The organism is Streptomyces tibetensis, from assembly GCF_007655005.1.
Lineage (GTDB): Bacteria > Actinomycetota > Actinomycetes > Streptomycetales > Streptomycetaceae > Streptomyces > Streptomyces tibetensis.
The window spans coordinates 1-56,790 of record NZ_SZVW01000031.1; the positions used below are offsets into that span (position 1 = coordinate 1).

A 56,790-nucleotide genomic window follows, 5' to 3' on the forward strand; every position below is an offset into this window, starting at 1 on the left:
TCTCGAACATCGCACCCCTTGAGCTGGGGTGTTGCGACGATCGCTAGAACTCAAGGTTGCCGGAGGTGAGGGGCCTTTGTGCGCCTCTGGACCTGCCGCCTGATGGTCGGGCCGCCTCATGACCTGGCGGAGGCGCGCGATTCCGTGCGGTGGTCGTAGTACGCCCACACGGTGACGGCCACCGCGGCCGTGAGCCCGACCGTCAGGACGCGCACGGCGCCACTCGTCAGGTAGGCGACCAGCCCGGTGAGTCCCGCTCCGCCCAGCATGATCACGCGGCTGACGAAGCGGTTCCCGGGCGGCTGGGGATCCTCCCGGTCCTTGAGGTCGTGCAGGGCGTCATGAGCCGGATGGGCGGAACCGCGCCGGGCGCGGGCGCGGTACTGCAGCCCATAGCTGATCAGCGCGTACAGCGCGAGGGCGCCCAGGACCCACAGCCAGACGTAGGGGTCGTCACTCGACCCTCGGGCCAGGTACACGACACTTCTCCTTCGAAAAGGGGGCCTCGTCGGTGAGCAGACTCAACGTGCGCGGCCGCCCTCGGGGTCGGCGGGACGGAAGCACGCCGTCACCGTCTTGCCGTGTCGCTGGCACCTCATCGTCCACTCGTCGGCGAGCTTGCGCACGATCGCCACTCCGCGGCCGGAGGCCTCACCCGGATCCGGGTCGCGCTGGCGCGGCAGCGTCGGGTCCTCGTCGTGGACGCTCACGTGAAGACAGTCGCCGTCCCACGTGAGGACCAGATGCGCGTCGCTGTGCGCGTGGACGTGCGCGTTGGTGATCAGCTCGGACACCGCCAGCACCACCGCGTCCACCGTGTCCGGCTCGGCAGTGGCCCACGGCAGGGTTCCGAGGCGTTCGCGCGTCCACTCCCTCCCCGCACGCACCCCTTCGGACATTCGGAACGAGTGCGCCCACCCCATCGCCTTTACCGCCACTGCCCCCGGTCCCCTCTCCTGCGTCCAAGCACCTGTCGTGCAGGGACCGAGTACCCGGTCCCTGCACGAGCAGGCATCGGAACGCGTCGTCCGCGCATCGGCTCGGCGGAGTGGCGGAAGCCTTCGCGGCCCGACGCAGGGAGTACAAGCGGAGCGTGAGCGCGTCGGGGCTGCTGTGCCCGGCGTCGGCGTGGACGGCGCCGGGGTCCGCGTCCGGGTCGGGGTCGGGGTCCGCGTCCGGGTCGGGGTCCGCGTCCGGGTCGGGGTCCGGGTCGGGGTCGGGGTCGGGGTCGGGGTCGGGGTCGGGGTCGGGGTCGGGGTCGGGGTCGGTCAGAGGGTGAGCATGGCCTTGACGGCGCGCCGCTCGTCCATGGCCCGGTAGGCCTCGGCGGCCTCGTCGAGCGGGACGACCAGGTCGAAGACCTTGCCGGGGTTGATCTTCCGCTGCCGTATCAGGTCGATCAGCTCGGGCAGGTACCGGCGCACCGGGGCGGGGCCGCCGTGCAGGTGGACCTGGGAGAAGAAGAGCTCCTCGCCGCTGAGGGCGACGTCGTGGTTGACGCCGCCGAAGCGGACGTGCCCGCCCGGCCGGGCCGACCGGATCGCCTGCTGCATGGACTCCTCGGTGCCGACCGCTTCGACGACGGAGTGGGCGCCGAGGCCACCGGTCAGTTCCTTGAGCCTCGCGACACCCTCGTCGCCGCGTTCGGTGACGATGTCCGTGGCGCCGAACTCAGCGGCCAGGCGCCGGCGCGGCTCATGGCGGCTCATCGCGGCGACCCGCTCCGCGCCGAGCTGTCGTGCGGCCAGGACCGCCAGCAGACCGACCGCGCCGTCGCCGACGACCGCGACGGTCCTGCCGGGACCGGCCTCGGCGGCGACCGCCCCGAACCATCCGGTGCCGAGCACGTCCGAGGCGGCCAGCAGGTCGGGGATCAGGTCGGCGTCGGGCGTCCCCGGCAGGGGGACGAGAGTGCCGTCGGCGTGCGGGATCAGGGCGCGCTCGGGCTGGGTGCCGACCTGGGCCATGAACACGCGGTGGACACAGGAGGAGGGGGAGCGGGCCGGAGGCCGTGCGTCCCGTCGATGGGGTGGATCTCTGAGCGGCGCTCCACGTCACGCCGGGCGAGCAGGGCCCGCCCCGATGCGGATGGTGGGCGGGTCCTGCTCGTGCGCACCATTGTCAGGAGCGTGTGCCGGACGGACCACGCGTGAGATCACCCGATGTGTGCGCCGCGCGCACACCCCGCGCGCACGGCGCACACCCGCGCACGCGGACACCACCCCAGGGCGCCGCTGGGTCGGGGGTTCACGCCGCCTGGCGCCATCTCACGCCGCCCGGTGCCGCATCACGCCGCCCGGTCGTCACACGCCGTTCCTCCCTCGTCACATGGCACAGCCCGGCGCGGGTAGGCGGTGCGCATGACCCACGGCGAGACGGACGAAGAAACGGGCATGCGCGAGAGGGCGCGCCAGCCGCGAGCGGGCCCCCGGAGCCCCGTGCGACCCCGGGTAGCACCCGTCGGCCTGCGGCGACGATACTGGCAGGCGCACCCACCCCCGTTCACAGATGGACCCATGCAGACCTCCCTCACCGCCCGCCCCATGACTCCCGACACGGTGTGGCTGGCGCGCGGCCGCCACGCCCCGGGCTCCGCGGAAGACGTTCTCCGGCGCTCGCTGCAGCAGCGCAAGGACAGCCAGGCCATCGACGACTTCCTGGAGTTGCCCGACGACGGAACCGCTCCGGCGGAGCGGGTCTTCGAGGCCCGCTGGCGGGTCGGTGACGACATCACCGTGCGCGCCCGGCTGAGCGTGCGGCCCGAAGGGGACGCCGGGCCCGGGCAGGAGTGGACCCTGGTCGCGGAGGCCGAGCAGCCGTGGAACGACGCATGGCCCTCCCCCGCCGGCCAGTTCTGGCCCAAGGAGCCGGACACCGCCTGGAACCAGGACGCCGCCACCCGCCTGGCCCTGGGCGAGATCAACGTCCTCCCCCAGGACGACAGGGACATCCGCCGCCTGCTGCGGAACGCCGTGCGCGGTGGATGGCACATCCACGTGGTCGTCCACGAGGCGATGACCACCGACGACCGGGGACGTGCGCCGGTGGCGCGGTGGCTGCCGCCCGGTCTGCGCCACCGTGTGGTGGAGCATCACGCCGCCCCGCAGCAGTTGCGCGGCCTGAACTGGGCCCTGCGGGACACCGGCGTCGAGGTGCCGCGCGGTGGAGCGGTGGTCCTGCCGGGCGTCCCGGCGCCGGAGGGCTATGAGGCCCAGGACTTCTCGGTCCGCGCGGTCTTCCTCGACGGCTCCGAGCCGGCCGACCTCGTCGACGCGGTGACGCGGTTCGCCGCACTCCGCAGGCCCCTGCCCGACGGCGCCGAGGACGCCCTCACCGCACTGCGGGAGGACTGGCACCTGCTGACCCTCCAGGAGGAGTTGGACCGCCAGCGCGGCCTGGTGGCCATGTACGCAGAGGCGCTGGAGGCCATGACGAAGTCCCGTGACCTGTACCGGGAGGCGGCCGAAAGCGCCCACGAGGCCCTGGCCGCCTACCAGGAGTCCGCTGGGACGACTCCCCCCAGACCCCGTCCGTCCGGTCCGCCCGCCACATCCCCGCTCCAGCAGCTCAAGGGGACGTTCGAACGCTTCAAGGTCAAGCGCCCGGCGACCCCGGTCGGGGACGCGAAGAGCCACGACACGGAGGGCGAAGAGACCGACGAGACGAGCACCGCCGCTCAGCCCGTGACGTCGGAGCGGTAACACCCTCCTCGCCGGCGCACGTGTCAGTCGCCGTCTCCTGGATACGCGGTCCGTACGGCATCACGTACCGCCCGGGAAGGTCCTCCACGACATGGGCAACCACCGGCACCACGCGCGCACCGCACTCCGCGTCAACGGCAAACCCCATACGCTCACCGTCGACCACCGGCGGGTCCTGCTGGACCTGCTGCGCGAGGATCTCGGGCTCACGGGCGCAAAGAAGGGCTGCGATCACGGCCAGTGCGGCGCCTGCACGGTCCTGGTGGACGGGCGGCGCGTCAACAGCTGCCTGCTGTTCGCGGTGGCCTTGGACGGCTGCGAGGTCACCACCGTCGAGGGCCTGTCCGGCGACGGGGAGGAACCGCATCCGCTCCAGCGAGCCTTCCTGGAGCGCGACGCCTTCCAGTGCGGCTACTGCACCCCGGGCCAGATCTGCTCCGCGGCCGGTGTGCTCGCCGAGGCGGCGGCCGGTCACCCCTCGCACGTCACCGACCCGGCGGCGCCCCCGGGCGAGCCGGTGCCACTGGACCGGGAGGAGATCCGGGAGCGGCTGAGCGGCAACCTGTGCCGGTGCGGTGCCTATCCGCGGATCGTCGAGGCCGTCGAGGACGTGATTCCGTGAAGGAGTTCGCCTACGTCCGCGCCGGCAGCGTCGAGGAGGCGACCTCCGCGTACGCCGCGCACCCCGGCTCCCGCTATCTCGGCGGCGGCACCAACCTGGTCGACCTGATGAAGCTCGGCGTCGAGACGCCCGCCGCTCTCATCGACGTCACCCGGCTGCCCCTGGACAGGGTCGAGGAACTGCCCGACGGGGCCCTGCGCGTCGGTGCGACGGTCCGCAACAGCGACCTCGCCGCCCACCCCCTGGTCCGCGACCGGTACCCGGCGTTGTCGCAGGCGCTGCTCGCGGGGGCCTCGGGGCAGTTGCGCAACGCGGCGACGACCGGCGGGAACCTGCTCCAGCGCACCCGGTGCCCGTACTTCCAGGACCTGTCGAAACCGTGCAACAAGCGGGAGCCGGGCAGCGGCTGCGGCGCACGGGACGGTGTCCACCGTGACCACGCGGTGCTCGGCCACTCCGCGCACTGCATCGCCACGCATCCGTCGGACATGGCGGTGGCGCTCGCCGCTCTCGACGGGCGGGTCGAGCTGGACGGGCCCGAAGGGGCCCGCAGTGTTCCGGCGGCCGACTTCCACCGGCTGCCCGGGGACCGGCCCGAGCAGGACACCGAGATCCGCCCCGGCGAGCTGGTCACCGGCATGCTGCTGCCGGCCGCCACTGCGGGGCTGCCGTCGGCCTACCGCAAGGCCCGGGACCGGGCCTCGTACGCCTTCGCGCTCGCCTCCGTCGCGGTCGTGCTGCGTCTTGATCACGGGGTCATCGGCCGTGCGGGGCTCGCCTTCGGCGCGCTGGCGCACCGGCCCTGGCGGGCCCGGCGGGCCGAGGAGGCACTGCTGGGTGCGGCCCCGACCCGCGCGGCGTTCGAGCACGCCGTCGAAGCGGAGCTGTCCGCCGCGCAGCCCCTTCGGGACAACGCCTACAAGGTGCCGCTCGCCCGCAGTCTCGCCGTGGACGTCCTGTCGCGGCTCACGGACACCGCGCTCACCGGGAGGGATTCATGACCGGTGGTGTGGGCGCCCCCGCGGAGCGCCGGGAAGGACGTGAGAAGGTCGGCGGCACCGCCCGCTACGCCGCCGAGTTCCACTTCCCCGGCGGCGCCCAGGCCTGGCCGGTGCCGGCGGTGGTGGCCCGGGGCCGGGTGACCGGCGTCGACACGACAGCGGCGCTGGTCGTGCCCGGTGTCCTCGCCGTCCTCAGCCACGAGAACGCGCCGCGCCTCGTGGAGCCGGACGATCCCACGCTCGCCGTGCTGCAGAACGCCCGGGTTCCGCACCGCGGTTGGTTCGTGGCCCTGGTGGTGGCCGAGACCCTGGAGGCGGCCCGGGCCGGTGCCGCCGCCGTCCGCGTCACCTACGACGCCGAAGAGCACGACGTGGCCCTCACCGTCTCGCACCCTGGTGTGTACGTGCCCGAGGAGGCCAACGGCGGTCATCCGGCCGTGCGTGAGCAGGGCGACCCCGACGGGGCGTTCGATTCGGCGGCCGCCCGGGTGGACGTCGCCTACCGGGTGCCGCCGCTGCACAACCATCCGATGGAGCCGCACGCCAGCACCGCCCGGTGGGAGGACGGCCGGCTGACCGTGCACACCTCCAGCCAGGGAACCGGTGCCGTGCGGGCCACGCTCGCCGCGCTGTTCGGCCTGCCGCAGGAGCGGATCGTCGTCACCGCCGAGCACGTCGGCGGCGGCTTCGGGTCCAAGGGAACGCCCCGGCCCGACGTGGTGCTCGCCGCCATGGCGGCCCGTCACACCGGGCGGCCGGTGACGGTGGCGCTGCCGCGGCGGTGTCTGCCCGCCGTGGTCGGGCACCGCGCCCCGACCCTGCACCGACTGCGGCTCGGGGCCGATGGGGACGGCCGTCTCGAGTCCCTCGTGCACGAGGTCACCACGCACACTTCCCGCATCAAGGAGTTCGTGGAGCAGGCGGCGGTGCCCGCACGGGTGATGTATGCCGCGCCGCACAGCCGTACGGTGCACCGGGTCGCGGCGCTGGACGTGCCGTCGCCTTCCTGGATGCGGGCTCCGGGCGAGGCCCCCGGCATGTACGCGCTGGAGTCCGCCATGGACGAGCTCGCCGTCGGACTCGGCATGGATCCGATCGAGTTGCGCGTCCGCAACGAGCCGGACGTCGAGCCCGACAGCGGCAAGCCGTTCAGCAGCAGGAACCTGGTCGGGTGTCTGCGCGAGGGCGCCCGGCGCTTCGGCTGGGCCGGTCGCGATCCCCGCCCGGGCACCCGCCGGGATGGGCCCTTGCTGCTGGGGACGGGCGTGGCGGCGGCGACCTACCCCGTCCTGGTGGCCCCGTCCACGGCGACGGCTCGCGCACGGCCCGACGGGACGTTCCTGGTGCGGATCAATGCCACCGACATCGGGACGGGCGCCCGGACCGTGCTCGCGCAGGTCGGCGCCGACGCCCTCGGGGTGCCGCTGGAGCAGGTCCGGATCGAGGTCGGCAGCACCGAACTCCCCTCGGCGTCGCTGGCCGGCGGCTCGTCCGGCACCGCCTCCTGGGGCTGGGCGGTGCACGACGCGTGCGCCCGGCTGGCCCGGCGGCTCGCCGAGCACCCGGGGCCGCTGCCCGAGCAGGGCCTCGGCGCCAGTGCCGACACCAAGGGCGCGGCGGACGCCGAGAGCGACTTCGCCCGGCACGCCTTCGGGGCGCACTTCGCCGAGGTCGCCGTCGACACGGTCACCGGCGAGGTGCGGGTCGGCCGGCTGCTCGGGGTGTACGCGGCGGGCCGCATCCTCAACCCCCGTACGGCACGCTCCCAGTTCGTCGGAGGCATGACCATGGGCCTGGGCATGGCGCTGACCGAGGGCAGCACCATGGACGCCGCGTTCGGCGACTTCAACGAGTCGGACCTGGCGTCGTACCACGTGCCGGTGCACGCCGACATCGCCGAGATCGACGCGCACTGGCTCGACGAGGAGGACTCCCGGCTCAATCCCATGGGCAGCAAGGGGATCGGGGAGATCGGCATCGTCGGAACGGCCGCGGCGATCGGCAACGCGGTGCACCACGCCACGGGCGTCCGTCTGCGTGAACTCCCGCTCTCACCGGACCGGCTGCTGACCGGGCTGCTCGATCGCCGGGCGCAGGATGCGCTCTGACACAGCACCGCACGGGCAGGGTGACCGGATCGGCCGGCATCAGCCGGTCGATCCGGTCACCCTGTTTCAGTGATCCGCCTCGGTGGTCACCGGCCGGTCGGGCCCATCCGGTCACCGCACCGAAGGGAACGCCGCGAACCTCACTCCGCCATGCCGGGCGCCTCGGACGCCGGGACGGCGGTCCACTGCCGGGCGGCGATGGGTGCCAGCACCCGGAACACCAGCGCGACCAGGGCCAGCAGCGCCGCGCACACGGCGATCGCGGCGGCCAGCCACGGCGGGGCGAGCGCCAGATCGACGGCCCGCGGCAGGGACGCCGACGGGAAGGAGTTCCCGTACGCCTGGGCTCCGGCCAGCACGGTGGGCACCAGCACCGCCCCGGCCAGCACCAGCGCCACGGGGCGCAGGGCCAGCAGCACCGCCAGGACCGTGCACAGCACCGACAGGCTGAGGGCGAACGCGTGCAGCCGCAGGGACCCGTCGCCGCGCTGCAGCGGGAAGTGGACCACCGCGCACGCGACGAGGGCCAGGGCGGCGAGCCAGCCCGACCAGGACACGGCCCGGGCGAGCCGGTCCGCCGCGGTCTCATGGTCGGGCGGTGCGTCGTAGGTGCGGTGGTTCACGAGGGGCCTGCCCTGGTGTGCCGTGCGGCGCTTGCCCTGACGGCCGGGCGCTTCGGGCGCGGCCGTCTCGCCCTCGTGGGGCGAAGCCTGCTGCGGGCGAGGGCCTTCGCGGTCCAGCCGTTCCAGGCCCAGGCGGTCGATCAGTTCGACCAGCTCCCCGACGGACCGGCCGGTGGCGGCCGCGCGCAGGGCCTCCTCGCGGACGTGGGGCTCCTGCGGCTCCCTGTGCAGCAGGGTCACCAGCCGGGTCACCTCCTCCACCGGACGGTGGGCGGCCGCGGCCCGGATCGCCTCGTCCGCGCACTCGGCGTCGCGCGGGGGCTTCGTCAGCAGGGCGATCATCCGGGACACGTCCTCGACGGACCGGCCCACCCCGGCGGTGCGGAGCGCGTCAACCCTCGCCCGGGTGTGGTCGGGCGACTCCTCCAGCGAGACGATGAGGTCGACGACCTCCTCCAGCGGCCGGTCGGCCACGGCGGCGTGCACCAGGTCGCTGACGGCGTCGCCGTACGGTGCGCCGGAGGCCGGACCGCTGCCGGGACGGAGCTCCACCGGGTTGTCGTCGAGCGACCGGATGACGAACGGCCGCGCACCGGGCTGGTCGGCGTCGCCCGGGCCGGGCCCGGCCGGCGGATCGGCCTCGTCGTCGCCGGGTGCGGCGGACTCGGCGCCCTCGCTCGGGTCTGCGGCAGCGGACCGGGCGGGGCCCGGCGCGAAGTCCGTCGGGTCCGGCGCGGCAGGCCCAGACCTCGCCTCGGCGGGATCCAGCCAGTCCGCGACGGGAGGGGCCATATGCGCGGCGGCCGGATCCGGGGCGGGGGCGGCGGACATGTCCGTCTCGTACGGGTCGGCAGCGGGCTGCGCGCTCGTCTGCGCCACCTGGTGCGTGCCGGTGGCGACGGTCGTCTCGGCGGACGGCTGGGCGGACCCGTTCGGCTCAGCGGTTATGGCATGTTCGTTCGAGCGGGGTGATGAAGAGCAGGTGGTCATACTCGCCTCCGTGGGAAGAGTGCGGCCGCTCCTGCGCCCCCCGTCGTGTGACGAGCGACGTTACGGTGACCATTACTAGGCGTCCCCGTCACCCCGTGCCACTTGAGTGAGCCACCGGGATGACCTTGGAACGGGAAAATCCGCTGACTCGCCGACATGTCGGGCCCCGGCCGCAATACAGCCGCCGGAAAAGGGAATCCAGCTAAGGACACCCCGTGTCGTGGCATGCCAGGAGGAGGGCGCCCCGTGGACACGAGCACAAAAGTGATCATTCTGGCCGCGGCCCTCGCGGCCGTCGTCCTCGTCTTCGCCGTCGCCGTCCTCATGCGACTGGTCCGCACCCGGCGCGATCTGCGGCGCGCGGGACTGCCCACGGGCCCGCGCTGGGTCTTCTGGGGCGCGGTGCTCTATCTCGTGCTGCCCACCGACCTGGTGCCCGACCCGGTGTACCTGGACGACATCGGGGTCCTGCTGCTCGCTCTGCGCACCGTCCGCGGCTCCCTCGGCGAACGGGAGCGCAGTTCGGCGCACCGGCCGGACCGGCAACTGGCCGATGACTACGGAAAGTAAGGAAACCAACCACCCGTTCGACTCGTATAAGTCTCTGGAAGCCGAATCAGGCCGACGGACCGGGCGAACTCGCCCCTGGGACACCGCCTGCTCGGCGCAGTACCGACGAGGGAGAGACGATGCAACCGTTCGCGCTCAACTACGCGCGCCCGGCAGTGGAGTTGGAAGCTGCCGTTCCGTACGTGTACGACGCCGGACTGCAGTTGAACGTGCTCCGCGACGGCCGGGTCGCGGCCTGTGACTCCGCCCTGTTGAGAGAGTTCGGCACCACGACGTCCACCGCCGGCTCCAAGACGCACTTCGACGACTGACCACGGGCCGCCGACGATGACCGTACTGATCCTCACCTGTGAGGAGGACGTCACCGCGGACATGGTGGTCGTGCACCTGCACGCGACGGGGGTTCCGGTGGTCCGGGTCGATCCCGCGGACCTGACCGGTGGTGTCTCGCTCTCGGGGGAATACGTGCACGGCCGGTTCCGCGGCCATCTGTCCGCCGGGGGGCGGCTGGTGAGCATCGGGGGGCTCCGGTCCGTGTGGGTGCGCCGGCCCGGCGTCCCGGCCGCGCGGGCGGCCCAGCCGTCCGCCTGGCTGACCGAGGAGGCCGCGCAGGCGCTCTACGGCATGCTGCGGGGCTCCGACGCGCGCTGGATGAACCATCCCGACGCGGCCCGCCGGGCCCGCCACAAGCCCTGGCAGCTGCGGCTCGCCCAGAGATGCGGCCTGCCCGTGCCCGCGACGCTGATCACGACTTTCCCGCGCGCCGCCCGCGAGTTCGCCGAGCGCTACCCGGAACTGGTGGTCAAGCCGGTGTCGGGCGCGCACCCACAGGACCCGCCGCGGGCTGTGCCGACCAGTCGGGTCGCACCCGACACGGACTTCTCCGCCGTGGCGTTCGGGCCGACGCTGCTGCAACGGCGGATCACCAAGCGGGCCGACATCCGGCTCACCGTCGTGGGCGAGAGGATGCTGGCCGCCCGCAAGGCGACCGCCGAGGACGCGGACCCGGACGACGTCGACGTGCGGTTCGCCGCGTCTGGCTCGCCATGGCTGCCCACCGATGTGCCGTCCCGCATCGCGCCGGGCGTCCTGGCCTATCTCCGCGAGGCCGAACTGGCCTACGGGGCTTTCGACTTCGTGGAGGACTCCGACGGGACCTGGTGGTTCCTGGAGTGCAACCAGTCGGGGCAGTTCGGGTTCGTCGAGGTGGAGACGGGTCAGCCGATCGCCCGCACCATCGCCGAGTGGCTGGCCCGGCCCGTCCCGGTCCAGCCGTCCCACGTCAACGGCTCGGACACGAGGGTCCGGTGAGCACCGGGCCCGGCCGCGGGCCGGGCCCGGGCAGCCGCCCGGTTCACTGCGGGCGCGGGCCGGGAAGCATGCCCGCGCGCTGCCAGCCCGCGCCCGGGGAGTGCGGGCGGTCGTAGCCGAGGGACTGTGAGGGCCGCATGACCAGCTCCAGTTCCCTGCTCACACGTTCGGCCTCGCGGCGCACCTGTGCGGGTACGTCACCGCGCTCCGCGATGAGTCGGTCGTAGATGGGGGAATCCTGGAACACCCGTCAACGCGCCTTTCTGCTCGTCGGCCCCATGCGGGGGCGAGACTGCGAGTGTAGGCGGCACGGTGTCCCGGAGTGTGAATTCCTTGGGATGACTTGACGCAGACCGGACATCCATGACAGGTGAATGCGGGTGGTTCACGCTCCCGTCGTGGAACCAGGACGGACGACCATCAGGACGGTGACCGTCGCCCAGAGCAGGTTGAAGATGCCGGTGAACATCGCGAGTTGCACGGTGGCGCGATGATCGGGTGCCTGCTCGCCCCTCAGTTGCTCCAGGATCTCCTCCTGCCGGGGCAGGACGAAGGCGGCCAGAACGCCCGCGGCCGCGGCGGTCAGGGCGATGGAGGTGACGAGCCATCCGCTGCCGAGGACGCCCATGGCGGCAGCGGTGGCCAACCCGAGGGCCGGGACGGTCAGACCGACGCCGGCGTAGACCCGGCAGATGCGGTGCAGGAGCGCCACCGTGCCGACACCCGTGGGAATCGTGCGGCGCGCGGCCGGCGGGAACATGCTGGCCGCGACGGTCACGGGACCGATGGCGACGATGGCCGCCAGGACATGGAGGGACAGCAGGATCTTGGTCACCGGGGCTCTTTCCGTGAGGGCGAGGAACGGCGCCCACGCTAGGACGCCCCGGCGTGATCACCCAGAGGCTGGATCGACAGCTTCCGACGGGTTCTCGCCAACCCGTCCCACCTGGGTTCTCCCCTCCGAAGCTCGCGCCGGTCCACGTCACCGGGCCGGCGGGAACTCCGCCTAGGGTGACGATCATGCACTCAGTGGCGATCCTGGTTCTCGATCATGTGGTGCCGTTCGACATGGCGGCGCCCCAGCAGACGTTCGACTGGACCTGCCTTCCGGACGGGCGGCCCGCCTATCGGGTCCGGTTGTGCGCCGAGACGCCGGAGGTGCGCGCGGACGGCGGCTTCACCCTGCGGATCGAGCGGGGACTGGAGGCATTGGCGGAGGCGGACACCATCATCGTGCCGGGCCGCTCCCCGGCTGCCGCGCCGCCGTCCGCCCGGGTGCTGGCGGCCCTGCGCGAGGCGGCCGGGGCCGGCACCCGGATCGCGTCGGTGTGCGTCGGCGCCTTCGTGCTGGCGGAGGCGGGGCTGCTGGACGGACTGCGCGCCACCACGCACTGGGTGGCCGCCGGGGAACTGGCCCGCCGCTTCCCGCGGGTCCAGGTGGAACCGGACGTGCTGTACGTCGACAACGGGCAGATCCTCACCTCGGCCGGGGCCGCGGCAGCGCTGGATCTGTGCCTGCACATGATCCGGCGGGATTTGGGGTCGGCCGTCGCCGCGAACAGCGCCCGGATGTCGGTCATGCCACTGGAACGCGAGGGCGGTCAGGCCCAGTTCATCGTGCACGAGCATCCACCCGTGCCCCGGGGCTCCGCACTGGAACCGGTGCTGGAGTGGATCGAGGACCACCTGGCCGACGAGGTGACGCTGGGCGCCCTGGCGGCGCGAGCGGGAATGAGCGAGCGGACCTTCAGCCGCCGCTTCCGCGAGCAGACCGGCACCACGCCACTGCAGTGGCTGCTGCGGGCGCGGGTCCGGCGCGCCCAGTACCTGCTGGAGAACTCCGATCACTCGGTCGAACGGATCGCGCGCCAGACGGGGTTCGGGTCGCCGACCGCGTTCCGGGAGCGGTTCCGCAAGGTGGCGGGCACCACGCCGTACGCCTACCGCACGGCGTTCCACGGGCGGACGAACGCCTCGACGGCCCCTTCCCAGGCCGCCGAGGCGTGATGCCCGGTCCGCGCCGGGCCTTTCGTCAACCGTCAGCCGACCAGCGTCAGGCCGTTCTCCCCGTCCGCGTCCGCGACGTCGGGCCGCCCCTCGGTGAGCAGCAGGACATCCGCCTTGGCAATGGCGTCACTGATGTCGGACGTCCCCATCATCACGCACAGCGTGTAGCTGACGTCCTCCAGTTCGCGTGCCGCCGTCGGCACGTGCCTCTCCGACTGAGCGATCCTCAGCGACGCGTACCGCGTCAGCAACTCCCTGACGATCTTCCGGTCCGGTACAAGCACGTAGCGCCCCTCTCTGTGTTTTCGCTGCGTATGCCCGAACCACGCGTAAACATTCACACGATTTTCTCACCTGGAGTGGATTTGACGAGAACTGATCGGTTGCGACCGGTCTTAGACGAGCCTGCCGCCGAGCAGAGCGGTGTGAGCCCCGCCCTTGCACAGGACGTCACGCGGGTTCGTTTTTCGGATGCGGTGTCACGCTGCTCCGTGGTGGGATGCGCCGCATGAGCGATTCGCTGCGTGCTCGTATCGAGCAGTACCACGCCACCGTGCCTCTGCTGTTCGCCGACGCCGAAGAGTTCGGTCCACTGCGGCTGTTCGTACGAAAGGAACCAGGAGCCCCGTACTACGGCGGCCCGGCCCATGCTCAGCCCACCGCAGAGGGCGCCGGGAGCGTCACCACGGCTGACATCGCACGGGTGCGTGCTCGGCAGTGCGAACTCGGCGTGCCGGAAGCTTTCGAGTGGCTCGCAGAGGCAGCCCCGGCGCTACGCGCCCGTATCGAGGCCGTGGGCCTGCCGGTGGCAGAACGCCCGCTACTGGCCCTCGACCCGCATGTCCCTGTCCCCCCGCAGCCGCTGCCGGACGGCGTCACGATCCGGGTGCTGACGGCCGACGACCCAGCACTCCCTGCAGTCCTTGCTCTGCCTCGACTGGCTTTCGCAGCGGAGGAGCCTGCTGTGGGCGCCGCGGGCCATGCGGAACTGTCAGCAGCGGCCAGGGAAGTGATCGCGGACGGCACAGTCGAGACCACCCGCCCCACTATCCGCGCCGGGCACAAGACACTCATCGCCGCACTCGCGTCGGACGGCACTCCGCTCGCCGTCGGTCACTACCACCCAGCCAACGGCACCACCGAGATCGGGGGCGTTGGCACTCTCCCCACTGCTCGCCGTCAGGGTCTGGCCGCGGCCGTCACAGCGGCCCTGGCCACCCACGCCCGCGACCACGGAGTGCAGACAGTCTTTCTCGCCTATGCGCAGGAGAGTGTCGCTCGTATCTACCGCCGCCTGGGCTTCCGCCCTGCCGATGTCACCCTGCTGATCGCCAACCAACCGGCACGGTCGTGAATCTGCCCGACGGCCGGTCCACCACCCGCCTGTGACCAGGCAGGCCACCGCCCCCAGTAATCCGGGCCAGGCAGCGGCGGTACGAAGGCGACGGCATGGGCCGAAGAACGACCGGTGGACCTCCCGATTCCGGATGGACTCCGACCCCCGCCCCTGCGTTCTCGGTGAACAGACGCCAGGGGTGTTGGCGTACGTTGGCCCCGCGTCTCGGTGTGCTCAGGCGGCGTCCAGTTCCGCCAGTTCCTCGGCCGTCAGAGTGAGGTCGGCGGCGGTGAGCGAGTCACGGATGGTTTCGGGACGGCTCGCGCCCGGGATCGGCACCACCACCGGCGACTTGGCGAGCATCCAGGCCAGGCACACGCGCTGCGGGCTCACCCCGTGCGCTTCGGCGATGCGGGCGAAGGGGGCGTGGCCCGAGCCGAGTCCACCGGCCTTCGAGATCCCGCCGAGGGGGCTCCAGGGCAGGAACGCGATGCCGAGCTCGTCGCACAGGCGCAGTTCCGGCTCGCTGGAGCGGAAGGCCGGGGAGAACTGGTTCTGCACGGAGACCAGGCGCCCGCCGAGGATCTCACCGGCCTGCCGGATCTGCTCGGGGTTCGCGTTGGAGATGCCGGCCATGCGGATCTTGCCCTCGTCCAGCAGGTCCCGGATCGCGCCGACGGACTCGGCGTAGGGGACACGCGGGTCGGGGCGGTGGAACTGGTAGAGGCCGATGGCCTCGACGCCGAGCCGGCGCAGCGACTCCTCGCAGGCCCCCTTGAGGTGGCGGGGGCTGCCGTCGAGTGTCCAGCTGCCGTCGCCGGGACGCAGGTGGCCGCCCTTGGTGGCGACCAGGACGTCGCCGCCGCGGTCGTGGGAGGCGAGGGCCTTGGCGATCAGGCTTTCGTTGTGACCGACCTCGTCGGCGTCGCGGTGGTAGGCGTCCGCGGTGTCGATCAGGGTCACGCCGGCGTCGAGGGCGGCGTGGATCGTGGCGAGGGAGCGTTCCTCGTCCGGTCGTCCCTCGATGGACATGGGCATCGCGCCCAGGCCGATCGCGCTGACCTCGACGTCACCGATGCGGCGGGTGTGCATGGGGCGTGACCTCTTCCGGCTGTCGGGCGATGGTGCACTCCAGCCTGGACGCCGTACGGCCGGGGGTCCAATAGAAGAAGGAGAACGCATTCAGCACTCGGGCCGCTGAATCGCGCCCGGCCCTCGAAGGCCTCCTTGTCACACCTGGATGAAACCCCGCTCGCGAGGACTCAACTCCCCCACACAGACCGGCGATCCGTACGGCACTCCCCCGCCTCGCTGCCATATTCGAGAGCCACTTCGGAGGTGGTTGTGAGCACAGAGGTGACAGCATCCGGTCCGGGGGAGACGGCGACGCACCCGCCCGGGGACACCGCGGAGCGCGTCGCCGGCCTGGAGCACCGGCGGGAGCGGGCGGTGGCCCCGGGCGGTCCGCGCAGACGCGGGGAGTTCTCGGCCCGGGAGCGGATCGAGCGGCTCGTGGACAAGGACTCCTTCACCGAGACCGGCCTGTTCGTCCGGGCCCGGCCCGCGGGGCACGACGCCCGCCGTCCCTGCGGCGACGGCGTGGTCACCGGGTACGGCACGGTCGACGGCCGCCAGGTGTGTGTCTTCGCCCAGGACTCCACCGTGTTCGGCGGCAGCATGGGCGAGGCGTTCGGTGAGAAGACCGTCGCCCTGATGGAGCTGGCCCTGAAGACGGGCTGCCCGGTGATCGGCCTGAACGACTCCGGCGGGGCCCGGATCCAGGAGGGTGTCGCCGCTCTCGCCCTCTACGCCGAGCTGGTCCGGCGCAACGTCAAGGCGTCCGGGGTGATCCCGCAGATCTCGGTCGTCCTGGGCCCGTGCGCGGGCGGTGCCGCGTACTCCCCGGCGATCACCGACTTCACGGTGATGGTGGACGGCGCCTCGCACATGTTCGTCACCGGCCCCGACGTCATCGAGACGGTCACGGGCGAGCGCACCACCGCCGAGGAGCTGGGCGGCGCCCGCACCAGCAACACCGTCAACGGCAACGCCCACTTCCTCGCCGCCGACGAGGAGGACGCCCTCGACACCGTGCGCGACCTGCTGTCGTACCTGCCGGCCAACAACCTGGAACGGCCCCCGGAGTACGCCCCCGGGCACGCCCCGGCCGGCGAGGGGCTCGACGCGATCGTCCCGGACCGGCTGGGCGAGGCCTACGACATGCGGGACATCCTGCACGCGGTCGTCGACGACGGTGAACTGCTGCCGGTGCAGGAGCTGTTCGCGCCGAACATCATCTGCGCCCTGGCCCGCGTCGAGGGCCGCTCGGTGGGCGTCGTCGCCAACCAGCCGCTGCACGCCGCCGGGGCGCTCGACATCGACGCGTCCGAGAAGGCCGCACGGTTCGTGCGGTTCTGCGACGCGTTCGGCATCCCGCTGCTGACCTTCGCCGACGTGCCCGGTTATCTCTCCGGGGTCCGGCAGGAACAGGCCGGGATCATCCGGCGCGGGGCGAAGCTCCTGTACGCCTACGCCGAGGCGACCGTCCCCAAGGTCACGGTCGTGGTGCGCAAGGCGTACGGCGGCGGCTACGCGGTGATGGGCTCCAAGCACCTCGGCGCCGACGTCAACCTCGCCTGGCCCACGGCCCGTATCGCCGTCATGGGTGCCGAGGGGGCCGTGGGCGTCCTGCACCGGCGCGAACTGGCCGCGTCCGACGACCCGGAGGCGCTGCGCGCAAGCCTTCTCGCCGCGTACGAACGCACCCACGGCACCCCGTACCTCGCCGCCGAGCGCGGCTATGTCGACGCCGTCATCGCTCCGCGCGAGACCCGGGAGCAGGTCTGCCGCGCCCTGCGCGCACTGCGCGGCAAACGCGCCCCGATGCCGGAACGCCGGCACGGCAACATCCCCCTCTAGCCGCCCTCTTCTCTCCCCCTCCCCCTTGTTGTGAGCCGTAGGCCGATCCGCGTCGTGAGGAGCCCCGCCTGATGGACAGCCGCCGCCCCCCGCTCGCGCCCGCGTGCCCCACCCTGCCGGAGTACGTACGGCACTGGGCCGAGACCACACCCGACCGCCGGGCCTTCACCTTCGTCGAGCACCCGGCACCGCACTCGCGCGGCATCCACCGCACCCTGACCTGGCACCGCCTGGACGTGCGGGTGCGGGCGCTCGCCGCACGCCTCGCCGACGAGGCCGGGCCCGGGGACCGGGTCGCCCTGCTGTGTCCGCAGGGCACGGAGTACGTGACCGCTTTCCTCGCGACCCTGACGGCCGGGCTGGTCGCCGTACCGCTGTACACGCCGGGCCTGCCCGGGCACGCCGACCGGCTCGCGGGCGTCCTGGCCGACGCGCTCCCGTCGGTGGTGGTGACCACGAGCCGGGCCCGCGACGAGGTGCGGGACTTCCTCGGGACCGGCGGGCCGCGGATCGTCGTCGCGGACGAGGTGCCCGACGACGACGGCCGCGACCGGCAACCGGTCATCCTGGACCCCGGGGCACCCGCCTACCTCCAGTACACGTCCGGTTCGACCCGCGCCCCGGCCGGCGTCGAGATCAGCCACGGCAACGTCGTCGCCAACGCCCGCCAGGCCCTGGCCGCCTACGGCCTCGACACCCGCCCGATGACCAGTGTGGGCTGGCTGCCGCTCTACCACGACATGGGGCTGGTGCTCAGCGTCGCGGCCCCGGTGGCGCGCGGGGCGCTCTCGGTGCTGATGGACCCGGCGGCGTTCCTGCACGAACCCGTGCGCTGGCTGCGGCTGCTCGCCGCGCATCCGAACGCCGTGAGCGCCGCGCCCAACTTCGCCTACGACTACTGCGTCGCGACCGTCACCGCCGACCAGAAGGAGGGCCTGCGGCTGGACAAGGTGACGGCGCTGATCAACGGCAGTGAGCCGGTCCGCCCGGGCACGGCCGACCGGTTCCACACGGCGTTCGCCGGCCAGGGCCTGGCGCCCGGGACGCACTGCCCGTCGTACGGGCTGGCCGAGGCCACGGTGTTCGTGTGCGCGGCCCGGCCGGGTGAGCCGCTCAGCCGGTTCGCGCTCGACCGCGACGCCCTGGCGGCCGGAAAGGCCCTGCCCGCCCGGCCCGACGATCCCCGGGCGGTGCTGCTGGCGGGCTGTGGCACTCCGGCGGGGCAGCGGGTGCGGGTCGCCGACCCGGTGACGCGGGTGCCGCTGCCGGAGGGTGAGGTCGGGGAGATCTGGGTGCAGGGCCCGAACGTGGGCCGCGGCTACTGGAACCGGGACTCGCAGGAGGTCTTCGGCGCGGAGTTCACGGACGCCACGCCCGGCTCGGGACGCTGGCTGCGCACGGGTGATCTGGGAACGGTGCTGGAGGGGCAGCTGGTCGTCACGGGACGGCTGAAGGACCTGATCATCGTCGACGGGCGCAACCACTACCCGCAGGACGTCGAGGCGACGGTGCAGGAGGCGCACGAGGTGGTGCGCCGGGACCGGCTCGCCGCCTTCGCCGTGCCGGGGGGTGCCGGTGGCGAGTGTGCGGTCGTCGTGGCGGAGCACGCGCGGACCGCGCGCCTCGCCGAACTGGACGTACCGGCCGTGGTGCGTGCCGTGCGCGGGGGCGTCTCCGCGCGGCACGGACTGCGGCTGGCCGATGTCGTCCTGGTGCCGCCGGGTACGGTGCCACGCACCTCCAGCGGCAAGGTGTCGCGGGCGCTGACCCGCGCCCGGTATCTGGAGGGTGCCTTCGGCGGGCAGGTCCGGGCGGCGGGTGGGGCCGAATGAGGACGGTCGACGAGGCCGCGCTGCGCCGGCTGATCGCCGAGCGGGTGGCCGCCTGGACCGGGACGTCCCCGGACGACGCCCCGATGGACCGGCCGCTCGCGGATCTCGGCATGGCCTCGCGGGAGGCCGTCGCCCTGGCCGGTGAGCTGTCCCGCGCCACCGGCCGGGAGCTGCCGACGACGCTGCTGTGGGAGACGCCCACCGGGGAGGCCCTGGTGGCTCGGCTGTGCGAGTCACCTGCCCCGGGAGCCGGGGCGGCTCCGATGCCGCGTCCCGCGGTGCCGGGCGGTACGGCCGAGCCGGTCGCGGTCGTCGGGGTCGGCTGCCGCCTGCCCGGCGGCGTGCACGGCCCGGACGACTACTGGCGGCTGCTCAGCGAGGGTGTCGACGCGATCCGGCGCGTCCCGGAGGACCGCTGGCGCGACTTCACCGCGTTCCCACCCGCCGACGCGCATCCGTACGGCGGTTACCTCGACGACATCGCCGGGTTCGACGCCGACTTCTTCCGCATCACCCCGCGCGAGGCCGCGGTGATGGACCCCCAGCAGCGGATCCTGCTGGAGGTCGTCCACGAGGCGCTCGGCCACGCCGCCGTGCCGGCCGGGTCCCTGGCGGGCACGGCCACCGGCGTGTTCGTCGGCATCTCCGCACCGGAGTACGGGCAGTTGACGGGCGCCGACCCGGCCGCCGTCGACCCCTGGGCTCCGGCAGGGGGCGCGCTCAGCGTCGGCGCCGGACGGCTCGCGTACGTCCTGGACACCCGCGGACCGAGCCTGGCCGTCGACACGGCCTGCTCCTCCTCGCTGGTCGCCGTCCATTACGCCTGCGTCAGTCTGCGCACCGGCGAGAGCGACATGGCGATCGCGGCCGGGGTCAACCTGCTGCTGTCGCCGGTCGTCACGGTCGCCTTCCGGCGGGCGGGCGCCCTGGCACCGGACGGGCGCTGCAAGCCGTTCTCCGCGGCGGCCGACGGCATCGGGCGCGGCGAGGGCTGCGCGGCCGTGATCCTCAAGCGGCTCTCCGACGCCGAGCGGGACGGCGACCGGGTGCTGGCCGTCATCCGCGCCAGCGCCGTCAACTCCGACGGCCGCTCGAACGGCCTCATGGCTCCCAACCCGGCCGCACAGCAGGCGTTGCTGGAGCGGGCGTACGCGCAGGCCGGGCTCGCCGCCGAGCACGTCGACTACGTCGAGGCGCACGGTACGGGCACCCCGCTGGGCGATCCGATCGAGGCGGGTGCGCTCGGCGCGGTCCTCGGCGCGGGACGGGACCCCGACCAGCCGCTGCTGCTGGGGTCCGCCAAGGGCAACCTCGGCCATCTGGAGTCCGCCGCGGGCGTCGCGGGCCTGGTGAAGACCGTGCTGGCCCTGCATCACGACGGCATCCCGCCGTCCCTGCACTGCGAGGGGGGCAGTTCCCTCACCGACCCCCGGCTGCGGGTGGTGACCGAGCCGGAGCCCTGGCCCCGCTACGGCGGCACGGCCGTAGCGGGCGTCTCCGGGTTCGGCTTCGGAGGCACCAACGCCCATGTGGTGCTGGAGGAAGGACCGCCCGGCCTGGTCCCGGTGCGACCGGCCGAGGAACCGGCCGCCCGCCTGCACCTGCTCTCCGACCTGGACACCGAGCGCCTGCGCGACACGGCGGGCAGGCTCGCCGGGCGGTTGCGGAACGGCGCCGCGCACCCCGCGGACGTGGCACGGACCCTGGCCGGCCGTACGGGCCGCGGTCCCGTGCGCGCCGCCGTGGCCGCCCGAGACCGGGACGAACTGGCCGACGCGCTGGACGCGTTGGCGTCCGGGCGCCCGGACCCGCGAGTGACGACCGGGGACCGCGACCGCGTGGGGCGCGGCCCCGTGTGGGTCTTCTCCGGGTACGGCAGTCAGTGGCCCGGCATGGGGCGCCGGCTGCTGGCCGAGGAACCCGCGTTCGCCGCCGCCGTCGAGAAGCTCGACCCGCAGCTCGCCCCCGAGTGCGGCCTCTCCCTGTACGACCATCTGTCCTCGGGCGACGGTCTCGACCGTCTGGAGGTCGCCCAACCAGTGCTGTTCGGCCTTCAGCTGGCGCTCGCCGAGCTGTGGCGTTCCCACGGTGTCGAGCCCGCCGGGGTGATCGGCCACTCCATGGGCGAGGTGGCGGCGGCCGTGTGCGCGGGTGCGCTGGACGTGACGGACGGGGCGCGTGTCATCGCCGTACGGGCCCGGCTGCTGAGTGGGCTGCGGGGCGGCGCGATGGCCGTGGTGGACCTGGACGACACCGAACTCGACGCGCTGGCACGGGACTTCCCGGAGGTGCATGTCGCCGTGCACTCCTCCCCGCGGCAGAAGGTCGTCACGGGTGAGGAGGCCGCGGTGGCCGGGCTCGTGCACCGGCTGGAGGGGCAGGGCCGGGCGGCGAGGGCCATGCGGGTCGTCGGCGCCGGGCACTCGCCGCAGGTGGACGGGTTGTTGCCGGAGCTGGCGGACGCGCTGTCCGGCATCCGGGGGCGGCGGCCGCGCGTCCCGGTCCACTCCACGGTCCTCGACGATCCGCGCGGGGACTGCCTCTTCGACGCCGCGCACTGGGCGGCCAACCTGCGCAGGCCCGTGCGGCTGGACCGGGCGCTGGCGTCGGCAGCGGCCGTCGGCCACACGGCCTTCGTCGAGATCTCCCCCCACCCCGTGCTGACGGGAGCCGTCGCCGACACCGTGCCGGGCGCCCTCGCCCTGGCCACGCTGCGCCGGGACGCCGACGGGTCGGAGGCGTTCGCCGGGCAACTGGGCGCCCTGTACGCGGCGGGACAGCGCCTGCCCGTGCCGCCGGGGCGGGTCATCGACCTGCCGCTGCCCCGGTGGCGGCACGTACGGCACTGGTGGACGGACGGCCGGGCGGCCGGCACCGAGCCACTGCGTGAGGAACCTTCTGCCGCAGTGAGCGAGCCTTCCTCGGTCCTGACCCGCCTGACCCACCACATCGCCGCCGTCACCGGCCACTCCCCCGCCCGTATCACCCCGGGCACCGCGTGGGCCGACCTCGGGCTGGACTCGCTGATGGCGGTCCGGGTGCGCACGGCGGTGCAGCGCGAGTTCGGCGTCGAACTGCCCCTGCGCGAGCTGTTCGCCGCCGTCACCGTCGAGGACGCCGCCACCCGCCTCGAGCGCGCCCTCCCCCGGAACGACACCCCGGTGCGGCCCCTGCGCGCCACCGGCTCGCGGCCCCCGCTGTTCCTCGTCCACGCCGCCGGCGGCCCGGTCGGCGTCTACCGGACGCTCACCGAACTCCTCGGCGACGACCAGCCGGTGTACGGGCTGGAACGGATCGAGGAGGCCCGGACCGTGCCCGAGAAGGCGCGGCGCTACGCCGAGGCGATCGACGCCGTCCGTCCCGACGGCCCGTTGCTGCTGGGGGGCTGGTCCTTCGGCGGCTTCGTGGCCCAGGAGACGGCGCGGCACCTGACGGCCGCCGGGCGGGAGGTGCGGCTGGTCGTGCTCATCGACTCCGTACGACCGCTCCCCCTCCCTGGAGTGACGCGTTCGGACCGGATCCGGGCGCACTTCGAGGGCTTCGCCCGCCACGTCGCGGACGCCTACGGCGTACGGCTGGAGTTGCCGTACGACGAGCTCGTGGCGATGGGCGACGACGCGGCCCGGATCGACGCCGTGCTGCGCGTCCTGCGCGAGGCCGCCGACGTGCCGCCCGCGGCGCTGGAGCACCAGCGGTCCTCCTACCTGGACATGGGCATCGGCGAGTCGCACAGTCCCGCCCCCCACGACGGGCCGGTGGTCCTCTACCGCGCCACCGAGCCCGCGCCGCACACCGTGCGCGACCCCGCGTACGAGCGGGACGACCCGGCGCTGGGCTGGGACGAGGTGTGCCCACGACTGCGGGTGGTGCCGGTGCCCGGTCACCATCTGTCGCTGCTCGATCCGCCGCACGTCGGCGAGATCGCCGCCCATCTGAGCCGGACACTCGCCGAGCCGGCCCCCTGACATGGAACCCGAGGAGCCGTCATGCCCCACCTGCCGCAGCAGCCCGCCGCCGGAGTGTCCCGGCGCACCGTCGCCAGAGCGACGGCCGCCGCCTCTCTCGCCGCCCTGTTCGGGGCCGCGGCCGGCACGGCCCCGGCCCGGGCGGCCACCCGGCTCGGACCGCGCACGCTGGACGTGTCCGTGCCCTCCGCGGCGCTCGGCCGCAGCGCTCCGGTCCGGCTGATCCTGCCGTCGGACTTCGGTACGCGCCCGGAGAAGAAGTACCCGGTGCTGTACCTGCTGCACGGCGCGCACGACGACTACACCTCGTGGACCCGTGAGACGGACATCGAGGCGTTCACCGCCGGCCGCGACCTGATCGTGGCGATGCCGGACGCGGGCCCCACCGGCATCCCGAGCGTCTGGCGCGGCGGCCCCGACTACGAGACGTTCCAGCTGAAGGAGGTGCCGGCGCTGCTCGCCCGGGACTACCGGGCCTCCGGCACCCGGGCGGTCGCCGGGGTGTCCACCGGCGGCTACGGGGCCATGGCCCACGCGGCCCGCCACCCCGGGGCGTTCACCGCGGCGGCCTCCTACAGCGGCATTCTCGACACCACCGCCCCCGGTGTTCCCGCCATCATGGACGCGATCGTGGCCCGCGAGAACCTGCCGGCCGCGTCCCTCTGGGGAAATCCGGTCTTCAACCTCCTGACCTGGCGGGACTTCAACCCGCGCGCCCGCGCCACCGGGCTGCGAGGCACGGCCCTGTACGTGTCGCAGGGCAGCGGAGTCGGCAACGGCGGTGATCCGCTGCCCGGGATCCTGGAGAGCGCCCTGTGGCCCTCGGCCCAGGGCTTCGCCCGCACGCTGGCCCTGATGGGGATCCCGGCCACCACGCACTTCTACGGGGGCGGCGGGCACGACTGGGCGCACTGGAAGCCGGAGTTCACGGCCTCGTGGCCGGTCCTCGCCCGTGCGCTGGGCGTGCCAGAGTGACGGGCGTGCCGTCGGGGCACGGAACGGAACGGAGGGGTCGTCCGTCTCACACAGGACTCCCCACTCGTCCCACAGGCGACAGCCCGCGGGTGAGCCGCTTCCGGTCGAAAGGAGTGTCCGTGATGGCTGTGCCCACCCCGCACGGCGTGCCGGACCGCCCCACCGCGCCGCAGTTCCCCCCTGAGCTGGCGAAGGTGCTGCGCGCCGATCTGGCGGCCGTCGCCGACGAGGTGGAGGAGGAGGTCCGCCGCCAGGTCCCCGAGTACGCGCGGCCCGCCGACGGCACGTACCGCCAGAACCTGCGGTCCGGGGTGGTGCAGGCGCTGACCCTGTTCGTCGACCACATCGCCGATCCGCGCGACGACGGGGGCGCGATCGCGGCGACGTACTACGAACTCGGGCGGGGCGAGGCCCTGGAGGGCCGCAGTCTGGACGCGCTGCAGTCCGCGCTGCGGGTCGGCGGGATGCGCGCCTGGCGGCGGATGGGCCAGACGGCGGAGGAACTCGGGCTGGACTCCACGGTCGTGGCCGTGCTCGGGGAGCTGGCGTTCCGGACCGTGCACGAGGTCGCCCAGGCGGCCGCGTCCGGGTACGCCGAGGCCCAGCTGCGCAGCTCCGACGAGCTGGAGCGGCGCCGCAAGCGCCTGCTGGAGCTGCTCCTGGAGGACGGGCCGGTGGCGCCGGCGGCGGTGCAGGACCTGGCGCACGGCGCGCGCTGGCCCGTGCCGCGGACGGTCGCCGTCGTGGCGCTCGCGGCGGCGCCGGACCGGCGGGAGGAGGACCGGCCGCTGGCGGCGGCGGGCGCGCTGGTGGACATGGGGTCCCGCCCGCCGCGCATGCTGGTGCCCGACCCGGACGGCTCCGGCGGCATCGGCGGCCGGGCGTTCACGCTCGCGCTGCGTGGCCGGCCCGCCGCGATCGGCCCGACGGTCGCGGTCACCGAGGCCGCGCAGTCGCTGCGCCTGGCCACCCGGGCGCTCGGTCTGATGGGCCGTGGGGTGCTGCCGCGCCAGGGTGTGGTGCGCTGCGACGAGCATCTGTCGACGCTGCTGCTGCACGGCGACGAGCCGCTGCTGGAGCGCCTCCGGTCCAGGGCCCTGGCGCCCCTCGACACGGTCTCGGCCGGGCAGCGCGACCGGCTCGCCGAGACACTGCTGGCCTGGCTGCTCAGCGGCAGCAACGTGCCGGACGTCGCCGTGCGGCTGCACATCCACCCCCAGACGGTCCGCTACCGCCTGCGCCAGCTGGAGAAGCTCTTCGGCGACGCCCTGCACGACCCGGCGACCCGCCTCGACCTCATTCTCGCGTTGCGCGCGGAATCCCTGCACACACCGCAGAACTGACGTCCGCATTCAGGAATTTGCTCAATCGGCGACAAAAACCGGCGGGGTTTCCATAATCCCGTCCATAACAGCAGGCGAAAGAAAGCCCATACGTTCGGGGCGTCCTTTTTCGCAGGCGCTTCACGCGCCTTTCCACGCGGAGGATCCCCCATGCGTATCCGTATGTGTCTCGCGGCGCTCTCCCTGGCCGGCGGGGCGGGTCTCGCCACCCTCTCGGCTCCCCCGGCCATGGCCGCGGCCTGCTCGGACGTCGAGGTCGTCGCCGCCCGCGGCACCTTCGAGCCGGGCACGCTCGGCTTCATCGTCGGCGACCCGGTGTATTCCGCCCTGCAGAAGAAGGCGGCGGGCAAGAACGTGTCCAGCTACAAGGTGAACTACCCCGCCGACCTCTCCCCCACGTCCGCGGCGCAGGGCAATCTCGATCTGGTGAACCATGTGAAGAGCCAGGCCGCCGCCTGCCCGGGCCAGAAGTTCGTTCTCGTCGGCTATTCGCAAGGCGCGAACGTCGTGGACAACTCGATCGGCATCAGCAGCGCCGGCGCGGTGGTCGGCAGCCCCATCGTGGCCACCCTGCCCGCCGCGGTCGAGCCGAAGGTCGCCGCGGTGCTGCTGTTCGGCAACCCGATCCGGGCGCTCGGCAAGAGCGTCACCGGCACCTACCAGAGCCGCACCCTCGACCTCTGTGCCAAGGGCGACCCCGTCTGTGAGAACGGCGGGGGCGATGTCGGGGCGCACCTGAGCTACCGGGACGACGCCGAGGAGGCGGCCACGTTCGCCGCGGGCAGACTCTGATCCCGTCCGGCGCGAAGGGGCCCGGGAGGAGGTCCTCCCGGGCCCCGGGCGTGCGTACCGGGCGAGGGTCTAGCGCGGTGTCCGCGCGAAGCCGGCGAGGCTGGTGGAGACGGGCTCCGGCCGGCCGTTGTTCTGTACGGGCGCCGCGGTCAGGACATCCAGGTGCTGGTAGCCGTCCGCGACCACCGGGTGCAGGTCGGCCGGGACCCGCCCGGCCAGCAGGCCCTCACCGGCGAGCACGGTGAGCACCGGGTTGGCCTTGAGCCCCTCGGGGTGGACGACGAGCTTCTTCACCTGCGGTGAGGTGGCCAGTTCGATGTCCGTGACCAGCTTGGTCGGGAAGTACTGCTCGGTGAAGTCCAGCGGCTGCTCGGCCAGGCTGCGGGCCAGTTGCCGCACATCGGTGACCTCCTCGCCGGCGCCGGTGAACGGGGTGCCGTCGGCCGACCGGTAGCCGGGGTCGTCCGCGTCGCCGACGCGGTCGTAGTTGCGCCACGTGTAGAGCGGACCGTGCGGCCGGTCCGGGATGGCCTTGTACGCGGTCCCGTACAGCCCCGGTCGGGCGTCGCCCCCGTTGGCGGCGGGGAAGCTCTTGTCGGCGATCGGTCCGCCGTCGAAGAAGCCGACACTGGTCTGCAGGAACGCCAGCGGGACGGAGTTGTCGTCCAGCAGCGCCCCGAGCACCGCCCCGTTGGTGAGCCGGAAGTCCCTCACCGCCGGCGAGCCGCTGAGGAAGGCGGCGGTGTCCTTGGCGAACAGGAAACGGTTGGTGGCCTCGATGTTGAGGTCGCGGGGCAGATAGCCGGGCAGGTCCGCCTCACCGTCGAGGTCCTTCAGGGCGCCCAGACCCGCGATGCCGAGCAGGGTCATGGTCTCGGGGTTGAGCAGCACCGGCGCGGACAGGGTGCGCGGCAGCACCCCGCTGTCCAGCCCGGCTTGCACGACGCCGTAACCGAGGCCGATGTCGGGCAGGTTGGTGTCGCCGGGAATGCTGCCGCTGAGGTCGCCCAGTGTGGTGGAGACGGTCGTGTCGAGGGCGAAGTAGCCGGCGCACTGGTTGTACCCGGCGTCGGCCGTGGTGGCGCGGTCGCCGTCGAAGTCGGCTGCGGCGAAGTACCCGGTGATGACGCCGCCCAGCGAGTGCCCGCCGCACAGCACCTTCCGCTTGCGCAGTGCCTGGGAGGGCAACTCGGCGGTGAGCAGGTCGTACTGGTCGCGTACGGTCTGCTCGATCCCGAGCTTCGCCATCCAGCCCAGTTGTGCGTTGCCGGTGTGGCCGCCGAAGGTGCGGCCGTCGACCTGCTTGCCGCGGTAGTAGTAGTCGACGGCGGTGTGCTGGTCGCCGGAGGCGATGCCGGTGCGGTCCTCCAGGCAGTTGGAGCGCCGGTCCAGCGCCCAGAACTCGATGTGCTGCCCCTGCTCGGCGGCCCGCTTGACGGTGTTGCGGGCGACGCTGTCGAACGCTCCCGCCCCTTCCAGGATGCCGGGCTGGGCGATGAGGATCCGGTCCGCTTCGGCTGAAGCGGCCGGACCGTCGGCGGACCGGTAGCGCAGGTACGACAGCCGGTCGCAGGCCTCGGGGCGGGGCCCGGCCGACTCCGGCAGCGGCACCCTCACCCGCACCATCGACTCCGTCACCCCGGTCACCGGCGACGTCGACGTCACCGGCGTCTCGGTGCGCGTTCCCTCGGCGCGGGCGCCCGGGGCGGCGGCCGTGAGTGTCCCGGCGGTCAGCAGTACCGCGAGCACGGCACCGCGCCACTTCCCTCTGTTCATGCGATTCATGTCCATGCCACGGACGCTAGGGCGGTGGCACGACCGCTCTCAGGGAGTGCTGATGAGAACTCAGCTTCCGGATGGCGGCTTGTCACCGGCGCACAGCGCGCCCGGGCTCCGGCGCGAGAGGGGCCCGTACCGCTTCTGGAGGCCACCGAGCTGCGGTCCGGCCGTTTCGGGAGCATGGTGGGGCTATGGACGGTCAACCCCCTGTGGTCGTGCAGCCGCCCGCGACGGACGGCGGACGGCTGGTGACCATCCACGGCGAGCGCATGGGCGTCGCCTACAGCCTCTTCGACGTGCTGGACCTGCTGCACCGCGAGGGCCTGCCCACCACCGACACGGCCGTCGACGACACCGAGCTGATCGAGTGGCAGGGCGGCGGCCCGTACGACTGGAACAGCGGGGCGTCCGACGAGGCGTGAGCCTGCTTACGCCGGCCCCGCGCCCCGGTCCTGCCCGGTCTCGGCCAACCCGTCGAGCCGGTCGCGCTGGGCGGGTGTCAGCTTCAGGCCGGCCGCGGCGAGGTTCTCCTCCAGGTGCTCGATCCGGGCCGTGCCGGGGATCGGCAGGACGACCGGTGCACGGTCGAGCAGCCAGGCGAGCGCGACCTGCGTGGGCGTGGCGCCGAGCTCGGCCGCGACGACGGCGATTCCGGCTTCGGCCCCGGTGTTCCCCCAGGCCACCGGCCGCCACGGCAGAAAGGCGATCCCGGCGGCGGCGCACGCGTCCAGCACCGCCTCGTGCTCCCGGTCGAGCAGGTTGTAGCGGTTCTGCACGCTCACGACGTCGACCAGCTCCCGGGCCCGCTCCAGTTCGTCGACGGTGACCTCCGACAGCCCGATCCGGCCGACCAGGCCTTCGGTCTGCAGCTCGCGCAGGGTGCCCAGCTGGTCGGCGAGTGGCGTGTCGGGGTCGATGCGGTGCAGCTGGAGCAGTTCGATCCGCTCGGTCCGCAGCCGCCGCAGGGCCTGCCGGACCTGGTCGCGCAGGATCTCCGGCCGCCCGTCGAGCTTCCAGTCGCCGCCGGGGCCGGTGCGGGCGACACCCACCTTTGTGGTGATCAGCAGGCCGTCCGGGTAGGGGTGCAGGGCCTCGGCGAGGAGCTCCTCGTTGACCCCGCCGCCGTACAGGTGAGCCGTGTCGATGAGCGTGACGCCCAGCTCCACGGCCCGTCTGGCCACCGCGAGGGCGTTCTCCCGAGCGGGGCCGGGTTCGGCCGGCAGGTGCATGGCTCCGAAGCCGAGCCGGCCTACCTCCAGATCCCCACCGATACGGAACGTCGATGACATGAGCCGCCGTCTCCCCTCATGGTCAAGAGGCAACGCTAGCAGGGCAGTTGGTCGCTGGAGCCGGCCTCGACGGCACCTCGGCCTTCCCGGGGCCCGGCACGCTCGACGAGCCCTTGCCGGTACCTGGCGATACGCTGCGCGAAAACGGCTCTTTGCCCACTTCTGGGAGGTTCCTATGGCCTCGCGCCTCAACCCGTACCTCACCTTCAACGGCGACGCCCGGCAGGCGATGGAGTTCTACAAGGAGGTCTTCGGCGGCACCCTCGACCTCAACAGCTACGGAGAGTTCGGGCAGGCGGACGCCCCGAACGCCGACAAGATCATGCACGGCATGCTGGAAACGACCAGCGGCTTCACCCTGATGGGCGCCGACAACCCGCCGGGCATGCAGTCCGAGCAGGGCAGTCCCTTCTCCGTGAGCCTGAGCGGCGACGACGACGCCGAGCTGCGCGGCTACTGGGAGAAGCTGTCCGAGGGCGGTTCGGTGTCGGTGCCGCTGGAGAAGCAGATGTGGGGCGACGTGTTCGGCATGTGCACGGACCGCTTCGGCGTCCCGTGGATGGTCAACATCAGCACGGAGAGCTGAGCCACCGCACCCCCGACGGTCCCGGACCGTCCACCCGGAGGCCGCCCGTACGCACCGCTCACCACCGGTGCGCACGGGCGGCCCTCTTTTGTTGGTACGTCCTGACAAAGCTGTTGACATCCCCCCGGGGCAGCCGCATAGTACCTGCCACTAGAGCGCGCTAGTGACGCGCTCCAGTCACCGAGTACACGGGGTCCGCACCCAGGACCGCCGCACCACCCATGACCGCCGCCGCCCCGGGCGCCCACCCCTCGCCCGCCTCCCGGCCGGGGCGCGGCCCCCTCGTCCCAGCACAGTGAGGTGCACCCGACATGCGCAGACACCACAGAGCCACCGCCCTGACGACCGCCGTCGCCGTCGGCGCCCTGCTCGCCGCAGGCTGCTCCAGCGGCTCCGGCGGGAAGAACTCCGAGGCCGGCGGCACCGACGCCATCGTGGGCAAGGCCACCACCCCGCGGATGACCGTCGCCCTGGTCACCCACGCGGCGCCGGGCGACACGTTCTGGGACCTGATCCGCAAGGGCGCCCAGGCCGCCGCGGCGAAGGACAACATCAAGCTCGTCTACTCCAGCGACCCCGTCGCCGGGAACCAGGCCAACCTCGTGCAGAACGCGATCGACCAGAAGGTCGACGGCATCGCCCTCACCGCCGCCAAGCCCGACGCGATGAAGGGCGTCGTGGCGAAGGCCAAGGCGGCCGGCATCCCCGTCGTCGGCTTCAACTCCGGCCTGGACGGCTGGAAGAAGCTCGGCATGCTCGAGTACTTCGGCCAGGACGAGAACATCGCGGGGCAGGCGTTCGGCGAGCGGCTCGACCAACTGGGGGCCAAGCACGCCGTCTGTGTCGTACAGGAGCAGGGCCAGGTCGCGCTGGAGGCCCGCTGCGCCGGCCTGAAGAAGGGCTTCGACGGCACGACGGAGAACCTGTACGTCAACGGCACGGACATGCCCTCGGTGAAGTCGACACTGACCGCCAAGCTCCAGAAGGACTCCTCCATCGACCAGGTGGTCACGCTCGGTGCCCCGATCGCCCTGACCGCCGTGCAGTCGGTCAATGACGCCGGCAGCAAGGCGAAGGTCGCCACGTTCGACCTCAACAAGGAGCTCGTCGGCGCCGTCCAGGGCGGCAGCATCGAGTTCGCCGTCGACCAGCAGCCCTACCTCCAGGGCTACCTGGCCGTGGATTCACTCTGGCTGTACAAGACCAACGGCAACGTCAGCGGCGGCGGCACCGCGCCCGTGCTCACCGGACCGGCGTTCGTCACGAAGGACAACGTCGGCAGCGTCGCCGAGTTCGCCGAGAAGGGCACGCGCTGACGGAAAGTGGCGGCGAGGGCACGCGCGTCAGGCCGGCCCCGGCTCCTTCAGGACCGGCCCGCTCGTCCCCCGCACCACGAGCTTGGGGTCCAGCACCGCCTCCCGCGGCTCCAGTTCTCCCTTCTCCAGCCGCTCGACGGCGAAACGGACGGCGTGCTCGGCCATCAGGGCGGCGTCCTGCCGGACGGTGGTCAGCCCGATCGGCATCAGGTGGGAGAGGTGACTGTCGTCGTAGCCGACGACGGAGAGGTCGCGCGGGACGTCCACGCCCGCCCGGGTCAGGGCCATCAGCAGACCCATCGCGCAGCGGTCGTTGCCGGCGAGGACCGCCGTCGGCAGCGGCTGCCCGCCGTCCCGCTCGGCCAGCAGCAGGCGGCCGGTCTCGATACCGGACTCCTCGGTGTGGTGACCGGGGATCACCCGCGCCTCGGCCTCAAGCCCGTGGCGGCGCATCGCGGCCCGGTAGGCACGCCGGCGCTCCGCCGAGCCGGGACCGCGTCCGCCGTCGATGTGCACGATCCGGCGGTGCCCCAGCTCCACCAGGTGGTCCATGGCCTGGCGGACGCCCTTGCCCTCGGCCGTGTGCACGAAGTCGACCCGGGCCTGGGGCACCCTGCGGCTGACCGAGACGGCGACCGTGCGCTGCCCGAGTTCGTCCAGGTAGGCCGACTCGGCGTCCGGGCCGAGCAGGATCACCGCCTCACAGCGGTGGCTGAGCAGCGCCTCGACCGCCTTGACCTCGCTGCGGCCCCGGGTCGCCCCGGAGAGCAGCACGTCGTAGCCGAGGCGTTCGGCCTCGGGGTAGATGCCCGTGATGAGGTCCGTGTGGAACGTCTGCTGCACGGTGAACATGACGCCGAGCGTGCGGCTGCGGCCGCGGGCCAGCAGGCGGGCCGCGCTGTCGGGGCGGTAGCCGATCTCGTCGGCCACGCGCAGGACCCGCTCCCGGGTCTCCTGGCCGGCTCCGGCCTGGTTGCGGAAGACGATCGAGACGAGCGCGCGGGAGACGCCCGCCTTCTCGGCGACGTCCGCCATCGTGGGCCGCTGCCTGCCCGATGCATCCACCTGTGAACCCACCCTCCGACGCCGCACACCCTACGGTGTGCCCCGGATTACGGGGCGCCCCGGATTACGGCGTGCCCCGGACCGGACCTCGCGCGAGGATCCTGCGATCTCCCGGCGACCAGCTATTGACATGACATTTGGACAGGGGTCATCGTACTCGAACTAGAGCGCGCTAGTAGCGCGCGACAGCCCGCGGAAACCGCAGCGCGAAGGACACCTCCATGGCAACGGCGCCTCCCCCTCTCCGTACCACCGTCGGCAATCTGTGCCTCGGATCCGCCCCCGACTCCTGGGGCGTCTGGTTCCCCGAGGACGAGCACCAGGTGCCGTACACCCGCTTCCTCGACGAGCTGGTCCGGGCCGGATACGCGTGGCTGGAGCTGGGCCCGTACGGCTACCTGCCCACCGACCCGCAGCGGCTGAAGGCCGAGCTGGACGTACGAGGACTCCAGGTCTCCGGCGGTACCGCCTTCGGCGCACTCCACCGGCCCGAGGCGTGGGACGAGATGCTCGCCCATGTCCGGCAGGTCGCGGCCCTGACCGCCGCCGCGGGGGCGCACCACCTGGTCTTCATCCCGCCGATGTACCGGGACGAGAAGACCGGCGCGTTCACCGAGTCGCCCGAACTCACCGCCGGGCAGTGGGCCGGGTTCGGCCGGGCCGCGAACCGGCTGGGGAAGTTGCTGCTGGACGAGTACGACGTGCGGCTGGTGATCCATCCGCACGCCGACAGCCACGTCCAGACCCAGCCGGAGATCGAGCGGCTGCTCAACGAGTCCGACAGCCGCTACACCAACCTCTGCCTGGACACCGGGCATGTGGCCTACGGCGGCGGGGACAACCTCGATCTGATCCGCCGCTTCGGTGAGCGGGTCGGCTACGTCCACATCAAGCAGATGGACCCGGAGATCCTCGCCCAGGTCGCCGCCGAGGACCTGTCGTTCGGTGAGGCCGTCAAGCGCGGGGTGTGCGTGTCGCCGCCTGCCGGAGTGCCGAAGCCGGCCGATGTGGTCGCCGAACTGGCCCGGCCGGACGCCGAGTTGTTCGTGATCGTCGAGCAGGACCTGTACCCGTGCGCTCCCGAGGTGCCGCTGCCCATCGCGGTCGGCACCCGTGAACACCTGGCCGGCTGTGGCCTGTCGGGTACCCGGCGCCCGAACGTCGACAGGTAAGGAGCGGCCATGGACGTCAGGGACGACACGACACCGTCCTCAACCCCCACCACAGTCGCGGCGGACGACGCCCCCGCGGCGGTCTCCCGGCGGCTGCGGGTCATCACGATCATCGCCACGTTCGGGGGCCTGCTCTTCGGCTACGACACGGGCGTCATCAACGGAGCACTGCCCTACATGACCGAGGACCTCGGACTGACCCCGGTCACCGAGGGCATGGTCACCAGCTCGCTGCTGCTGGGAGCCGCGCTGGGCGCGGTGACCGGCGGCCGGCTGTCGGACGCGCGCGGCAGGCGGCACTCCATCCTGCTGCTGGCCGTGCTGTTCTTCATCGGTGCTCTGGGCTGCACGCTCGCCCCGACGACCGCCGTGATGATCGTGGCGCGGTTCGTGCTCGGTCTCGCGGTCGGCGGCGCCTCGGTGACCGTGCCGGTGTACCTCGCGGAGGTGTCACCCGCCGAACGGCGCGGCGCCCTCGTCACCCGGAACGAACTGATGATCGTCAGCGGTCAGCTGCTGGCCTTCACCTCCAACGCGATCATCGCGCGGGTCGGCGGCGAGTCCGGCGGTGTGTGGCGCTGGATGCTGGTCATCGCGACCCTGCCGGCCGTGGCGCTGTGGTTCGGCATGCTGGTGATGCCGGAGAGCCCGCGCTGGCTGGCCTCGCAGAGCCGTTTCGGCGAGGCCCTCGACGTCCTGAAGCAGGTGCGCTCGCGGGCCCGGGCCGAGGCCGAGCTGAAGGAGGTCTCCGCGCTCGCCGTCAAGGACGAGCAGGCGAAGCTCGGCGGCTGGCAGGACATCAAGAGCACACCGTGGGTGCGCAAGCTGATGTTCGTCGGCTTCGGCATCGCCGTCGTGCAGCAGATCACCGGCGTGAACACGATCATGTACTACGGCACGCAGATCCTCACCGACGCCGGTTTCGCCGCCGACAGCGCGCTCACGGCGAACATCGCCAACGGCGTGATCTCGGTGCTGGCCACCTTCGTCGGCATCTGGCTGCTGGGCCGGGTGCCGCGCCGCCCGATGCTGATGACCGGTCAGGTCGGCACGACACTCGCCCTGTTGCTGATCGGCGTCTTCTCGCTGGTCCTGCCCTCCGGGGACCCGAGGGCGTTCGCGGTGCTCGCGATGACGGTCACCTTCCTCGCCTTCCAGCAGGGCGCGATCTCTCCGGTGACCTGGCTGATGCTGTCGGAGATCTTCCCGATGCGGATGCGCGGCTTCGGCATGGGGGTGGCGGCCGTGGTGCTGTGGCTGACCAACTTCGTGATCGGGCTGGTCTTTCCCTCCCTGGTCTCCGGGATCGGGATCTCCAACACCTTCTTCCTGTTCGTGGTGGCGGGCCTGCTGTCCCTCACCTTCGTGAAGCGGTACGTCCCCGAGACCAAGGGCCGCACGCTCGAGACCCTCGAGGCCGAGCTCCGGGCGCGCTTCTCCTGACCAACCTCCGAGGAGTTTCACCATGACCGTACGCGTAGGCGTCATCGGCGCCGGAATGATCGGCCAGGACCACATCCGGCGGCTCACCGAGGTCGTCACCGGTGCCGCTGTCACGGCCGTGGCCGACGTGGACGCCGAGCGCGCCGCCGGGGTGGCGGCCCGGGTCGGTGCCACCGTGCTGCCCACCGGCGCGGACCTGGTCGCCTCCCCCGACGTCGACGCCGTCCTCGTCACTTCCTGGGGGCCCACCCACGCCGAGCACGTCCTCGACGCGATCGCCGCAGGCAAGCCCGTGTTCTGCGAGAAACCGCTGGCCACGACCGTCGAGGACTGTCTGCGGATCGTCGAGGCCGAGCGGGCGCACGGCCGCCGGCTGGTGCAGGTCGGCTTCATGCGCCGCTTCGACGCCGGCTACCGGCAGATGAAGGAGGTCCTGTCGACCGGTTCGCTCGGGGCTCCGCTGATCGTGCACTGCGCGCACCGCAACCCGACCGTGCCGGAGTCGTACCACTCCGCCATGGCCGCCCAGGACACGGCCGTGCACGAGATCGACGTGCTGCGCTGGCTGCTCGACGACGAGATCGTCTCCGCGCAGGTCGTCACCCCCCGCGCCACGAGCAGGCGGTTCGCGCACCTGAAGGACCCTCAGATCATGATCTTCGAAACGGCCTCGGGCGTCCGGATCGACCTGGAGGTCTTCGTCAACTGCCAGTACGGCTACGACATCCAGTGCGAAGTCGTCGGCGAGGACGGCCTGGTCCGGCTGCCCGACCCGGCTGCCGTCGGGGTCCGCACGGCGGCCCGGCACGGCACGGGCGTGCTGCAGGACTGGAAGGACCGGTTCGCGGAGGCCTTCGACACCGAGTTCCGCGAGTGGGTCGCCTCCGTGGCCGACGGCACGGAGCCCACCGGCCCGTCCTCCTGGGACGGCTACGCCGCCACCGTCATCACCGACGCCGCCGTCCGGTCCCTGGAGACCGGCGGCGAGACCGTCACCACCGACATGAAGCCCCGGCCCGCTTTCTACGGAGGCACCGCGTGAAGATCGCCCTCGACCCGTACATGTTCCGCGCCCTTCCCATCGACGAGATGGTGCGCACGGTCGCCGAACTCGGCTACGAGTACATCGAGTTGTCGCCGCGTGCGGAGTTCATGCCGTTCTTCCTGCACCCGCGTGCGGACGACGCGCGGGTGGCGGAGCTGAAGAACGCGCTGCGCACGCACGGCGTTCAGCTGTCCTCCGTACTGCCGCTGTACAAGTGGTCCTCGCCGGACGAGACCGAGCGGCAGGCCGCCGTCCGCAACTGGAAGCGGATGATCGAGATCACCGCAGACCTCGGTTGCCCGCTGATGAACTCGGAGTTCAACGGGCGCCCCGAGCGCGCCGCCGAGAGCGAGGCGGCCTTCTGGCGCTCGCTGGAGGAGCTGCTGCCGGTGTTCGAGCGCGAAGGCATCGCACTGAACCTGGAGGCCCACCCGGACGACTTCTGCGAGGAGAACACCCCGGCCGTCGACCTCGTCCGCGCGATCAACAAGCCGTGGGTGAACTACCTGTACTGCGCGCCGCACACGTTCCATCTCTCGGGCGCCTCGGAGGCCGGCGCGGACATCGCGCGGATGATGCGCTACGCCGGCGACAAGCTCCAGCACGTGCACATCGCGGACTCCTTCAACCACAAGGGGTCCAGCGGCCTGCGCTACATCCTCAACCCGCCGGGCACCCCGGCCCGCATCCACCAGCACCTCGACATCGGCCAGGGCGAGGTCGACTGGGACGTCTTCTTCGGCACTCTGCGCGAGCTGGGCTTCGACGGGGTCGCGACGGCCTGTGTGTTCGCCTGGGAGGAGCGGGCCCGACAGTCGTCGGCGTTCATGCTGGACCGCATCCGCAAGGAGCTGGCCTCCTAGAGGTGCCGCCCGGGCCGGAGCGTCAGGAGCTCGTGAGGATCACGAGCTCCTGCGTCGCCCTGGTCATTGCCACGTAGTGGTCGACGGCGCCCTCGACGCCGTCGCCGAAGTTCTCCGGTTCGACCAGGACCACCAGGTCGAACTCCAGCCCCTTCGACAACTCCGGGGTCAGCGACCGGACGCGGGCCGAGGCCGGCCGGAACGTCGGATCGCCGATCACACAGGCGATCCCGTCGGCGTGCCCGGCCAGCCATGTGTCGAGGATCGACGTCAGCTCCGCGGCGGACCCGTGGCGGACGGGGACGCCCCCGCTGCGGATCGACGTCGGCACGTTGGCGTCCGGCAGCACGGCCCGGATGACCGGCTCGGCCTCCGCCATGATCTCGGCAGGCGTCCGGTAGTTGATGCTCAGGGAGGCCATCTCGACCCGGTCCAGCCCGATCCGCTCCAGGCGTTCCCGCCACGACTCCGTGAACCCGTGCCGGGCCTGGGCTCGGTCGCCGACGATGGTGAAGCTCCTGGACGGGCAGCGCTGCAGCAGCATCTGCCATTGCGCGTCGGTGAGTTCCTGGGCCTCGTCCACCACGATGTGCACGAACGGCCCGGCGAGCCGGTCCGGGTCGGCGGTGGGCAGGGCGCTGTCGTCGAGCAGGGAGTTGCGCATGTCCTGCCCGTGCAGCATGACCAGCACGCCTTCGCCGTCGTCGTAGCTGTGGGCCTCAAGCAGGTTGTCGATGACGTCGGACATGCCCTCCTGCTGGGCGGCGAGGGCGGCCTCCTGTACGCGCCTGCGCCGTGCGGCGTCCGGGTCGCCGAGCCGATGGCGTGCCGCGTCCAGCAGCGGCAGGTCGGACACGGTCCAGGCGTGCGGCTGCGCGCGTTGCAGGGTGCGCACCTCGTCGCGGTCGAGCCAGGGCGCGCACATGCGCAGGTAGGCGGGCACGGACCAGAGGTCGCCGACGAGGTCGGTCGCCTCCAGCAGCGGCCAGGCGCGGTTGAAGACCGTGAGCAGCTCCCGGTCCCGCGACAGCGCCTTGCGGAGGAGGTCCTCGGGGGCGTCGCCCTCGTGCTTGTCCACGAGGATCGTCAGCAGTTCCTCCCAGACCTGGTCGCGTGCCTCGTTGTGCGGTGTGCCGGGTTCGGCCGCGTCGAAGGCCGCCGCCCAGTCGTGGGCGCCCAGGCGGATGTCGGACCAGTGGGTCGTGACCGTCATCGCCTCGGTGGGCGGCTCCTCGTAGAACCGCACGGCCTTCTCGATCGCCCGGACCATGTCCGCGGACGACTTCAGACGGGCCACCTCGGGGTCGGTCTCGGCCGCCGCGGTGGCTCCCTCGTCGACGAGGTCCGCCAGGACGCAGGTCTGCACGCCCTCCTCGCCGAGGCTGGGCAGGACGTCGGACACGTAGGACAGGTACGGCCGGTGCGGGCCGACGAACAGCACCCCGCCCCGGCGGTGCTGCCCGAGGCGCGGGTCGGAGTAGAGGAGGTAGGCGGAGCGGTGCAGGGCGACGACGGTCTTGCCGGTGCCCGGGCCTCCGTCGACGACCAGGGCGCCGCGGGAACCGGCGCGGATGATGGCGTCCTGGTCGGCCTGGATGGTGCCGAGCACGTCCCGCATGCGGGGTGAGCGGTTGGTGCCGAGGCTCGCGATGAAGGCGGACTGGTCGTCGAGGGCGGCGTGCCCGGCGAACGCGTCGGCGGTGAACACCTCGTCCCAGTAGTCGCTGACCCTGCCGTCGGTCCAGCGGTAGCGGCGGCGGCTGGTCAGACCCATCGGGTTGCCGTGGGTGGCCCCGAAGAACGGCTCCGCGGCCGGGGAACGCCAGTCGACCAGCAGCCGGCGCCCCTCGCTGTCCGTGAGGCCGAGCCGTCCCACGTACACGGGCTCGGAGCCGTCCGCGCCGACCATGTGCCCGAGGCAGAGGTCCAGTCCGAAGCGGCGCAGGGCGCGCAGGCGGGTGGTCAGCCGGTGGATCTCGGCGTCACGGTCCATGGCCTGCCTGCCCTTGCCGCCGGGGGCCCTGCGCTCGGCCTCCAGCCGGGCGGACAGTTCCGCGATCGACTGCTCCAGGCAGTCGGCGACGGCGGCGAAGTGCCGCTCGTCCCCGGCGATGAACGCCGGGGCGGCCTTGTGCGCGAGGCGGCCGGGAAGATTGAACGCACTCGTTGTCGCAGGGGTCACGTCATGCTCCCGTTTCCGCAGGTCCTGGGCCTAGGCCGGACATTCTGCGGCCCATGGGGGGCCTTGCCGCAAGGCCCCCCATGGGCTATAACTTGAGACAGGCAAGGAGAGGACTCCTTGCCTTTCTTGTTGCCCGCCCCTGGTGCCCAGCGGCCGTTTCCGTGTGACACGCTCTTCGTCTCGGCAGCGTGGAGAGGCGGCGGCATGCGCATAGGACTGCTCGGCACCGGACCCTGGGCACGGCTGGCCCACGCCCCCGCGTTGAGCGGGCACGAGGAGCTGGACTTCACCGGTGTCTGGGGCCGTCGCCCCGAGGCCGCGAAGGAACTGGCCGAGCGGCACGGCGTCCGCGCCTATGACGACGTCGACGCGCTGTTCGCCGATGTGGACGCCGTGGCCGTGGCGCTGCCGCCGCAGGTGCAGGCCGCACTCGCCGTGCGGGCGGCGCGGGCCGGGTGCCATCTGCTGCTCGACAAGCCGCTCGCGCCGACGGTGGAGCAGGGACGAGCCGTGGTCGAGGCGGCCCGGGAGGCCGGTGTCGCCTCGGTCGTGTTCTTCACGACCCGATTCCAGCCCGAGCCGGCGGCGTGGATCGCCGAACAGGCCGCCGTACCCGGCTGGTTCACGGCCCGGGCCGAGTGGCTCGGGGCGGTGTTCACCAGCGAGAGCCCCTTCGCGACGCCGTGGCGGCGGGAGAAGGGCGCCCTGTGGGACGTCGGCCCGCACGCCCTGTCCGTCCTGCTGCCGGTCCTCGGCGACGTGCGGCGCGTGACGGCGGCGGCGTACGGCCCCGGCGACACGGCGCACGTCGTCCTCGACCACACCGGTGGCGCGTCGAGCACCCTCACCCTGAGCCTGACGGCACCGCCCGCCGCGGCCGGTGCCGCCGTGGAGCTGCGCGGGGAGGCCGGGGTCGCGGCGCTGCCGGACGGCTCCGACGGAGCGGTGCCCGCGCTGAAGCGGGCGGCGGACGCGCTGCTCGACGCCGCCCGGACCGGCCGCCCGCACGCCTGCGACGCGGCGTTCGGCCTGAGGGTGACGGAGATCCTCACGGCCGCCCAGGAGTTGCTGACCCCCTGAGTGCGCGGGCGGCCCTGCTTACCGCGCCGGTTCGAAGTCGAGCCGCTCCCTCACCACGGGGTAGCCGGCCTTGGCGAAGTTCGCCGCCATGGGGAAGTTGCCCTGGTCCGTGGCGGCGGCGACGAACTCCGCCCCCTGCTCGACGAGGAAGTGCGTGCATTCGGCCAGCAGGTCGTAGGCGTAGCCGTGGCCTCGGTGCCCCGGAAGGACGCCGATGAAGCCTATGCAGGGCCCCGACGGGTTGTGGGCCGGGATGTGGATGCCGGCCAGGTCGCCCTGCGGCGTGTACGCCGTCTGCCACCACTCGCGCGGTGACGGGCACCAGTGGAAGAAGTCGAGTTCCTCCTGGGCCGCCCGGTCGATCCCGCCCTCCTCGACGGCCCTGAGCGCGTGCGCGTCCAGGGTGGCGGAGTGGATGCGGCGCAGGGCGTCGAAGAACACGGCGTCGTCGGGTTCAGCGCGGAACTGAAGGCGCCCGGGCCGCTCCGGCAGGCCGCGGTCGGGGGTCCAGCGGTACAGGAGGCGTTCGACCAGGAGATCGTAGCCGGCGGTCCGGGCGGCCGTGAACCGGGTCTCGGCGGCAGCGCGCAGGGCCGGGTCGTCGCGCCACCCGGCGGGCAGGTTCAGTTCCAGTCCGACCTGCCAGGGGGCGGAACGCAGGAGTGCGGCGCCCGCCTCCTCCTCGCCCTCGGCCACGTCGAACCAGTTGAGGTTGACGGGCGTGCTGTCCTCGGGGCCGCCCCACCAGGCGCCGCGAGCGACCACACGGCCGTCGCGCAGGGCCACGCGCTTCCAGTCGGGGCGGTGCCGGGTCAGCCGGTGGCCCTCACGGGCGCCCAGCGGGTCGGGCAGGGTGTCGAAGAGTTCGGCGTCGCTCGTGTCGAGCGCGCGGATGACCACGTCGGTCATGGGGTGTCCTCCGGGACGCATGCTGCTCGGAGCGCTCCCGGTCGGTCAGTCGAAGCACGCCGGGACAACGGGGAGGGAGCGCGGAAACGATGTGTTCTGCACGGTTCTGCCCTCCTTCCACAGGTCCAGGGGCGTGGCGCGCCACGCTACGGGATCTCCGGACGGGCCGTCCATCGATTTCCGGCATGGCTCGAGGGCCCCTTGAGAGGCGGCCGAGCGACGCCCGCACCCGCTGTGGGGTGACGCGCTCACTGCCCTCGGCGATGCGGGCCCAGGTGCGGCGGCCGGTCGGCCGACGCGGCGTGGTGGTGTGCGGTGCGGGCCCAGGGGTGCGGCGGCCGGTCGGCCGAAGCGGCGTGGTGGTGTGCGGTGCGGGCCCAGGTGCGGCGGCCGGTCGGCCGTAGCAGCGTGGTGGTGTGCGGTGCGGGCCCAGGTGCGGCGGTCGGTCGGCCGTAGCAGCGTGGTGGTGTGAGCAGTGTGCGCGGCCGGCCCGTGCGCCGGGACCTGGACCGGCGCGGCTGGCTGCGCGGCGCGCCCCCGCCCGGCTGGGCCCGGGTGCTGCCCTCCGCACTGCTGGCGGGTGTCTGCCTGGCGGAGCTGATCAGCCCGGAGCCGCTCGACATCGGCTTCCTGCTGGGTGCCATCCCGCCGCTGGCCGTACTGGCGCACGGTCCGGTGGCGACGGCGGTGCTCGGCGCGCTGGTGGTGGTCGTGCTGACCGTGCCCGTCTTCGATCTCAACGATCCCGGCAGTACCGACCTGCTGACCGTGTGCTTCGTCTCGGTGCTGAGCGTGCTGCTGTCGTACGTCCGGTCCCGGCGGGACGCGCAGCTGGTCACCGAACGGGCGGTCGCCGAGGTCGCGCAGCGGGCCGTGGTGCCGCTCCTGCCGGATCGGGTCGGACCGGTGCGGTGCGCGGGCCTGTATCGGGCCGCGCAGCGCGGGACCCTCGTGGGCGGCGACTTCTTCGACGTACGGGCGGGCCCCTTCGGCGTACGGGCGGTCATGGGCGATGTACAGGGGCACGGGTTGTCGGCCGTGGCCACGGTCGCGTCGCTGCTGGGCGCGTTCCGGGAGGCGGTGCTGGACCAGCCGGACCCGGAGGCGGTGGCGGCCCGGCTCGACCGGAGGCTGGCGGTGGACTCCGCGGGCGACCCGCACGCCGAGCTGTTCGCGACGGCGGTGCTGCTGGACTTCTCCGCCGACGCCCGGGTGGTGCGGATCGTGGCGTGCGGGCAGGCCGGACCTCTGCTGCTGCGGGACGGCCGGGCCGTGGAGCTGGACGTCGAGCCGTGCACACCGCTGGGTCTCGGCCTCGCCGAGGCGGCCCCGCCCCGGGTCGTCTCGGTGCCGCTGAGGGCCGGCGACCGGCTCTTCCTCGCCTCCGACGGGGTGACCGAGGCCAGGGACACGCACGGGGTCTTCTACCCCCTGACCGAACGGCTGCCGGGCCTCGCCGCCGAGAATCCGGCAGCGCTGGCCGAGCGGGTCTGGACCGACCTCGTCCGGCACTGCCCAAACGTGCAGGACGACGTCACGATGCTGGTGCTCGCGCCACGTCCGCGGGACAGGGCCGACGGGACGGGCGGGGCCTGACATCAGCGGCCGGCGGCGGCCCGCGGGCGTCGCGGGCCGCCGCCGGCGGGGACGTCACGACCGGTGGGTCAGTCCTTGATCGTGCACTTGTTGCCGATCGCCGGGTTGAACGCCCCGATCACGTTGACCGAGTTGCCGCAGACGTTGGCGTTGATGTCGATCGGGATCTGGACGACGTTGCCCGACAGAACGCCGGGGCTGCCGACGGCTATCCCGGCGGGGCCGTCGTTCGCGCTCGCCGTACCGGCGAAGGCGATACAGGGCGGCACAGGCCAGACCGGCTGCGGCAGTCACACGCGTACGCGTGGAAAAGCTCCTGTCAGTCGCAGGGACACGTGACTCCACCGTCGCCCGGAGGAAGAGCCCGCGACATCCGTGGTCGTCCGAACGGGGTGCCCGGGCCCGGACCGCGCTCTCCGGATGCACGCCGCGCTCCCGCGGGGAATGGTGATATCGGACCGGTTTTTCAGCACCGGGGCCGCCCCAGCGATCCGGACCCTAGGAGCAGAGAACATGTCGACGTCAGAGCCTGCCGCTTCCCGGCCGCCCGAGGACCGCGCCACCCCGGACCGCCTGCTCCACGCCCGCACCGGCACCGACGTGTCGCCGGAGGACCTCGTCCTCGCCTCGGGCAAGGACCTCAACCCGCACACCCTCGAGTGGGCCAAGCGCAAGCTGGCCGCGGAGGGACCTGCCGCCCTGGAGAGGCTGCTGCCCTAGCCGTCCTCCCCGTCGGCCCCTCGGATCGCTGAGGGCCACCGGACCCCGCGCGCATACGCACGGGTCCGGTGGCCCTCAGCGTGTGACCCGTCCGCCGGCCCGACCGCACGCCGGCGGACGGGTCACACGCTGAGGGCCCCCGGACCCGTGCGTCTGCGCGCGGGGTCCGGTGGCCCTCAGCGTGTGACCCGTCCGCCGGCCCGACCGCACGCCGGCGGACGGGTCACACGCTGCCGTCGTCCTCCGGCAGCGCGCTGTCGTCCTCCACCACGTGCACGGCTGCCTCCTCCGCGCCGGCCGCCCCGCCGTCGATGCCGACGTCGGAGGCGACGGTCTCCTTCGTCGTGTCGGCGTGGGCACCCTCGTCGGGGGCGACCAGACGGCCGGCGCGGGCGGTGCCCGCCTCGGGGTCCACCGGTTCGCCGTCGCCGTCGGGGGTGTCCCCCACGCCGTCCCCGGCGGGCTCGGCGGACACGTCGGGGACCTCCTGGGACAGCCGTTCGTCGAGGCTCTCGCCCTCGTGCTGCTCGGCCGCGGTGGTGCCACGCTTGGTGACGCCCAAGGGCTTCTCCGGCGGGGAGTAGCCCTCGTCGAGCGTGTCGTCGTACGTCCGTTCGTCGACGGCGTCCTGCAGGTCCAGCGGCGCGGCGTCCGCCTGCTCCTCGTTGGTACCGGTGGGCTGGTACGCGTCGTCCGCCATCGGTTCGGGGCGCATCGGTTCCGTGCCCATCACTCCTGCCTTCCTGTGTGCTGCTCGGCTCGTTCGTCTCGCCTGTCCGTTCCGCGTTTCCCGTTACGCGGGCTCTAACCTCGGCGGACGTCCCCCGGAACCGGGAGGGTGCCCGAACGTCGCGCGGGCCAACAGGAGTTAAAACCCTGGGCAGGCCCGGACATTACCCACCGGTCAATCTTGAAAGCTCAATCAGTACGGCTATCATCACTCGCACACACGGTGTGACCGGCTGTCGACGCGGCGGCAGCACGGTATCCGCCACCCCTTCTCTCATCGCCACCGGGACCTGGGCCACCCTTTCCTCCGTCCGGCGGCGAGCTCCACCCCACCCCCCAACGCCGCCGGGACGGCCTGCCCGCCTCCGGTCGCGGACAAGTGAAAGCAGCGCATCCATGAGCTACAGCAGGGGCAGAGGGCTGCAGGCCAATGTCCTCAGCACGTTCGACACCGTGGTGATGGCGGTCGCGGGCAGCGCCCCGGCGTACTCGCTGGCGGCGACCACCGCCGTGCTGGTCGGCGCGGTGGGTCTGGCGAGTCCGGCCGCCCTGCTGTACTGCGCGATACCCATGCTGGGCATCGCGCTGGCGTTCAGCTACCTCGGCCGGATCGACGTCAACGCGGGCGCCAGTTACTCGTGGGTGGGGCGCACGCTCCACCCCTTCCTCGGCTTCATCAGCGGCTGGGCGCTGGTCATCTCGGCGACGATCTTCATGGTGGCCGGGTCGCTGCCCGCCGGTTCGATGACGCTGGCGCTCTTCGACGACGGTCTCGCGGACAACACCGCGCTGTCCACGGTGGTCGGCGCGGCCTGGTTCCTCGTCATGCTGGGCGTGGTGCTCGGCGGCGCCCGGCTCACGGTCCGCGCCCAGCTGATCATGTCCGGTGTCGAGCTGGCCGTCCTGGCGTTGTTCGCGGTGCTCGCCTTCTTCCACACCGGCAACGCCCGCGCCTTCGACTGGTCCTGGCTCGGCTTCTCGCACTTCGACGGCATGGCCGGCTTCGCCTCGGGCGCGCTCATCGCCGCGTTCTACTACTGGGGCTGGGACGTCACCAGCAACCTCAGCGAGGAGACCCGCAACAGCCGCCGCACGACGGGCCTCGCGGGCCTGATCGGAGTGGGCATCGTGTTCCTGCTGTTCGAGGTGTTCACCATCGCGGTGAACGTGATCCTATCCTCGAAGCAGATCGAGGAGAACGACGCGAACGTGCTGGCGGTGCTCGGCGAGGAGATCTGGCCGGGCTGGGGCGGCAAGCTGCTCATCGTGGCCGTGATGCTGTCCACCATCGCCACCCTGGAGACGACGCTGATCCAGGTGACGCGCTCGCTTTTCGCGATGGGCCGGGACCGTACGATGCCGGCGGCGCTGGGCCGGGTGCACCGGCGGTGGAACACGCCCTGGGTGGCGATCGTGGTGGTCGGGTCGGTGGCGCTGGTGATGTTCATCGCCTCCAACGCCCTGGGCTCGGTGGGCGACATCCTCTCCGACGCCATCTCGGCGATCGGCCTGCAGATCGCCGTCTACTACGGTCTCGCGGGACTCGCGGTGGTCGTCGCCTACCGGAAGATGCTGCTGAAGTCCCCGGCCAACTTCCTCTTCGGCGGCCTGTGGCCGCTGTGCGGCGCCCTGTTCATGTTCTGGGTGTTCGTGGAGTCGCTGGGCGAGCTGAGCACCGCCGCCATCTCGATCGGCATCGGCGGGCTCGCGGTCGGGCTCATCCCGATGCTCTGGTACTGGAGGCAGGGCAGCGACTACTACCGGCCCGCGAAGCTGGACGCCTCGCGGGCGGTCGAGACGGACTACGTCCCCGACGAACAGGACGCGCACGCCCGTGTCCACGAGGGTCTGTCCACCGACTTCTGAGGGGGACCCGATGGCACGCGGTCTCAGACGCGGTTTCACTCCCGACTTCGACCCCGACTGCGGGGACACCGACCTCACCTCCGCCCGCCAGGACGTCGTGATCGGCCGCTGGCAGGGGCTGCGGGACCTCCTGGGCGCCACCGGCCGCGACTGGACGGCCCGGGGGCACCGGATCCGGCAGCTCGCGCAGGTGTGCGCGGGCAGTTCGACGGTGGAGTCCTGGCTCTCGGCCGACGCCCACAGCGCCGACGCGTTGGTGCTGCGGGCGGCGACGGAGACCGCCCGCACCTTCAACATGGCCATCGCGGCGGGGCGGGGCGTGCCGATCGACCAGCACCGCGTGGACGCGACGGTACTGGCCTGCCTTACGGCGACGGAGGCACACCCGGAGGACCCGACGCCGTGGGTGTCGCTGATCTCGGTGGCGCGCCTGTACCCGAAGGGCGTGCGCCGACAGGAACTGGGGCGCTGGTGGGACGAGTTGCACGGCCGGGATCCCTACAGCGTCGAGGGACACCTTCAGGTGCTCCACTACTACTCGGCGCGCTGGCACGGCACACACGGCCTGATGTACGACTTCGCCCGGGACGCGGCCGGAGTGGCGCCGCCCGGCTGTCCGCTGCCGGTACTGGTGCAGTACGCCCGGGTCGAGGAGTACCGCTTCGCCCTGGACGCGGCGCAGGGCAGGCAGTCCGCCGTGGGCCTCTCACAGCACTGGAACCACGACGGTGCGTCGAGCGACCTGCGGCGAACCTGGCAGCGCTGGGTCATGGGCCGGACGCAGAGCGGTATCGCGCCCGGTGAACTGCGCGACTTCAACTACCTGGCCCACGCGGCCTGCTCCGCCGGCGCCACGGACATCGCAGGCGTCCTGATGGGCATGCTGGGACCCCGCGCGACGCGCACGCCGTGGTCGTACACGGGGGATGCGGAGAAACAGATCACCAAGTGGCGCAAGGAGCTGCGGCTGGGGGCGTGAGCGTCCGCTAGGAACCCTCCGGCCCGGCCAGGTCGCCCGACCACTTCTCCTCGATGCGTCCGACTCTCCACACCACCAGCGCCACCACCCAGGTGGCGAAGAACAGGGCGACGACGACGTAGCCGAGGATGTTGAGGTCCAGGCCGGAGATCCGATCCCAGAAGGGACCGTGCAGGTCGAGCCGTTCGGCGAGGAGGCCGAGGAGTTCGACCGTGCCGATGAGGAGGGCCACGGCGACGGACAGGCCGGTGATGGTGAGGTTGTAGTAGACCTTGCGGACCGGCTTGGAGAAGGCCCAGCCGTAGGCGAAGTTCATGAACGAGCCGTCGATGGTGTCGAGCAGGCACATCCCGGCGGCGAACAGGACGGGCAGGCACAGGATCGCGTACCAGGGCAGTCCGGAGGCGGCGCCGGAGCCGGCCAGGACGAGCAGGGCGATCTCGGTGGCGGTGTCGAAGCCGAGGCCGAACAGCAGGCCCAGCGGGTACATGTGCCAGGGCTTGGAGACCGACTTCATGACGCGGCCCAGCAGGCGGTTCATGAACCCGCGGTTGTTCAGCTGTTCCTCCAGGGCGGCCTCGTCGTAGCGGCCCGAGCGCATGGCGCGGAACACCTTCCAGATGCCGGCCAGGACGACGAGGTTGACGGCCGCGATGAGGTAGAGGAACGTGCCGGAGACGGTCGTGCCGATCAGGCCGGTGACGTCGTGCAGGGCGGAGCCGTCGTCACGGACCGGCCCGGCCAGGGTCTTCACGCCGAGGGTGAGCAGGAAGGCCAGGGCGAAGACGACGCTGGAGTGGCCGAGGGAGAACCAGAAGCCCACGGACAGCGGCCGCTGCCCCTCCCCCATCAGCTTGCGGGTGGTGTTGTCGATGGCGGCGATGTGGTCGGCGTCGAAGGCGTGCCGCATGCCGAGCGTGTACGCGGTGACGCCGATGCCGACGCCGAAGGTCTGCGTACCGATCGCGTGGTGCTCCGGCGCGACGATCGCGACGAGGGTGAACCAGCCGATCACGTGCAGGGCCAGGATGAAGGCCGCCATCCCCCCGACCCTGGTCCACTCCCGCCGCGTCATGGAGGTGCGGACGCGGTGCCAGGCCGTGCGCTGGGCGGGGGCCGGGGCGGGGAGGGGCGGAGTGGACTCAGGGGCGGCCGTCATCGGGGGGAGGGTCTTTCTCTCGGACGGACGGCTGCGGTGAACAGCCTTGTGCCATCCTGCGGTACCTGCAAGTCATGTGCAGTAAAGCCCGTGACAGGTCTTGTCCATGGAACCGAAAACTCCGCCGGACCGGCCCAGGGCAGCCCGGTCGGCCGGGTGTCAGACCTCGGCGTTCGGTCCGTCGGGCCGGCTGTGGCGCTGCTCGACCATCTCTCGGCTCAGCTCCTCCGTCTCCGTCTGGGCCAGCCGCTCGAAGCCGTCCTCGGTGATGACCGAGACGATCGGGTAGATGCGGCGGGTGAGGTCGGGGCCACCGGTCGCCGCGTCGTCGTCCGCCGCGTCGTACAGCGCCTGCAGGGCCGCCAGAGCCGCCTCGCGGCGGGACATGCCCGTGCGGTACAGCTTCTTCAACGCGCCCCGGGCGTACGGCGATCCGGAGCCCTCGGCGTGGAAGCCGAACTTCTCGTAGCGGCCGCCGACGACGTCGAAGGAGAAGATGCGGCCCTGCTCCCCCTCGGGGGCCGTGGGGTCGTAGCCGGCGAGCAGCGGAACGACCGCGAGGCCCTGCATGGCCTGGCCCAGGTTGTCGCGGATCATGGTGGCGAGCCGGGTCGCCTTCCCGGCGAGGGTCATGGGGGTGCCCTCGATCTTCTCGAAGTGCGCCAGCTCGACCTGGTACAGCCTCACCATGTCCACCGCGAGCCCGACCGTGCCCGCGAAGGCGACCGCGCAGTGGTCGTCCGCGGGGTGCACCTTCTCCAGGTCTCGCTGGGCGATCAGGTTGCCCATCGTCGCCCGCCGGTCGCCCGCGATGAGTACGCCGTCCCGGTAGGTGAGGGCCAGGACGGTCGTGCCGTGCGGGGCGCCCTCGGCGCGGACGCCGTCCGGCAGGACGCGACGGGTGTTCAGCAGCTCGGGGCGGTGGGCCGCCAGGAAGTCGGTGAAGGACGAGGAGCCCGGGGTGAAGAACTCTTCGCCCAGCCTGCCCTCGTGGTCGCTCGCCACCATGCCGTTCCCCCTCGATCGTGACCGCCCGCCCGACTCCTACCTGAGTCGGGCGGGCGGGAAACACCGTCGGCGGTGTCAGCGGCCCGGTGCCACGCGGACGTCCAGGTCCGAGATCCGGTGGACGGGCCAGGACCGCGCGTAGCGAGGTGGCGTGCCGCCGGCCGGTGCCACGTGTGCGACCGGGCGACGCTCCGCGGTGCGCAGGATGTCCGCCGCGGTGGTGTTCTCGTTGTGTCCGGACGTCGCCCCCGAGGAGCAGCCGGTGTAGTAGCCGATCGGGATGGCCTCCTGACCGGTGAGCAGACAGGGGGCGCGGACACCGAGCCGGTGCAGGGCGTCGGCGGTGCGGCCCCAGTCACGGCGGCTCTCGGCGTTGCGGGACACGGCGCCGTCCAGCACGGCGAGCTGTGTCGCGAGATGCCCGGCCAGGGCGAGCGCGACGAGCGGCGCGGCCACCGGGCGCCACGCTCCGCCCGGGGCCCTGACCAGGTGCCACAGCGCGTCGGCGACCGGGATCGCGAGCAGCGCGTAGGCCGGCTGGAGGAAGCGGGGCGCCGCGTAGCCGATCATGAAGAGGTACGGCAGCGCGGCGGTGGTCGCGCAGACCAGTGGGACCAGGGTCCGCTCCAGGCGCCGGGCCCGGGCCGCGAGGGCCAGTCCGAGACCGGCCAGGACGGGCAGGGCGAACCACCAGGCGGTGACCGCAGGGCTGGGCGTGGACCCGGTGCACGGCCGGCACAGGGTTCGTCCGCCCAGGCTGCGCAGCTGGTCGTCGACGGCGATCTGCCAGCCCAGTCCGCCCTGGATCCGGGAGGCCTCCGCCAACCGCTCGCCCAGCCCGCCGTAGCTCGCGTACGCCTCGATCACCCACGGAACGGCGCCCGCCGCCAGACCCGCCACGAGCGCGAGGAGGAGTCGCTGACGGCGGCGCGCCAGGGCGAGGACGAGCAGCGGCAGGGCCAGGTAGACCGCGTCGGTGGGGCGCATCCACGCCATGAGGGCGGCCCCGGCCGCGAGACCCCACAGGAGCACCGGGGCGGGACGCTCCTCCCGAGCCCGCAGGAAGCAGCCGACGCCGGTCAGGGCGCCGATCGCGACCCAGTAGTTGGGCATGGCCTGCGGGCCGTAGAAGAGGGTCATCCACAGCGAGGCGAAGAGGGCACCGCCGAGGACCAGGACGCGGGTCGGGAAGAGACCCCGCCAGGCGCACAGGGCCAGGTGGAGGGCGAGACCGGACAGCAGGGCGAGGTAGACGCGCAGCAGCGGGACGGACGACGACCAGGACGCGACCGGCGCCACCAGCAGCGAGACGCCGCGGGAGCGGGGGGCACTGAAGAAGGCCGCGGGGTGGCGCGAGGTGACCTGGCTGACGTAGACGATCTCGTCCCAGCCGAGGCCCAGGACGGGCCGGACGAGGACGAGCTGCGCGAGGACGAAGACGGCGGCCAGGACGGCGAGCGGCCGGTTGCCGCGCGCCCATGAAGCGGCGCGCGGCCCGGCCGCCTGTTCGCGTCTTCGCCTGCGGACGAGGATGGCGTTCGCGCCATCAGGCATGTTCCGCCCCTTACCCCGATGATCGGAAAACACGATCAAGCTAACCCGCGGGGCGGGGAGGTACAGGGCGGAACTCGGCCAAGTGCCTGACCCGTGGCAAGGGTCAGCGGGCGTGCGGGGCGCGGTGCGGAGGCTGGCTCGGGGCCGGGCGGTGGGTCAGCTCGGGAATCGGCCGGGAGACGGGGGCGTCCTCGCTCACCGTGAGCTCGGTGCCGTGGTGCCGGATGGTCAGGGGCATCCCGGACTTCAGGGTGTAGGTGGCCTGGTCGGAGGTCAGTTCCACACGCAGGCACCGGTCGAGGAAGCCCACCGTGAAGGCGAGCCGGCTGTACCGCTCGGGCAGGCGGGGCGCGAACCGCAGGGCACCGTCGCTGCACCGCATGCCGCCGAAACCTGCGACCAGCGCCATCCAGGTGCCCGCCAGCGAGGCGATGTGCAGGCCGTCGCGGGTGTTGTGCTCCAGGTCGCCCAGGTCCATGAGCGCCGCTTCGGTCGTGTAGTCGGCGGCCAGGTCGAGGTGGCCGGAGCGGGCTGCCATGACGGCCTGGACGCAGGCGGACAGGGAGGAGTCGCGGACGGTCAGCGGCTCGTAGTACGCGAAGTTGCGGGCGATCTGCTCCTCGTCGAAGTACTCCTCGAAGAAGGCGCCGCAGGTGTACATCGCCAGCACCAGGTCCGCCTGCTTGATGACCTGTTTGCGGTACAGGTCGAAGTAGGGGAAGTGCAGCATCAGGGGGTACTGGTCCGGGCCGGTGCGGTCGAAGTCCCAGCGCTGGTAGCGGGTGAAGCCAGAGTGCTGCTCGTGGACGCCGAGTTCGTCGTTGTAGGGGACGTTCATGGCCTCCGCGGCGTCCCGCCAGGCGGCCCGCTCCTCCTCGTCGGCGCCGAGCCGTGCGGCCTCGTCGGGGTGGCGCTTGCACGCGTCGGCGGCGGCCAGCAGGTTCGCCCGGGCCATGAGGTTGGTGTAGGTGTTGTCGTCGGCGATGGCGCTGTACTCGTCCGGTCCGGTGACGCCGTCGATGTGGAAGACGCCCCGGTCGTCGTGGTGACCGAGGGAGCGCCACAGGCGGGCGGTCTCCACCAGCAGCTCCACGCCGACCTCGCGTTCGAAGGTCTCGTCGCCGGTGACGGCCACGTACCGCACGACGGCGTCGGCGATGTCGGCGCCCACATGGAAGGCGGCCGTGCCGGCCGGCCAGTAGGCGGAGCCCTCCGAACCCTCGATGGTCCGCCAGGGGAACGCGGCTCCGCGCAGGCCGAGTTGGGTGGCGCGTTCCCGGGCGGCGGGCAGGGTGTCGAGGCGCCAGCGCAGGGCCTCCGCGGCGGACTTCGGCGCGGTGTAGGTCAGCAGGGACAGCACGAACGCCTCGGTGTCCCAGAAGGCGTGGCCGTCGTAGCCGGAGCCGGTGAGTCCCTTGGCGGGGATGGCGCGCTGTTCGGCGCGGGCGCCGGCCTGGAGGACGTGGAAGAGGGCGAAGCGAACGGCCTGCTGGAGCTCCTCGTCGCCGTCGATCTCGACGTCGGCACGCGCCCAGAACTCGTCGAGGTAGGCCCGCTGGTCCTCCAGGAGTCCCTGCCAGCCGCTGTGTCCGGCCGCCGCCAGGGCCGCCTCGACCTGGTCGCTCATCGCGGGCCGGGAACGGACGCCGGACCAGCCGTGCGCGACCAGCTTCTCCACGCGCAGCCGCTCCCCCGGTTCCAGGACGGAGGTGACGGTCAGCCGGGCCACGTCCACGTTGGACTCGCTGCTCGTGGTGGTCCGTTCGGGGCCGGTGACGGTGTGGTCGGCGGCCACGGCGACCCTGAGGCCGCTGCGGCGGGTGCGGTGGATCAGGCGCAGCCGGCTGCCCGTGGCGAGGTCCTCCTCCGGTTCCAGCGGCGACTTCAGCGCCTTGGCGGCGCGCGGGTCGCCGTCCGGCTCGGGCAGGCTCTCGTTGGCGACGAGTTCCGACTGGACGACCACACGGGTCCGGCTGTCGACGGGCTCCACCTCGTAGGCGACGGCGGCTATCGCGCGCTGGGTGAGGGACACCAGGCGGGTGGAGCGCACCCGGACGGTCGAGCCGGCCGGTGAGGTCCATTCGCAGACCCGCTCCAGGACGCCCCGCCGCAGGTCGAGGGTCCGCTCGTGGGTGACGAGCCGCCCGTAGCGCAGGTCGAACGGCTCGTCGTCGACGAGAAGCCGCAGCACCTTGCCGTTGGTGACGTTGATGGACGTCTGGCCGGACTCGGGGTAGCCGTAGCCGGCCTCGGCGTACGGCAGCGGATGCAGTTCGTGGACGCCGTTGAGGTAGGAGCCGGGCAGGCCGTGGGGTTCGCCCTCGTCGAGGTTGCCGCGCCAGCCGACGTGCCCGTTGGACAGGGCGAACACGGACTCGCTCTGCGCCAGGACGTCGAGGTTGAGTTCCGTCTCGCGTACGGTCCAGGGCTCGACGTTGTACGCCCGCTGTGCGATCACTGGTTTTCCCCCAGTTCTGCGAGGTCCTGCACCACGATGTCGGCGCCGTGCCGGTACAGCGCGTCGGTCTGCCCGACCCGGTCGACTCCGACGACGTATCCGAAGCGCCCCGCGCGGCCCGCGTCCATGCCGGCCAGGGCGTCCTCGAAGACGGCCGCTTCAAAGGGCTGGACGCCGAGGTCCTCGGCGGCGGCCAGGAACGTGTCGGGGTGCGGCTTGCCGGGCAGCTTGCGCTCGGCGGCGACGACACCGTCGATCCGTACGTCGAAGAAGTGCTCGGCGCCGATCGAGCGGAGCACGTCACGGCAGTTGGCACTGGAGGAGACGATCGCGGTGCTGAGTCCGTGGGCGCGGACGGCCTCCAAATAGCGCAGGGTGCCGTCGTAGGCCTCTACGCCGTCGGTGCGGATCTTCTCGAGGACCAGCTCGTTCTTGCGGTTGCCGAGTCCGTGCACGGTCTCGGCTCCCGGTGGGTCGTCCGGGTCGCCGTCCGGCAGGTCGATGCCGCGGGAGGCGAGGAAGGTACGCACCCCGTCGGCGCGTGGCCGCCCGTCGACGTACTCGTCGTAATCCGCCGCCTCGAACGGCCGGTACTCCGCGCCGTCCCGCTCGCGCAGGAAGGCGTCGAACATCTCCTTCCAGGCGGCCGCGTGCACGACGGCCGTCCTGGTGACGACTCCGTCGAGGTCGAACAGACAGGCATGGATGCTTTCGGGAAGACCGAGCTGCGTCATACAGGACCGGTTCCCCACCCGGAGATGTTCCAGTGAGTGGCGCACGCCACACGCCGGGGGCGCGAGGGGTGTGAGGCGCCCGGCGTTCGCGCCCGGCCCCGGGTGGCAGACTCTCTCTGTGCCGCTCACCTTCGACGACCTCGTCCACCGCGCCCGAGCCCTCCCCCGGGGCGGCCGGCGCGCGCTCCTCGGCATCGCGGGCAGCCCCGGCGCGGGCAAGTCGACGCTCGCCGAGCGTCTGGTGCGGGAGTTGAACGGCACCGGCGACCCCTGGGTCGCGCACGTACCCATGGACGGATTCCACCTCGCCGACGCCGAACTGGAGCGTCTCGGCCGCCGGGACCGCAAGGGGGCACCCGACACGTTCGACGCGGCCGGGTACGCGGCCCTGCTGCGGCGGCTGCGGGACGAGCCCGGCGACGACGTCGTCTACGCACCCGGCTTCGAACGCGTCCTGGAGCAGCCGATCGCGGGGGCGATCCCGGTTCCCCCGACGGCCCGTCTGGTCGTCACCGAGGGCAACTACCTGCTCGTGACCACCGGTTCCTGGCCCCGCGTGCGCCCCCTGCTCGACGAGGTGTGGTTCTGCGAGCTGCCCGAGCGGGAGCGCGTCCGCCGGCTGGTGGCCCGCCACGAGCGGTTCGGCAAGACGCACGAGGAGGCGACGGCCTGGGTGACACGCTCGGACGAGCCCAACGCCGAGCTGGTCGCGGCGACCCGGGTACGGGCGGACCTGGTGGTACCGGAGTCGGCGATGCCGTGCGAGCGGGCCTGAACACCGTCAGGCATCCAGACCGGCAGCAGCGCCGGCGAACGCGACGGCGACGCTGAACATCGCGCCGCCATCACCGGCTTGACGCGTCCGCCCCTGGTGCGGGTCGCCGGAGTCACCCGGCGGGTGCGGCCCGGCGGGCGCGCAGTGCGACGGTCAGTGTGTGGGGGCCGAGTCCGCCGATGTAGACGCGGTTCCCGGTCGTCGCGTCGGTGCCGCCCACCACCGTGTAGTCCTGCCCCGGGTCGTATCGCAGTACCTCGCTCCGGTCCGGCCCGGCCAGCGGTTCACCTGCCTGGACGTCGGCCTCGACGCGGATCTCGTCGGCACCGGCCCGGTAGGTCATCGACCCGGTCGTCAGGCACCAGCTGCCGTCGCCGATCGGTACGGCGCCCTCTGCCACGCCTCCCGGCCGGAAGGTCAGTTCCAGGGCCCAGGGCACCCGTGGTCCGCTGATGTCGATCCGCAGATCGGCACCGTCCTCCCGCAGGTCGACCTCGACGCGCGTCGTGTGGGAGACCTCGTCCCGAGGCCGGTCGGGGAAGGCCATCGCGGCCGAGAAGCGTCCCTCGTCCGCCATGCGGTAGGCGGCATCGTCCCGCCGCCCACCCGGCGGCAGCGGTTGGTAATAGGCGGCCGTGAGACTTTCGGTGAGCCGGTACCGGTGGCCGGCGGTCTGTTGCATGTCGGCCGCACGGAACGGGCCCAGGTCGAAGAAACCCCGCGAGAGCCGGACCGCGTCCAGTACCGCGTCACCGGCGAACAGGCGCAGGAAGGTGGGGTTGCAGGCGAGGCCCGAGCGGATGCGCCGGTGCACGGGCACGTCGGAGCCGCCGTACACCACCGTGTGCGCGGTGGCCGAGGCGCGTGCGGCGAGACGCGCGGTGGTGAGGTACCGGTCACGCGGAAGGGTCTCGGCGACCGGTGCCGGCAGCTCGCGGCACAGGTCCGGGGTGAGGAGGGTCTCGGCGAGCAGGTCGGGGTCGTCGATGCCGCCGGCGGCCGCCAGCGTCGCCGCCCGGCTGAGGTCGCCCCGGCCGGTGCGGATCGCGAGCAGCCGGTAGTGCGGCAGGTAGGGCGCCAGCGGGAACGGGTGCTTCTGGTCCTGCCGGCGCGAGTGGACGGTCTCCACCGTGCCGTCCGGCCTGATGAGGTCCAGGGTGGTGGTGAGGTTGCGCTCGACGGCGTCCAGCAGGTCGGTACGGCCGAGGACTGCGGCCAGCAGCAGCAGCGAAGGATTCGACACGTAGGCGGCGTAGTTGGCGCTGCGTTCCGAGTACAGGCCCTCCGCGTCGATGTCGACGCCCTCGGACAGCCACTCCTCGATGCGCTCGAGGAGCCGGTCGTCGGGGAACGACCGGTGCAGCCGGGCCAGCGCCGCGCACAGCTCCCAGCGGTGGTTCGGGGTGTGCACCCCCCCGGTCAGGAGACTGGCGGTGGCGGCGCCGGCGATCTCGGCGAGCGCGGCCGTGACGTCGCGCAGTTCCGGCCCTCCGCCGGCGGCCAGCACATGCGCGTCGCACACGTCGTTGACGGTGAACGCGGAGTCCGGCGGTGACTGCACGTTGTCCCCGCCGGCGAAGAGGCCGGTGGCCGTCTGCGCGGCCTGCAGGGCGCGGAGGTGGGTCGTCACGGCGGCTACGGCCCGCGCGCTGCCGTGGAGTGCCGAGTCCGGAGACCGGTACGCCGCGACCAGCGTCTTCACCCGGTGTGCCAGAGCGCGGTGGGCCACGCCGGCGGGTTCCTCGTCGGGGGCGGCCGCCAGCGGCGCGGCCAGTCGGTCGGCGGCGGCGGCCACCGCGCGGACGAACTCGTGGTCGAGCGGGGTGAGCAAGGTCAGTCCTTCAGTCCGGCGTTGATGTCGGCGCCCATGACGTAGCGCTGGAAGACCAGGAAGACGGCGATCAGCGGGATCATCGAGATGACCGACGCGCCGAGCAGCACCGACCAGTTGATGTTCTGCGCGCCGACGATGCTCTGGATGCCGATCTGCACGGTGAACTTGTTGGGGTCGTTGAGCATCAGCAGCGGCCAGATGTAGTCGTTCCACCGCCACTGGAACGAAAGGATCGCGAGGGTCAGCATGATGGGCCGGGAGACCGGCACCATGATCCGCAGGAAGATCGACAGTTCGCGGGCGCCGTCGATGCGAGCGGCTTCGACGAGCTCGTCGGGCACCGTCAGGAAGAACTGGCGGAACATGAAGCATCCGGTCGCGGTGAGCACGGCCGGGAGGATGATGCCGGCGAACGAGTTGTAGAGGCCGAGGTTGCGGACCACCAGGAACTCGGGGGCGAGCATGACCTCGCCAGGCAGCATCGTGGTGGCCAGGATGCAGAGGAAGAAGGCCTTGAGCCACCGGTTGTCGTACTTGGCCAGTGCGTACCCGGT

General features: G+C 72.5%; 48 protein-coding genes and 2 pseudogenes (1 of these 50 only partly in view). 28 read left to right on the forward strand and 22 right to left on the reverse strand.

What is annotated here, in order from left to right; genetic code table 11:
* Positions 1 to 116 precede the first annotated feature (116 nt).
* From FDO69_RS37920 to FDO69_RS37935, 3 genes and pseudogenes are all read right to left on the reverse strand, one after another.
* Complete coding sequence (locus FDO69_RS37920) at positions 117 to 479, reverse strand: hypothetical protein (protein WP_104787976.1); 363 nt, start codon at positions 477 to 479, stop codon at positions 117 to 119.
* A gap of 42 nt (positions 480 to 521) precedes the next feature.
* The gene (locus FDO69_RS37925) at positions 522 to 938 is read right to left on the reverse strand and encodes an ATP-binding protein (RefSeq protein ID WP_104787979.1); all 417 of its coding nucleotides are present in this window, start codon (positions 936 to 938) and stop codon (positions 522 to 524) included.
* Positions 939 to 1,268: 330 nt separating this feature from the next.
* Positions 1,269 to 1,991, reverse strand: a pseudogene (locus FDO69_RS37935) (zinc-binding dehydrogenase); the annotation flags it as partial.
* Between the two features lie 525 nt (positions 1,992 to 2,516).
* On the opposite strand from FDO69_RS37935, the gene FDO69_RS37940 reads away from it, so the two are divergent.
* The 4 genes from FDO69_RS37940 (at position 2,517) to FDO69_RS37955 (ending at position 7,432) form a co-directional block, all read left to right on the forward strand.
* On the forward strand, positions 2,517 to 3,701 hold the full coding sequence (locus FDO69_RS37940; protein WP_234388281.1) for a hypothetical protein: 1,185 nt from the start codon (positions 2,517 to 2,519) through the stop codon (positions 3,699 to 3,701).
* Between the two features lie 91 nt (positions 3,702 to 3,792).
* Positions 3,793 to 4,323 carry a (2Fe-2S)-binding protein gene (locus FDO69_RS37945; protein ID WP_104787982.1) on the forward strand — a complete coding sequence of 177 codons (531 nt, stop codon included), beginning with the start codon at positions 3,793 to 3,795 and terminating at the stop codon, positions 4,321 to 4,323.
* Positions 4,320 to 5,324 (forward strand): FAD binding domain-containing protein, encoded by a 1,005-nt coding sequence (locus FDO69_RS37950; RefSeq protein ID WP_104787985.1) that lies wholly within the window; start codon positions 4,320 to 4,322, stop codon positions 5,322 to 5,324. Before FDO69_RS37945 ends, FDO69_RS37950 begins: the two co-directional genes overlap by 4 nt.
* Complete coding sequence (locus FDO69_RS37955) at positions 5,321 to 7,432, forward strand: xanthine dehydrogenase family protein molybdopterin-binding subunit (RefSeq protein WP_104787988.1); 2,112 nt, start codon at positions 5,321 to 5,323, stop codon at positions 7,430 to 7,432. Before FDO69_RS37950 ends, FDO69_RS37955 begins: the two co-directional genes overlap by 4 nt.
* Before the next feature lie 140 nt (positions 7,433 to 7,572).
* Here FDO69_RS37955 and FDO69_RS41455 read toward each other — a convergent pair whose 3' ends face one another.
* Positions 7,573 to 9,045, reverse strand: coding sequence for a hypothetical protein (locus FDO69_RS41455; RefSeq protein ID WP_159030687.1), 1,473 nt, complete (start codon positions 9,043 to 9,045; stop codon positions 7,573 to 7,575).
* A 246-nt stretch (positions 9,046 to 9,291) separates the two neighbouring features.
* On the opposite strand from FDO69_RS41455, the gene FDO69_RS37965 reads away from it, so the two are divergent.
* The 3 genes from FDO69_RS37965 to tgmB all read left to right on the forward strand — a co-directional run bounded on the left by FDO69_RS37965 (position 9,292) and on the right by tgmB (position 10,926).
* Positions 9,292 to 9,615, forward strand: a complete 324-nt coding sequence (locus FDO69_RS37965; RefSeq protein WP_167526768.1) for a YkvA family protein — start codon at positions 9,292 to 9,294, stop codon at positions 9,613 to 9,615.
* Between the two features lie 119 nt (positions 9,616 to 9,734).
* Positions 9,735 to 9,926, forward strand: coding sequence for a putative ATP-grasp-modified RiPP (gene tgmA, locus FDO69_RS37970; protein WP_104787994.1), 192 nt, complete (start codon positions 9,735 to 9,737; stop codon positions 9,924 to 9,926).
* Between the two features lie 16 nt (positions 9,927 to 9,942).
* Positions 9,943 to 10,926, forward strand: coding sequence for an ATP-grasp ribosomal peptide maturase (tgmB, locus tag FDO69_RS37975; protein ID WP_104787997.1), 984 nt, complete (start codon positions 9,943 to 9,945; stop codon positions 10,924 to 10,926).
* A 43-nt stretch (positions 10,927 to 10,969) separates the two neighbouring features.
* On the opposite strand, the gene FDO69_RS37980 is transcribed toward tgmB, so the two are convergent.
* Complete coding sequence (locus FDO69_RS37980) at positions 10,970 to 11,173, reverse strand: hypothetical protein (RefSeq protein WP_031111422.1); 204 nt, start codon at positions 11,171 to 11,173, stop codon at positions 10,970 to 10,972.
* Between the two features lie 138 nt (positions 11,174 to 11,311).
* Positions 11,312 to 11,761: a hypothetical protein gene (locus FDO69_RS37985; RefSeq protein WP_104788000.1), complete on the reverse strand. Its 450-nt coding sequence runs from the start codon at positions 11,759 to 11,761 to the stop codon at positions 11,312 to 11,314.
* Positions 11,762 to 11,946: 185 nt separating this feature from the next.
* Here FDO69_RS37985 and FDO69_RS37990 point away from each other — a divergent pair, with 185 nt between their 5' ends.
* Complete coding sequence (locus FDO69_RS37990; protein WP_104788173.1) at positions 11,947 to 12,933, forward strand: GlxA family transcriptional regulator; 987 nt, start codon at positions 11,947 to 11,949, stop codon at positions 12,931 to 12,933.
* A gap of 32 nt (positions 12,934 to 12,965) precedes the next feature.
* On the opposite strand, the gene FDO69_RS37995 is transcribed toward FDO69_RS37990, so the two are convergent.
* The gene (locus tag FDO69_RS37995) at positions 12,966 to 13,217 is read right to left on the reverse strand and encodes a DUF5133 domain-containing protein (protein ID WP_104788003.1); all 252 of its coding nucleotides are present in this window, start codon (positions 13,215 to 13,217) and stop codon (positions 12,966 to 12,968) included.
* A 224-nt stretch (positions 13,218 to 13,441) separates the two neighbouring features.
* Between FDO69_RS37995 and FDO69_RS38000 the strand changes: the two genes are divergently transcribed.
* Entirely contained in the window at positions 13,442 to 14,287 is an 846-nt protein-coding gene (locus FDO69_RS38000; protein ID WP_104788006.1) for a GNAT family N-acetyltransferase, read from the forward strand.
* Between the two features lie 216 nt (positions 14,288 to 14,503).
* On the opposite strand, the gene FDO69_RS38005 is transcribed toward FDO69_RS38000, so the two are convergent.
* On the reverse strand, positions 14,504 to 15,361 hold the full coding sequence (locus tag FDO69_RS38005; RefSeq protein ID WP_104788009.1) for an aldo/keto reductase: 858 nt from the start codon (positions 15,359 to 15,361) through the stop codon (positions 14,504 to 14,506).
* Between the two features lie 252 nt (positions 15,362 to 15,613).
* Here FDO69_RS38005 and FDO69_RS38010 point away from each other — a divergent pair, with 252 nt between their 5' ends.
* From FDO69_RS38010 to FDO69_RS38035, 6 genes are all read left to right on the forward strand, one after another.
* A complete protein-coding gene (locus FDO69_RS38010) occupies positions 15,614 to 17,188 on the forward strand; it encodes an acyl-CoA carboxylase subunit beta (protein ID WP_170321005.1) in 1,575 nt (524 codons plus the stop codon).
* A 71-nt stretch (positions 17,189 to 17,259) separates the two neighbouring features.
* Entirely contained in the window at positions 17,260 to 19,020 is a 1,761-nt protein-coding gene (locus tag FDO69_RS38015) for a fatty acyl-AMP ligase (protein WP_104788015.1), read from the forward strand.
* Entirely contained in the window at positions 19,017 to 22,985 is a 3,969-nt protein-coding gene (locus tag FDO69_RS38020) for a type I polyketide synthase (RefSeq protein WP_104788017.1), read from the forward strand. Before FDO69_RS38015 ends, FDO69_RS38020 begins: the two co-directional genes overlap by 4 nt.
* A gap of 21 nt (positions 22,986 to 23,006) precedes the next feature.
* The gene (locus tag FDO69_RS38025; protein ID WP_104788020.1) at positions 23,007 to 23,960 is read left to right on the forward strand and encodes an alpha/beta hydrolase; all 954 of its coding nucleotides are present in this window, start codon (positions 23,007 to 23,009) and stop codon (positions 23,958 to 23,960) included.
* 122 nt (positions 23,961 to 24,082) lie between these two features.
* Positions 24,083 to 25,303 carry a PucR family transcriptional regulator gene (locus tag FDO69_RS38030; RefSeq protein ID WP_104788023.1) on the forward strand — a complete coding sequence of 407 codons (1,221 nt, stop codon included), beginning with the start codon at positions 24,083 to 24,085 and terminating at the stop codon, positions 25,301 to 25,303.
* Between the two features lie 150 nt (positions 25,304 to 25,453).
* Positions 25,454 to 26,095, forward strand: coding sequence for a cutinase family protein (locus tag FDO69_RS38035; RefSeq protein ID WP_104788026.1), 642 nt, complete (start codon positions 25,454 to 25,456; stop codon positions 26,093 to 26,095).
* Positions 26,096 to 26,164: 69 nt separating this feature from the next.
* Here FDO69_RS38035 and FDO69_RS38040 read toward each other — a convergent pair whose 3' ends face one another.
* A complete protein-coding gene (locus tag FDO69_RS38040) occupies positions 26,165 to 27,886 on the reverse strand; it encodes a hypothetical protein (RefSeq protein WP_104788029.1) in 1,722 nt (573 codons plus the stop codon).
* A 179-nt stretch (positions 27,887 to 28,065) separates the two neighbouring features.
* Between FDO69_RS38040 and FDO69_RS38045 the strand changes: the two genes are divergently transcribed.
* Entirely contained in the window at positions 28,066 to 28,296 is a 231-nt protein-coding gene (locus FDO69_RS38045; RefSeq protein WP_104788031.1) for a hypothetical protein, read from the forward strand.
* 6 nt (positions 28,297 to 28,302) lie between these two features.
* Here FDO69_RS38045 and FDO69_RS38050 read toward each other — a convergent pair whose 3' ends face one another.
* A complete protein-coding gene (locus tag FDO69_RS38050) occupies positions 28,303 to 29,163 on the reverse strand; it encodes an aldo/keto reductase (protein WP_104788034.1) in 861 nt (286 codons plus the stop codon).
* 175 nt (positions 29,164 to 29,338) lie between these two features.
* Here FDO69_RS38050 and FDO69_RS38055 point away from each other — a divergent pair, with 175 nt between their 5' ends.
* Together FDO69_RS38055 and FDO69_RS38060 are read left to right on the forward strand one after the other, a co-directional pair.
* The gene (locus FDO69_RS38055; protein WP_104788037.1) at positions 29,339 to 29,749 is read left to right on the forward strand and encodes a VOC family protein; all 411 of its coding nucleotides are present in this window, start codon (positions 29,339 to 29,341) and stop codon (positions 29,747 to 29,749) included.
* Between the two features lie 311 nt (positions 29,750 to 30,060).
* Positions 30,061 to 31,065: a substrate-binding domain-containing protein gene (locus FDO69_RS38060; protein WP_104788040.1), complete on the forward strand. Its 1,005-nt coding sequence runs from the start codon at positions 30,061 to 30,063 to the stop codon at positions 31,063 to 31,065.
* Positions 31,066 to 31,092: 27 nt separating this feature from the next.
* Here FDO69_RS38060 and FDO69_RS38065 read toward each other — a convergent pair whose 3' ends face one another.
* Positions 31,093 to 32,100: a LacI family DNA-binding transcriptional regulator gene (locus FDO69_RS38065; protein ID WP_104788042.1), complete on the reverse strand. Its 1,008-nt coding sequence runs from the start codon at positions 32,098 to 32,100 to the stop codon at positions 31,093 to 31,095.
* Between the two features lie 251 nt (positions 32,101 to 32,351).
* Here FDO69_RS38065 and FDO69_RS38070 point away from each other — a divergent pair, with 251 nt between their 5' ends.
* Genes FDO69_RS38070 through FDO69_RS38085 form a run of 4 tightly spaced genes read left to right on the forward strand, consistent with a single transcriptional unit; the run spans position 32,352 to position 36,653 of the window.
* Positions 32,352 to 33,302 (forward strand): TIM barrel protein, encoded by a 951-nt coding sequence (locus tag FDO69_RS38070; RefSeq protein WP_104788045.1) that lies wholly within the window; start codon positions 32,352 to 32,354, stop codon positions 33,300 to 33,302.
* Positions 33,303 to 33,311: 9 nt separating this feature from the next.
* Positions 33,312 to 34,745, forward strand: coding sequence for a sugar porter family MFS transporter (locus FDO69_RS38075; RefSeq protein ID WP_104788047.1), 1,434 nt, complete (start codon positions 33,312 to 33,314; stop codon positions 34,743 to 34,745).
* 22 nt (positions 34,746 to 34,767) lie between these two features.
* Complete coding sequence (locus FDO69_RS38080; RefSeq protein WP_104788050.1) at positions 34,768 to 35,787, forward strand: Gfo/Idh/MocA family oxidoreductase; 1,020 nt, start codon at positions 34,768 to 34,770, stop codon at positions 35,785 to 35,787.
* Positions 35,784 to 36,653: a sugar phosphate isomerase/epimerase family protein gene (locus FDO69_RS38085; RefSeq protein ID WP_104788053.1), complete on the forward strand. Its 870-nt coding sequence runs from the start codon at positions 35,784 to 35,786 to the stop codon at positions 36,651 to 36,653. Before FDO69_RS38080 ends, FDO69_RS38085 begins: the two co-directional genes overlap by 4 nt.
* Before the next feature lie 22 nt (positions 36,654 to 36,675).
* On the opposite strand, the gene helR is transcribed toward FDO69_RS38085, so the two are convergent.
* Positions 36,676 to 38,835, reverse strand: coding sequence for an RNA polymerase recycling motor ATPase HelR (gene helR / locus FDO69_RS38090; protein ID WP_104788056.1), 2,160 nt, complete (start codon positions 38,833 to 38,835; stop codon positions 36,676 to 36,678).
* A 204-nt stretch (positions 38,836 to 39,039) separates the two neighbouring features.
* On the opposite strand from helR, the gene FDO69_RS38095 reads away from it, so the two are divergent.
* On the forward strand, positions 39,040 to 39,915 hold the full coding sequence (locus tag FDO69_RS38095; protein ID WP_104788058.1) for a Gfo/Idh/MocA family protein: 876 nt from the start codon (positions 39,040 to 39,042) through the stop codon (positions 39,913 to 39,915).
* An 18-nt stretch (positions 39,916 to 39,933) separates the two neighbouring features.
* Here FDO69_RS38095 and FDO69_RS38100 read toward each other — a convergent pair whose 3' ends face one another.
* Positions 39,934 to 40,824, reverse strand: coding sequence for a GNAT family N-acetyltransferase (locus FDO69_RS38100; RefSeq protein ID WP_104788061.1), 891 nt, complete (start codon positions 40,822 to 40,824; stop codon positions 39,934 to 39,936).
* A gap of 468 nt (positions 40,825 to 41,292) precedes the next feature.
* Here FDO69_RS38100 and FDO69_RS38105 point away from each other — a divergent pair, with 468 nt between their 5' ends.
* Positions 41,293 to 42,420, forward strand: coding sequence for a PP2C family protein-serine/threonine phosphatase (locus tag FDO69_RS38105; RefSeq protein WP_420878577.1), 1,128 nt, complete (start codon positions 41,293 to 41,295; stop codon positions 42,418 to 42,420).
* A gap of 68 nt (positions 42,421 to 42,488) precedes the next feature.
* On the opposite strand, the pseudogene FDO69_RS38110 reads toward FDO69_RS38105, so the two are convergent.
* Positions 42,489 to 42,714 (reverse strand): annotated as a pseudogene (locus FDO69_RS38110) (chaplin).
* Between the two features lie 219 nt (positions 42,715 to 42,933).
* On the opposite strand from FDO69_RS38110, the gene FDO69_RS38115 reads away from it, so the two are divergent.
* A complete protein-coding gene (locus FDO69_RS38115; RefSeq protein WP_104788064.1) occupies positions 42,934 to 43,140 on the forward strand; it encodes a hypothetical protein in 207 nt (68 codons plus the stop codon).
* 223 nt (positions 43,141 to 43,363) lie between these two features.
* Here the strand turns inward: FDO69_RS38115 and FDO69_RS38120 are convergent, their stop codons facing one another.
* Positions 43,364 to 43,855 carry a DUF5709 domain-containing protein gene (locus tag FDO69_RS38120; RefSeq protein WP_104788181.1) on the reverse strand — a complete coding sequence of 164 codons (492 nt, stop codon included), beginning with the start codon at positions 43,853 to 43,855 and terminating at the stop codon, positions 43,364 to 43,366.
* Between the two features lie 410 nt (positions 43,856 to 44,265).
* On the opposite strand from FDO69_RS38120, the gene FDO69_RS38125 reads away from it, so the two are divergent.
* Together FDO69_RS38125 and FDO69_RS38130 are read left to right on the forward strand one after the other, a co-directional pair.
* Positions 44,266 to 45,735, forward strand: a complete 1,470-nt coding sequence (locus FDO69_RS38125) for an APC family permease (RefSeq protein ID WP_104788067.1) — start codon at positions 44,266 to 44,268, stop codon at positions 45,733 to 45,735.
* 10 nt (positions 45,736 to 45,745) lie between these two features.
* Positions 45,746 to 46,714: a hypothetical protein gene (locus tag FDO69_RS38130; protein ID WP_104788069.1), complete on the forward strand. Its 969-nt coding sequence runs from the start codon at positions 45,746 to 45,748 to the stop codon at positions 46,712 to 46,714.
* A gap of 7 nt (positions 46,715 to 46,721) precedes the next feature.
* On the opposite strand, the gene nicT is transcribed toward FDO69_RS38130, so the two are convergent.
* From nicT to FDO69_RS38155, 5 genes are all read right to left on the reverse strand, one after another.
* Positions 46,722 to 47,873 (reverse strand): Nickel transporter NicT, encoded by a 1,152-nt coding sequence (nicT, locus tag FDO69_RS38135; protein WP_104788072.1) that lies wholly within the window; start codon positions 47,871 to 47,873, stop codon positions 46,722 to 46,724.
* Positions 47,874 to 48,032: 159 nt separating this feature from the next.
* Positions 48,033 to 48,881 carry a proteasome subunit beta gene (gene prcB, locus FDO69_RS38140; RefSeq protein ID WP_104788075.1) on the reverse strand — a complete coding sequence of 283 codons (849 nt, stop codon included), beginning with the start codon at positions 48,879 to 48,881 and terminating at the stop codon, positions 48,033 to 48,035.
* Positions 48,882 to 48,956: 75 nt separating this feature from the next.
* A complete protein-coding gene (locus FDO69_RS38145; protein ID WP_104788077.1) occupies positions 48,957 to 50,435 on the reverse strand; it encodes a hypothetical protein in 1,479 nt (492 codons plus the stop codon).
* Between the two features lie 103 nt (positions 50,436 to 50,538).
* Positions 50,539 to 52,893 carry a glycoside hydrolase family 65 protein gene (locus tag FDO69_RS38150; protein WP_104788080.1) on the reverse strand — a complete coding sequence of 785 codons (2,355 nt, stop codon included), beginning with the start codon at positions 52,891 to 52,893 and terminating at the stop codon, positions 50,539 to 50,541.
* Positions 52,890 to 53,627, reverse strand: a complete 738-nt coding sequence (locus FDO69_RS38155; protein ID WP_104788082.1) for a beta-phosphoglucomutase family hydrolase — start codon at positions 53,625 to 53,627, stop codon at positions 52,890 to 52,892. Before FDO69_RS38155 ends, FDO69_RS38150 begins: the two co-directional genes overlap by 4 nt.
* Positions 53,628 to 53,745: 118 nt before the next feature.
* Here FDO69_RS38155 and FDO69_RS38160 point away from each other — a divergent pair, with 118 nt between their 5' ends.
* The gene (locus FDO69_RS38160; protein ID WP_104788085.1) at positions 53,746 to 54,402 is read left to right on the forward strand and encodes a nucleoside/nucleotide kinase family protein; all 657 of its coding nucleotides are present in this window, start codon (positions 53,746 to 53,748) and stop codon (positions 54,400 to 54,402) included.
* Positions 54,403 to 54,514: 112 nt separating this feature from the next.
* Here FDO69_RS38160 and FDO69_RS38165 read toward each other — a convergent pair whose 3' ends face one another.
* Entirely contained in the window at positions 54,515 to 56,233 is a 1,719-nt protein-coding gene (locus FDO69_RS38165) for a hypothetical protein (protein ID WP_104788087.1), read from the reverse strand.
* Between the two features lie 2 nt (positions 56,234 to 56,235).
* Positions 56,236 to 56,790, reverse strand: partial view of a carbohydrate ABC transporter permease gene (locus FDO69_RS38170; protein WP_104788090.1) — the 3' portion only. Its footprint extends 348 nt past the window's final position; the window shows 555 of its 903 coding nt (coding positions 349-903); its start codon lies off the right edge, out of view — the gene reads right to left on this strand; the stop codon is at positions 56,236 to 56,238.

Excerpts from the sequence above, each read along its gene's own strand:
- FDO69_RS38075 (WP_104788047.1), top strand. The coding sequence starts at position 33,312 with ATGGACGTCAGGGACGACACGACACCGTCCTCAACCCCCACCACAGTC.
- FDO69_RS38060 (WP_104788040.1), top strand. The coding sequence starts at position 30,061 with ATGCGCAGACACCACAGAGCCACCGCCCTGACGACCGCCGTCGCCGTC.
- FDO69_RS38030 (WP_104788023.1), top strand. The coding sequence starts at position 24,083 with ATGGCTGTGCCCACCCCGCACGGCGTGCCGGACCGCCCCACCGCGCCG.
- FDO69_RS38020 (WP_104788017.1), top strand. The coding sequence starts at position 19,017 with ATGAGGACGGTCGACGAGGCCGCGCTGCGCCGGCTGATCGCCGAGCGG.
- FDO69_RS38120 (WP_104788181.1), bottom strand. The coding sequence starts at position 43,855 with ATGCGCCCCGAACCGATGGCGGACGACGCGTACCAGCCCACCGGTACC.
- prcB (WP_104788075.1), bottom strand. The coding sequence starts at position 48,881 with ATGGTGGCGAGCGACCACGAGGGCAGGCTGGGCGAAGAGTTCTTCACC.
- FDO69_RS38015 (WP_104788015.1), top strand. The coding sequence starts at position 17,260 with ATGGACAGCCGCCGCCCCCCGCTCGCGCCCGCGTGCCCCACCCTGCCG.
- FDO69_RS38065 (WP_104788042.1), bottom strand. The coding sequence starts at position 32,100 with ATGGCGGACGTCGCCGAGAAGGCGGGCGTCTCCCGCGCGCTCGTCTCG.
- FDO69_RS38050 (WP_104788034.1), bottom strand. The coding sequence starts at position 29,163 with ATGTCATCGACGTTCCGTATCGGTGGGGATCTGGAGGTAGGCCGGCTC.
- FDO69_RS38045 (WP_104788031.1), top strand. The coding sequence starts at position 28,066 with ATGGACGGTCAACCCCCTGTGGTCGTGCAGCCGCCCGCGACGGACGGC.
- FDO69_RS38145 (WP_104788077.1), bottom strand. The coding sequence starts at position 50,435 with ATGCCTGATGGCGCGAACGCCATCCTCGTCCGCAGGCGAAGACGCGAA.
- FDO69_RS38125 (WP_104788067.1), top strand. The coding sequence starts at position 44,266 with ATGAGCTACAGCAGGGGCAGAGGGCTGCAGGCCAATGTCCTCAGCACG.
- FDO69_RS38035 (WP_104788026.1), top strand. The coding sequence starts at position 25,454 with ATGCGTATCCGTATGTGTCTCGCGGCGCTCTCCCTGGCCGGCGGGGCG.
- FDO69_RS41455 (WP_159030687.1), bottom strand. The coding sequence starts at position 9,045 with ATGACCACCTGCTCTTCATCACCCCGCTCGAACGAACATGCCATAACC.
- FDO69_RS38095 (WP_104788058.1), top strand. The coding sequence starts at position 39,040 with ATGCGCATAGGACTGCTCGGCACCGGACCCTGGGCACGGCTGGCCCAC.
- FDO69_RS38040 (WP_104788029.1), bottom strand. The coding sequence starts at position 27,886 with ATGGACATGAATCGCATGAACAGAGGGAAGTGGCGCGGTGCCGTGCTC.
- tgmA (WP_104787994.1), top strand. The coding sequence starts at position 9,735 with ATGCAACCGTTCGCGCTCAACTACGCGCGCCCGGCAGTGGAGTTGGAA.
- FDO69_RS38080 (WP_104788050.1), top strand. The coding sequence starts at position 34,768 with ATGACCGTACGCGTAGGCGTCATCGGCGCCGGAATGATCGGCCAGGAC.
- FDO69_RS38055 (WP_104788037.1), top strand. The coding sequence starts at position 29,339 with ATGGCCTCGCGCCTCAACCCGTACCTCACCTTCAACGGCGACGCCCGG.
- nicT (WP_104788072.1), bottom strand. The coding sequence starts at position 47,873 with ATGACGGCCGCCCCTGAGTCCACTCCGCCCCTCCCCGCCCCGGCCCCC.
- FDO69_RS38025 (WP_104788020.1), top strand. The coding sequence starts at position 23,007 with ATGCCCCACCTGCCGCAGCAGCCCGCCGCCGGAGTGTCCCGGCGCACC.
- FDO69_RS38130 (WP_104788069.1), top strand. The coding sequence starts at position 45,746 with ATGGCACGCGGTCTCAGACGCGGTTTCACTCCCGACTTCGACCCCGAC.
- FDO69_RS37940 (WP_234388281.1), top strand. The coding sequence starts at position 2,517 with ATGCAGACCTCCCTCACCGCCCGCCCCATGACTCCCGACACGGTGTGG.
- tgmB (WP_104787997.1), top strand. The coding sequence starts at position 9,943 with ATGACCGTACTGATCCTCACCTGTGAGGAGGACGTCACCGCGGACATG.
- FDO69_RS38000 (WP_104788006.1), top strand. The coding sequence starts at position 13,442 with ATGAGCGATTCGCTGCGTGCTCGTATCGAGCAGTACCACGCCACCGTG.
- FDO69_RS37945 (WP_104787982.1), top strand. The coding sequence starts at position 3,793 with ATGGGCAACCACCGGCACCACGCGCGCACCGCACTCCGCGTCAACGGC.
- FDO69_RS38100 (WP_104788061.1), bottom strand. The coding sequence starts at position 40,824 with ATGACCGACGTGGTCATCCGCGCGCTCGACACGAGCGACGCCGAACTC.
- FDO69_RS38155 (WP_104788082.1), bottom strand. The coding sequence starts at position 53,627 with ATGACGCAGCTCGGTCTTCCCGAAAGCATCCATGCCTGTCTGTTCGAC.
- FDO69_RS38070 (WP_104788045.1), top strand. The coding sequence starts at position 32,352 with ATGGCAACGGCGCCTCCCCCTCTCCGTACCACCGTCGGCAATCTGTGC.
- FDO69_RS38005 (WP_104788009.1), bottom strand. The coding sequence starts at position 15,361 with ATGCACACCCGCCGCATCGGTGACGTCGAGGTCAGCGCGATCGGCCTG.
- FDO69_RS38115 (WP_104788064.1), top strand. The coding sequence starts at position 42,934 with ATGTCGACGTCAGAGCCTGCCGCTTCCCGGCCGCCCGAGGACCGCGCC.
- FDO69_RS37990 (WP_104788173.1), top strand. The coding sequence starts at position 11,947 with ATGCACTCAGTGGCGATCCTGGTTCTCGATCATGTGGTGCCGTTCGAC.
- FDO69_RS37955 (WP_104787988.1), top strand. The coding sequence starts at position 5,321 with ATGACCGGTGGTGTGGGCGCCCCCGCGGAGCGCCGGGAAGGACGTGAG.